The organism is Providencia sp. NPDC089933, from assembly GCF_049545585.1.
In the GTDB taxonomy this organism is placed as follows: Bacteria; Pseudomonadota; Gammaproteobacteria; order Enterobacterales; family Enterobacteriaceae; genus Providencia; species Providencia huashanensis.
Genome location: NZ_JBMWDT010000015.1, coordinates 57,497 through 106,685 on the forward strand (window position 1 = coordinate 57,497; position 49,189 = coordinate 106,685).

Here is a 49,189-nt window from a genome sequence, read left to right on the forward strand (position 1 = left end):
TCTCAATATTGAATTGTTTGTTTCATTCAGTCTATTAGTCAGGTCTTCTTTAGAAGCATTGATTCTGAATAATAGGCCATCACGATAACCACCTGATTTATCTTGTTTTAATTTACGTTCTAAACTCGTTAACTGTGACATTTTTTTATATTTAAAGGTTAATTGGAATTGATAAAAAATTTTGTTTATATATTAACATTAGAGTATTCATACTGAGAGAATACACCTTATAGCCATTTGGTAAAATACTTCCTTTATATAGTCTCATATTGTTAGATAGTTGTAGGTAAATATATTCATCATTACCTCCAACACTTATAATTTTCCCAGGTAAAAATTCATCAATAATATTTTTGTTAGGAATGTTTTGATAGTTTATTTTCATTCTTGTTTTTTGTGACTTATTGAAATCACTAATGATAATATTTAATTTTTCTAAATCTTTATCTGGAACTTTTCCGCTAACTAATAATTTATTATTTTCAATTGAAATATTCAGTCCCTCTAAAAGTGATTCTGAATCAAGAAAATGGAGTGTTTTTTTAAATTCTTCTGAGCGGTCATTAATGACAACCCAACTTTTTAATAAACTAATTTGATTTATTTGAGCTTGTGTTTGCTGCCAATGATTATCAAATTGAATATCACCATAAATTTTCACGCTATCTAAGCTATTACCTTGAGTAATATCAATATCATGATAACCATTCATTTCTAGTGTTTGACGAACTAGGTTATGTAGTGTGCTAACATCGATGCTTTTATTATAAAAGGAGAAACCAAATTGGGCGAATTGCTCTTGTAGTTGATAAATCGTATTTTTTGAAACTGATACGCCGCTGAGATGAATTATGCCATTATTATCAAAGCTTGCTTGCAAACCTAGGTGATCTGGTTGTTTCATTTGTTGCTCTAACCAAATAACTTTATCAAATGGCTCCTCATTTTCTGGAGATATGTCAGTTGAGATCCCTATAGCAAGGAGTACTAAGAATAAAAAAATGATGGCTATTGTTAGTGTAACAACGTGAGTTTTATTTTTATTTCTTCTTAGCGGAATTGCTAATGTTGGTAATGGTTGTTCTATATCTCCAAATATAAAGACTAATCCAGCGAGGTCTATCACTCTTTTTTGAGGCAATAGCTCATTAGTTTCCCAAGGCAACCCATCTACCCAAAGGGGAACAGGCTGAGACAAGCGAATGCCTTGTTCATTCACGATCAATAGTGTTTCCGCATTTAACTCTAGTGGTAAGGCGATATCAGGTGTTTCTCCCCCTAAGCGAATTTCACCGACTGGGAGTGCTAATTCTCGACCCGCTAATATTCCACTTAGCCATTTTAATTTATAAAGAGGTTTCATCATTGGTATAGGTTGGCTGGCTGTGCTTTAATAAGAAACAAGCGTATTGTGCTACGATTATTTTTTTGAGAAGAGTTAAATAAACCTCCAATAATAGGAATATCACTAAGCAATGGGATTCTGCGTTCACCCTCACTATGCTCATCTTGTACAAAACCACCTAATAATAAGCTTTGCCCAGCTTGCAAAAGAGTTTGGGTAGAAACTTCAGAACTTAGTGTTTGAGGTAGTGGTTCTAATTCACTAGTTGAATGGATTTGCCTACCATCTTGAATTGATAGGGTTAGCATGATTTCTTTTTTTCCCTGCTCTTCAATTAGCCGAGGTGTTACCCGTAATAATGAGCCTGTTGATATCGAGTCCAATTTTGCTGTATTGTCAGCTATGAGTTTTGTATGGAATGTGATACTCCTATCTAGAACAGCTTGGTTATTATCTAATGTTACAATTGAAGGGCGAGATAATATTTGTGCTTTAGCATTTTGCTGAAGTGCATTGAGTTTAATCATAAAATTACTAGTATTAGAAACGATAGAAGAGAAGCTGCTGGTATCAGGTATTCCGTTATTATTTAAGCTTATATTTCCACCGCCAATTTGGGCGGATGCTGACCAATCAATGCCCAATGTACTTAAGTCTTCGGCATTAACATCAACAATGAGCACTGATATTTCGATAATAACTGGTTTTTTATCTAATTGAGTTATGAGTGAGGCATAGCGTGGCATTGTTAGTTTTCTATCACGAATAATAATTGCATTTTGTCTTTGATCTACAGAAAACATAGGAAGATTGCTATCTGTTGGAGATGGTTGCCCTTGGTTTTGTAATAATGGTAATGTTCGGCCCTGAGCCATATCTTTTAGGACACTAATAATGCCGGGGACAATAATTTTTTGGCCTCGATATTCATAATTTCCATCCGCTGCATTAGCGTACTTGAGAGGAAATACACGGATCTCTTCTTGGTTTTGGTCTTGATTTAATTTTTGTGCATCAATACGGGTTGCCATTGCCTCAATGCGTTGAATACATATGGGAACACCTTGTATTTGTAGGGTATTAGATGCAGAAATAATACTAGCTTGGCAGTAAGGTTGACCTAATATATTACTGTTTTTTAATTGCTGAATAAAAGTATTTATATTTAAATAAGTTGGAGCTATAAGTTCGGAGCTTACTTCTTGAGCTTTGTAGAAATAAAGTGCTTGTCCATCATAGTACCAAGCGAGCTTATGCATACGAGAAATCTTATTTAATGCTAATTCAGGGAGCATTTTAGGGATGGTCCCGACAAAAATATCATCTATTTGATTACTCACAATTACAGGAATATTATAATTTGCTCCGAAATCATGTAGGACTTCTGAAAGCTTATTTCCTCTACTCGAAATAAAAAAAAGTGAGTCATTTTTCCATGGTATTGTCGATGCTAAAGCCCCATAGCAATGTAAGGCAGCTATTGTTATAAAAACAAATAATATTCTTATCATTATATTAGTTCTAATTATCGGTTAATATCGTGTTTGTATAGTGTTTAAATAGCCATTTAACTAGTTTAGTCTGTTGATATATTAGCTTTTTATACTGCTGATGATTTAGTTCTTTGCTGTAATGACGTAGTAAATATAAACGGTTAGATTCTAAAATAAGGCTATCATCAGTAAAACTGCACTTAGATGCCAGCCATAAACAAACATGCATTAGCCATTTTGTATTTATATTTTGTAAGCCAGTATCTATCGCTAAGCACATACCATAAGCATAGTTCCCCACCCACGCTGGGGTACCATTAATATCAAGGAGCACTCTATCGGTTAGTGAAGTTATCTGTTTTATGTTTTCTTGGGCTATGAATGGAGCTGGGAGTTTCATATAACCTCTACAATGATAAAAATAGAAGCGTATTTTGAAGCGTTTTAGAATTTAAGATATAAGGTAATACCCTGAATTATATTTATTTATATTTCAGCCAGTTTTATTTTTTAGTATAAAAATATAATATTAATTAACTTTCTGATTAGCAAAAAATATTTCACTATAAATTATTATCTTAAATATATAGGGTCTATAGATATTCCACTGGCTTTTCATGATAAGTTTTAGATTAAATATGTGATTGGAACGATATCATCAAAACATATCAATTTATTTGTACTGTCTTTTTATGGCAACTTAATAAAACCTATATGAAGGATAACGGGTAAATGCTTTTATCTTTACCGTGTGATTGATAAAAATAGGGAGACAGTAGATGTCTATTATTCACCAATCTGTAATCGTCATGCTGCCTATAAATTTCTCAAAGGATATTAAAAACGTATGCCTTGGGGCTGCAATCAAAAATCGTAAATACCGATAAGCACGCCGTTTTAATTAAAAGGACTAATTATGCCAATATCAGCGTTGCAGTACAGAGTTACAGCAGGAGCTTATCAGAATAAGCTGCACAATAGTTTTAGGATGAACCCTATAGAACAGACTCGGGGCATAAACTCTGACCATTCAGCCATTCCGGATGAAATACACCTTTTAGGACGAAGTATTAGCAGAGTTGTCAATTCTCATGAACAGTTGAGCAGATCATCGTACCAGACTACAAATCCGCGACAGGGTATAGCAGCCCCACTGCTAATGTTGCTAACCGAAGTTCAGTTAACCTATACCCCTGTTGTTGCAACTAGCCCAACAACGGTATCCGAGAGCGAAATGAAACCTTCAATGTCTGAAAATGTTGAGCAATCGGCTAACAGTAATCACTTCTGGGAGACCATCCAAAAGGCCAGTGTATTACCTGCAGCAGGATATCAAGATAAAGAAAAAAAGCTGCCTATAAAAAATCGGTCATCTAGATATGCGGTTTTTAAACAGAAAACAACGACCCCTCCACCTGAACCTGATGATGTTAAAACCGTAAAGTTGGATTCTTCGTGTTTTGAAAAAAGACAAAACTTATCCCGCCCAGATGTATTCAGACAGATTGGTGAAACTTTAAGGAACCCAGTAAGTGAACTTGCAAAGGAATCTCAGGTTATTCATTATTATAATAATAATTACGGATGCCCAACCCCAGAAGAAAGGGTAAATCTTTTATCGATAACCTCAAAGGTAGACAAAACGATATCGGCAATTACAGCATTGCTACCTGGTAGTCAGCCACTTGTGGTTACACAAAGATTGGGTGGGGCTCTATTCAGAATGATAGCGGATAGCATCGATAATAAACAACTGAATACGGATGATTTATTTGAAGTAAATGACCAACTTATTACTTTGGGTAAAAGCATCGTAGCTACCTCCCCAAAAGATTCAAAAGGACAAACAATTGAAGGTCAGTTAAGGGTGCCTGAGGGCTTATCTTTTAAAAATAACAAATTGTCAGTTAATATTAAAGGGACTGACAGAGAGTTTATTATTAAAAATGGTAGATATTTTACTAATATCGATGGTAAGCACCGAAGAATATCTTACTCTTTGAAAAATAAGCAATGGGTAAGAACTCCCAAGTACATTAAAACATCAGGTGAAAAAGTTTACTTCCCATTTAGGATAGGTAAACTATTAAATGGGAGCATAGACAAAAAAACACTGGTTTCAATAAGCCCAAATCAGCATGGTATCTATACCGTAACAAGTCAAACATCTGCAGGATCCTTTCATGCAATAAAAATTGGTTATGAGTTCTATCGTTACATCCCAGAAAATGGAAGGAGTGCGAGTTTAAGTGGTGTTATAAAAACTGACAGTGCTGACATAAAGGTGTCTCGGTTCGGTAAAAGATATTTCATTGTCAATGAAAAGAAGAAATTATCCGTAAACTACTCACCATGTCGACTGGGGCGATCACCGGGTTCTTCGTGCTTACATTTTTCTGACGGGCTGATAAGCAAGCTTAATGAGAACAGGAATAATGGGGTCCCCGAAAGACGAATCCGAGGGATTAAACCATCTGAAACCAATCCTGGATTATATGAGTCGGAAAAAGGGACACTTTATCTAAAATACGATAATGTTTATTTCAAGTTAATTAGCTCACAGGGTTGGATAGATGAGCCACAGTTTATGGTTACGGGTAAAAAAATATTTGGTAGTAAGAAAATAACCCCTGTTTGTTTTAGCAGGGAACGAGGATTTAATTATATAAATACGCCTCTAGAAAATATGATGGAAAGTGTTGGCATGCCAGAAAAAGTGGCGATGTCTCATATAAAAAACCAATCTAAGATACAACCAGTTGTCATTGGTACAGGAAGTTTAAGTGAGGTTTATGATATAGGGGATGGGTTTGTTAGCAAAATCTATAAGAGCAGAATTAATAAGACTCACAAAAGTAGGCTCTCTTCAGCAAAAAAAAATGCAGAAGGATTTAATCGGTATTATGGAAAAGGTTCAGGTACAGTAAGAGTTACTCCATACAAAGATGGTTCTGCAACGGTGTCAGTGAAATTGAAGAAAATAGATGGGTATGTATTAAGTAGTATTAAAGACTTATCTAACCCTGTGTTATTAGAAAAAATAGAGACGGCAATTAAAACGAGTAAACCATCTGAGAAACTATCTTCTTTATTGCAAAGTCATGGGATCTCACATAACGACATAAATAAGGGGAACATCATATATAATAATGGCGAGTTCTTTGTGATAGATTTTGACTCAGCCGATTTTTTACCAAAAGGTGAGATAGTTAGTAAGTCAAAAACTAATACTATGAGAAATAGTTTCGACCGTATCTTTAATGAAATCTTAAGAGAGATAGGAAACCGCAGAAAGGAGCACTAAAGGCAGAAACCTTGTGAGGGCCTGTGCCTGATAAATGGGCTATCCGTGCGGGTAATGAACCGGTATTGATATCCGATAAGGGGTTCGGATAGAAATCAATATTTCTATAGTGGTTATAAATATATTTATAATATTAAATCAAGCATACTAACTATTCGTTTATGATATGAAAGATAATTTAATGATTGCTGCTAATGGCTGAGGTCTATTTTTAAAAGTGAGTTAGATGTAAAGCCAGTTATGGTAATGTGTGTATCTAATCTAGCTATTCGGTTGATTTTAGGGAAGATGGATATTTTCTCCTAAATGTATGAATAATATTGATATTTAACATTTGTTACTTTTTATTTTTTGTTTAGAACTGTTAATCGTTTTATATTGTTTCACCTTAAATTTAGATGATGTTAGTCACATTTCTACACAGATACATACAAGGTTATAAATCAACGCAATGGTGATTTTATGTTAAAAAAAGCAAAGTTAATCAATATTCCAATTGAATATATAGAAAAATATCAATACTTTAAAAAAAACGGATATACTTCCTTATCTCTTAGTTCCTTTATTATTGAGGCGACTAGAAAAGCACTTGATGAAAACAAAGTAGAGGATCAAAATGAAATGTTAAAATCGCGCACTCGAATTACTCTAACTCGATAATACTATCTCAGTATTTTATAATGACACCGATAGCCCCGAAAGGGGCCATTTAATATAAAAAATATAAATTTAATATCTAAAAAACATATTTTAAACTAACTAAATATTATTGATAATAAGTTAATGTCTAGAAATCTCACTCTTATTTATAATTTAAATAGGGTGTAAATGGTTTTTTACTGTATGTTAGATTACACATTTTTAATAGTTCAACCGCTGTGAGTTTAAAGCTGGTTAAGCACCCAAGTAATGAACGAAAGTTTGAATATAAAAAAATATCTAAACTTATAGAACTGTCTTTAGGTTATATATAATAAAGGAATAATATAGATAATGGTTTTTTACATGACTTCCTAATATGAAAGGTTAAAAAAGAGTTTCATGGGAAAATCTCAAGGATAGTTATGAATATGGTTCTTTGTTAAGTAAGGGCTTTATTGGCTGTCTTAGACAGTGCTGATTGAGTATAGTGAGAATTAAAAACCCGAGTTCTATGGCGTAACCTAACCACCTTAAAGCGTTTAGAATTATTAGAGCTATCTAATTATAAATTTCAATTTCGAAAAATTTAAATTGGGGGTTAAGTGTACGGCGGTTCTGTCTTCCGAGATGATTACTTATTTTAATTCGATCATGACCTCGGCCGCGCTTGGGACTTTTCGGTGATGGCTTTAATCAAGCAATGAGCAGATTGTTTTGGTTGATGGTGAGCAATATCACGCTCACCAATTCGGATGACCGTATTTTTATGTGTTCAGATTAAGGTAAATTTTCAGCGCATGCTGCTGCTGAACTCCATGCCCACTGGAAATTATAGCCGCCTAACCAACCCGTCACATCCATGACTTCACCAATAAAATACAAGCCAGATACTTTAAGCGATTCCATCGTTTTAGATGAAATTTCATGTGTGTCCACTCCACCAAGTGTAACTTCAGCGGTACGATAGCCTTCAGTCCCATTAGGTTGTACCTGCCATTGATGTAAGGTGTTATGTAGTGCTTCAACCTGAGGGTGATTAAGTTGCTTTAGTGGACACTCAGGGATTTGCCCTAGCGCCTGTAATACCTCGATTAACCGTTTTGGTAATAATTTAGCCAGTGTATTTTTAAGTGATTGGTTAGGGTGTTTTTGTTTTTCCACCATAATAAAGTCAGTTAATGAAAGGTTAGGAAGTAAGTTAATACTTACATACTCGCCAGGAAGCCAGTAACTAGAAATTTGCAAAATTGCAGGCCCAGAGAGACCACGGTGGGTAAACAAGATATTTTCTTTAAATACGGTCCCATCCATTGCTGTAACCTCAGCAGGAACGGATATACCTGAAAGTACTTGTAATGCTTCTAACAGTGGCTTGTGTAAAGTAAAAGGCACTAATGCTGCACGTGTAGGAATAATGGTATGCCCAAACTGTTCTGCGAGACGATAACCAAAGGGTGTTGCACCGAGACCGGGCATAGATAACCCTCCGGTTGCAACAACGAGTGAGTGGGCACTCACATTTTCCCCGTTGATAGTAACTAAGAAACCATTATCTGTTTTTTCGACGGCGGTGACTTCACTGCGTAGCTTGATAGCCACATTTGGTAAATCACATTCAGTTTTTAGCATATCGACGATATCTTGTGCGCTATTATCACAAAAAAGCTGCCCTAATGTTTTTTCATGGTAAGCAATATTATATTTTGCGACCAAGGCAATAAAATCCCATTGTGTGTAGCGAGCAAGTGCTGACTTACAAAAGTGAGGGTTACTTGAAAGGTAATTGCTATGTTCTGTGTACATGTTTGTAAAATTGCACCTGCCACCCCCGGACATCAATATTTTTCTGCCGAGTTTTTTTCCGTTATCAAGCACCAGCGTATTTAAGCCTCGTTTGCCAGCGAGTGAGGCACAAAATAAACCTGCTGCACCTGCACCTAAAATAATAACGTCAATATTTTTCACAATAAGGTTCTCTATATATTTGATTTTAAGCATAATTACATTATGAACATAGATATTTTACGTCATCTTGTCATGATTGTAATGTAAAGCTTTGAGGTAGAACTGATGAAAAGTATGTAGGACGTATTATAATTAGAGAAATTCGGCAAAAAATAGCAAATGATGATTATTTTCTGGAAACATCGTTAAAAAGTTGCAAAAATTCAGAATAAATTTGTTTAAGCCAATCTATTGAAATATATGGGGTAATTACTATGAGGTACTTTTTTGATGGGTAGTTAAATCAAAAAAAGGTTAGATTTTGCTTCCACCGCCAGCGTTTGTCACTGATAATGCGCCGCGTTCATGTCCAACATATAATGGCTTAACGTCTATGCTACATCTTTTTACAGGTTTAGAATTTCATACAGGTCTATTATTAGTTCTAGCACTGTTATTTGTGCTGTTCTATGAGGCTATAAATGGCTTCCATGACACCGCTAACGCGGTAGCAACGGTTATTTATACCAGAGCAATGCGGGCTCAGTTCGCAGTTGTCATGGCAGGGGTTTTTAACTTTTTCGGTGTCTTGCTGGGAGGGTTGAGCGTTGCGTATGCAATTGTCCACCTCTTACCAACAGACCTCTTGCTTAATGTGAGCTCAGCTCACGGCCTTGCAATGGTTTTTTCATTGCTTCTGGCTGCAATCATTTGGAACCTTGGAACGTGGTACTTAGGTATCCCTGCTTCAAGTTCACATACGCTGATCGGGGCGATTATCGGGGTGGGTTTAACCAACGCGATTGTAACTGATTCATCTGTAGTTGATGCCTTGAACGTACCGAAAATGATCAGTATTTTCATGTCATTGATTTTATCTCCCGCAATTGGTTTTGTGATAGCTGGTTTGATGATTTTCTTTTTGCGCCGTTATTGGAGTGGCACAAAGAAACGTCGTCGAATTCACTTAACCCCAGCAGAACGTGAGAAAAAAGATGGGAAGCGTAAGCCACCATTTTGGACGCGTACTGCATTGATTTTATCTGCGGTTGGTGTCAGTTTCTCCCATGGTGCGAACGATGGCCAAAAAGGCATCGGTCTTATCATGCTGGTGCTAATTGGTGTTGCGCCAGCGGGCTTCGTGATGAATATGAATTCAAACGGCTATGATATCGCTAAAACGCATGATGCGGTTGTCCACCTGCAACAATACTATGAAACACATAAACCAGCGTTAAACCATGCGATAGAAAATGCCCCTGTGGTGGCTGAAAGCAGCGATGAGCCCGGTGGTGAATTCCACTGTGATAGTTCCCGTACTGGTGCGATTTTAAATCAAGCGCAAACCATGCTGGATGGCATTCAAAGCTATGAAGAGCTAACGCCTGATCAACGTAATCATGCACGTCGTTTATTGATGTGTATCTCTGATACCGCAAATGCTGTTGCTAAGTTACCAGAAACGAGTTCGAAAGATGCGAGTTTACTGAAAAAATTGAGTAATGACTTGCTGTATACCGTTGAGTATGCGCCACTTTGGATCATCATTGCTGTTGCCTTAGCGTTATCGTTAGGTACCATGTTTGGCTGGCAGCGCGTTGCTGTTACCATTGGTGAGAAAATTGGTAAGAAAGGCATGACTTATGCGCAAGGTGTTTCCGCGCAAGTCACGGCGGCGGTTTCCATCGGTGTTGCAAGTTACACTGGGATGCCTGTTTCAACGACGCAAGTTTTATCTTCAGCAGTCGCTGGTACCATGGTTGTCGACGGTGGTGGTGTGCAAACTAAAACCATCAAGAGCATTGCTTTAGCGTGGCTACTGACTCTGCCTGTCTCAATTGTGTTATCTGGCGGTTTGTACTGGCTATCATTGCTGTTTATCTAACAGCGCTTAACTTGGCTTCATATCGTTTGTATGGGGCCTTTAAACGTTACATGAACATAGTAATATAAATATACGAAAGAGTGATGGCCTTACGGCCATCACTCTTTTTTTATCGTTAGGTGGGTGAATATTATTAACCTGTCACTAATAAGTAGATTAGGCTTACAGCAACAAGAATGCTAAGTCTACTTATCATCATAAATTGCTTACGAATTCGCTCACAGCGTAAAATGACTTCTGGGTCGTAGTGGTCAATATATTGTTTATTATTGATGTACCTAACCAATCGCAGCTGTTTGTTCAGTTGACCATGGGTGGTAAAAAACCCATTACCATCAACGGATTGGTAGAGCAGAGGGTCTGAATCCCTTAAAATGGACAATAAAACACGAATTGAAGAAAAATACCGCATCATATTCAAGATACATAAAATACATAATGCCCAAAACAATGCAATCATACTGAACATAATCCCCTCCTTAGAACCTAGGGGCTATTGACCTTTTGATTGGTTCTCTCAGCAGCAAAGCTATCGCTTTACCGTAATGCTATTGATTTTCATGCCTTGTATTAATGAGAAGTGACCAGCAAAGTTCAACTGCGCCTAGCTCACTGCAATTGTCACAAAGGAAATACAGCAAAACGTTGCACTTAAACTAAGTTTTTTTATTGTAGGATATATTCTTGCTTAAAAAAAGTGCAGCGGGCACAAAATTATGATGACTATTTGTTTATATTGAGAAAATTGTCAGTAGTTTCTATGTATGTTCGTCTAAAATATAAAAGAGCATGGGAGAATGTTTTACGCAATTTTAGTGTATCCTTAGCTCAAATTGTTTAGGCAAATATATTAATATTGAATGAATGATGTTATTGTTTTATAAAATGTTATATGAACTGATGATTTAAAGGTTAATCTGCTTAGATGTGATCAAAGCAACACTTAATAATCACAATTTGCAGGTATAGTATTCATAAAGATGTGGTGAAGGCATAACCACTGGATAATCAGCATTTGGAAGGAGTTTACTTATGGCTTACAAACATATTCTTGTGGCGGTAGATTTATCACCTGAAAGTAAAGTATTACTGGATAAGGCTGTCTCTATGGCAAAACCTTACGGGGCCAAAGTATCCATGATCCATGTTGATGTGAACTATTCGGACCTCTACACTGGTCTTATTGATGTCAACCTTGGTGACATGCAACAGCGTATTACGGATGAAACTCGTAACGCTCTGAAGGACTTGTCTGCAGGTGCAGATTATGAAATCCAAGAAACTCTTAGCGGTAGTGGTGATTTAGGCCAAGTACTGGTTGATGCGATTAAAAAATATAATATGGATTTAGTCGTCTGTGGTCATCACCAAGATTTCTGGAGCAAGTTAATGTCATCTGCTCGTCAGCTAATCAATACAGTTCATGTGGATATGTTGATTGTGCCATTAAATGACGATGAAGAATAAGTCACATCGCTAAATTAGAAAAATTATTCACTAAAAACGCTTGCTTATGCAGGCGTTTTTTTTGTTACAAAATATGTACTTCGAGGTGGTTATTGGCAGGTCAAGCGATTTATTTTGCATTACAGTGAAAAAAAACCTTGAATTTAGAATACAAACTAATGATATATTCAATAGGCAAACACAAATCAACCTCACATTTCCTAAAAATAATGACAAGAAAGAGTGAGGCACATCACAACAACTACATGTTAAAAAGGAAGACATAGATGACACAATCACTATCTTCGTTCTTGGAGTCTGTCCAAAAAAGAGATCCTTCACAGCCTGAGTTTTTACAAGCTGTGCGGGAAGTATTCACTTCTCTTTGGCCTTTTTTAGAACAAAATGCAAAGTATCGTGACCAAGCATTACTTGAACGCTTCGTTGAACCTGAGCGCGTTATTCAGTTCCGCGTATGTTGGGTTGATGACCACGGCAAAGTGCAAGTGAACCGTGCTTGGCGTGTTCAATTCAGTTCAGCCATTGGGCCATTCAAAGGTGGAATGCGCTTTCACCCATCCGTTAACTTATCAATTCTGAAGTTCTTAGGCTTTGAGCAAACACTGAAGAATGCGTTAACAACATTACCGATGGGCGGAGGCAAAGGGGGGTCTGACTTCGATCCTAAAGGGAAAAGCCATGGTGAAGTGATGCGTTTTTGCCAAGCCTTGATGACTGAATTATATCGCCATATTGGCTCAAACACTGACGTACCTGCTGGGGACATTGGTGTGGGTGGACGTGAAGTCGGTTTCATGACCGGTATGATGAAAAAACTGTCTAACGACACCTCTTGTGTATTTACGGGTAAAGGTCTGTCTTTCGGTGGGAGTTTGATCCGCCCAGAAGCGACTGGCTATGGTTTAGTTTACTTTACTAATGCGATGTTAAAACGCCATGGCTTAGGTTTTGATGGTATGCGAGTTGCTGTTTCTGGTTCAGGTAACGTAGCACAGTATACGATTGATAAATGCATGGAACTGGGTGCTAAAGTTGTCACAGCTTCTGATTCAGGCGGTACTGTGGTGGATGAAGATGGTTTTACAACAGAAAAACTGGCTCGTTTAGAAGAAATCAAAAATAACTATGGTCGCATTGAAGAGTATGCCAAAGAGTTTGGTTTAACTTACTTAGCGGGTCAGCAACCGTGGAATGTGCCGGTGGATATTGCGTTACCTTGTGCAACACAAAATGAGCTAGATATTGATGCTGCAAAAGTGTTGATTAAAAATGGGGTCAAAGCAGTCGCAGAAGGGGCGAATATGCCAACAACCATTCCGGCAACGGAGTTGTTCCTAGAAGCGGGTGTTTTGTTTGCGCCAGGTAAAGCCGCGAATGCGGGTGGGGTGGCAACGTCAGGTTTAGAAATGGCGCAAAATGCGGCTCGTCTCAGTTGGAAAGCTGAAAAAGTAGATGCTCGCTTACATCACATCATGCTGGATATTCACCAACACTGTGTTGAATTTGGGGGTGAGGAGAAACAAACAAACTATGTTCAAGGCGCTAACATCGCAGGCTTCGTGAAAGTCGCAGATGCAATGCTTGGGCAGGGTGTGTTGTAATTCTCTTACCTGTAAACGTACGCGAAAGGGCGGCTGTATTATATTGATAATTTCACCTGTACATACGCCCTTCGCCGTTACGTTTTAATCACTATTTTTAATGCACGGATATATATCAAATCGATGGCTTTTTGTCGTAATTGCTGAAGGCGCTTTTTGTCCCGCTAGGGGCTCTGCGTAATCAGGGCGTTTAACAACCACTCTTCGTTTTGCTAAGGCGATAGCTGGTGCGAGTAAGGAATCCGCATCATCATCAGCCCCTACTAATGACTGAAACACTCGCATTTCTTTCTTAACTAAAGCGCTTTTTTGCCGATGTGGATACATTGGATCAAGGTAAATAACATCGGGTGCGTGAGTCACTTCTTTTAAAGCGGTAATGCTAGAAGCATGGATCAAAGACATACGCTCTTTTAACCACTCTCCAATTTCAGCGTCTTGATAGCCCCGCTGTAGGCCATCATCTAATAATGCAGCCACAACAGGGTGGCGTTCTAACATACGGACACGGCAGCCTAGAGAGGCTAAAACAAAGGCATCACGGCCAAGGCCAGCCGTCGCATCTATCACGTCAGGAAGATAATCTTTTTTAATTCCAACAGCTTTGGCGACAGCTTCACCACGACCACCACCAAACTTTCGTCGATGAGCCATGGCTCCTGACACAAAATCCACAAAAATCCCCCCGAGTTTGGGTTCATCCAGTTTACGTAGTTGTAAGTTTTCAGGGGTTAGTACCAGAGCCATCACCGCGTTAGGGGTATGAGAAAGCTGCCATTTTTCAGAAAGTTGGGAAAGGGCGCCGCGATCGGCACCCTCTTCACAGATCAATTGGATCGCAGTGCTATTAGCCATGAATACCATAGCTCTTTAACATCGCGTCTAGTTCTGGTTTACGGCCACGGAAGCGCTCAAATAGCGCCATTGGTTCTTCAGAGCCGCCGCGGCTTAAAATATTGTCAAGGAATGACTGACCAGTTTGGCGATTAAAAATACCTTCTTCACTGAAACGCGAATATGCATCTGCGGCTAAAACATCTGCCCATAAATAGCTGTAATAACCCGCAGCATAACCCCCTGCGAAGATATGGCTGAAGGCATGCGGGAAGCGTGCCCATTTAGGTGAAGGCACTACCGCGACTTTATCTTTAATGGCGTATAAGGTTGGCATAACTTGAGCCCCTTTAGCTGGGTCATATTCAGCATGCAAGGTGAAATCAAATAAACCAAACTCTAATTGGCGTAGCACAAACATTGCAGATTGGTAGTTTTTCGCAGCCAGCATGCTACTTAGCATTTCTGCAGGTAATGGTTCGCCTGTTTCATAATGCCCTGAAATAAACTCGAGTGCTTCAGGTTCCCAGCACCAGTTTTCCATAAACTGACTTGGTAGTTCTACCGCATCCCATGGTACCCCATTGATCCCTGCTACATCAGCAACATCAATCTTCGTTAACATATGATGTAAGCCATGACCAAACTCGTGGAATAGTGTGATCACCTCATCATGGGTAAAGAGTGCTGGCTTATCACCTAATGGTTTGTTGAAGTTACAGGTTAGATAAGCAACTGGGTTTTGTAATGAACCATCTTTATGCACCATACGGCCCATGCAGTCGTCCATCCAAGCTCCACCACGTTTGTGTTCACGTGCATAGAGGTCTAGGTAGAAGCTACCGCGTAAAGTATTGGTATCATCGTATAACTCAAAGAAACGCACATCTTTATGCCATGTTTCTACATCATTGCGTTCTTTTGCCGTTAACCCATAAATACGGTGAACGACTTCAAATAAGCCATTAAGGACACGTTGCTCCGGGAAATAAGGGCGTAGTTGCTCATCACTTAATGAGAATTTATGCTGTTTCTGCTTTTCGCTATAATACGCTAAGTCCCAAGACTCTAGGGTATCGACACCATAATGCTGTTTTGCAAAGGCGGTTAATTCAGCAAGTTCATCTTTACCTTGCTGGTGGGCGCGTTGTGCTAAGTCATTTAAGAAGCCTAATACTTGCTCTGGTGATTCTGCCATTTTTGTTGCCAGAGATTTATCAGCGTAGTTTTTAAAACCTAATAATTGTGCAAGTTCATGGCGTAATGCCATTAACTCATCAATGAGTTCGCTGTTATCCCATTTACCGGCATTTGGCCCTTGGTCTGAAGCACGAGTGCTATATGCATGGCTCATTTCACGGCGCAATTCTGCGTTGTCGGCGTAAGTCATGACAGGTAGGTAGCTTGGCATATCGAGGGTTAATAGATAACCTTCTTCACCTTTGGCTTCTGCCATGGCTTTAGCTGCCGCGATGGCGCTTTCTGGCATACCCGCTAATTCTTTTTCATCTTTAATGAGTTTCGTCCACCCCATGGTGGCATCAAGCACATTATTGCTAAATTTAGAGGCAATCTCTGACAAACGCGCAACAATTTCACCATAACGTTGCTGTTTTTCAGGGGGTAAGCCAATTCCAGATAGCTCGAAATCACGTAAAGTATTCTCGATAGATTTCCGCTGTGATTGGCTGAGTGAGTTAAATTCAGCGCCTTCTTTTAATGATTTATAGGCTTGATATAAAGGTTCGTGCTGACCCATCCACGTACTGAATTCAGACAGCAGCGGTAAACATTGTTCATAGGCTTCACGCAATTCAGGGCTATTTTTTACCGAATGCAGGTGGCTCACTGGCGACCAAACTCTGGAGAGTTTATCGCTGGCTTCTTCTAACGGTTGGCACAGGTTATCCCAAGTATATTGGTCTGTGGCATCAAGGAGGTTTTCAACTGTTTGACGGTACTCGGTGAGTACGTGCTCGACAGCAGGAAAAACATGTGCAGGCTCTATAGTAGAAAAGCGAGGTAGGGCAGAATCGGTTAATAATGCATTTGTCATAAAACATCCTGTGATTGCAGGCTTGTGCTCGTAGGCCAAGGCTTACTGTGTTGACAATAAAAGTTAAATGGTGAATTTATACCCAAATACGATTGGTGTATGGGGCATAAAATTAGCGCACCATTATGAATATAAGAAAGTATATGGGGGCAGAAATGTAAACCTCAATATCAAGATAACGTTTTTTCTTATCAGCGCTTATCAATAAGTGGGGTTTTTATTAGCTTTTATCAATAAAGGTGATAGTTGCGGTTTCAATGCTTTAGAAAATAATGGATTCAGTCTATAATCATGCTCCAATCTATAGGTTATAGAGGAAGATCGTCGTCTCCGGTGAGGCGGCTGGATTTCAAATCCAGTTGGGGCTGCCAGCAGTCCCGGGCAGGTTCGACTCCTGTGATCTTCCGCCAAACGCAGTTTCTAAATTTCTCCCAAAGTCTATATTTCCCTTTTAAATCAATAAGATTAATCATCTCGAAGTCTGTCTGATTCTCCCCTTGTTTACTGGTTTCTACCCCTGTTTGGGGGCAAAATTGGGGGCATAATTTTCCCCTATTTTTGGATGCCCCCACAATGAAGCTTTACGCCTGCCAGGTAGCGGCCTCAAGGCCAATGGTAGCCCCCTATAAAATGACCGATGGAGGAGGGGCACACTAGTTTCATTAGCTGATGCACGAAAAAATTGCTGGTTCAAAATAAAGTTCAAGTAAATAAAAACATTTAGCCTCTGAAAGTACCTTTGAAGCAGTTGCTCGTGAATGGCACACCTCTAAAGCAGATCGTTGGTCACTACGTTATCGTGATGAAATTATTGATACCTTTGAAAAGGATATCTTTCCTTATATTGGTAAGCATCCGATAGCAGAGATTAAACCCCTAGAGCTACTTGAAACCTTACGTAAGATGGAAAAACACGGAGCCTTAGAGAAGATGCGTAAAGTCCGCCAGCGCTGCGGTCTTTCGCTATGTCATTATTACTGGTCGAGCGCAATATAACCCAGCTCCTGATCTGGCTTCTGCTCTAACTCCACCTAAAAAGCAACACTTCCCATTCTTAACAAATCAAGAACTGCCATATTTCCTAAAAGATTTAGCTGGTTACACTGGCAGTATCATCACCAAAACAGCGACTGAAATTATTTTGCTAACGGCTGTTAGAACGCAAGAACTCCGCTTTGCTCGTTGGCAGGATATTGATTTAGAAAAAGGGGTTTGGGAGATACCAGCTGAAGTAATGAAAATAAAGCGACCGCATGTTGTGCCATTATCAAAACAGGTGATCGAGTTGTTTAATTTACTCAAGCCACTGTCAGGGCATTATGAACTTGTGTTTATAGGCCGTAACGACCATAGAAAGCCGATCAGTAAGGAAAGCGTGAATCAGGTTATTGAGTTGCGGATTTTGTTAATGACGCACAACTCAACTTTCGTTTGAGGATAGATACAGTTAATAGCATCAGGGAAGCTGGTTAGCCCATCAGTACCGATAAGGCTAGGCTTATGATTGCTAAAGTATTCCAACAGGGTACCGTGCTTTATTTATCGATAACTTCACCTATATGTTCTTCAATGAAGTGAACCTGTATAAGATGTTTTGCGATATCGGCGACAACGGGGGGATTTCATGTTGTGGGCCCTCTAGTCATTAGGGAGCTTTATTCATTTCGTACTGGGCACAATGATGTCAGAAGTGTGCGAAGATCTTCACCTCATCAGCCGAACCCTTCACCGCTCTCAAATAGTTGGGATGAGTTCATCTCATTTTTCAAGAACTAACCTAAAAACGAGTATTAAGATTATCAATAAGTCAAATGACACCAACTGTCTGGAGATTTAAGGGGGCGGTTTAGTTAGATGAAATTATTAACACGCGTAACAAGTGTAAGTAATTGCAAAAAAGTAATGGTTGATGTATGTGAAAGAAATGTTGTTAAGTATGAATTAATAACACATTACTTGTAACTCATTGATTTTTATCATGTAAAAATAATTGTAGTATGAATAAATATGACAAGAAATAACTGACTATTAAACTTGGTATATTCGATAGATTTCTCCTGCTTTACAGCATATGAGAGTAATTATAGCATTTGTGTGAGCCAGAGTTCAAAAGACAAAAAGATTTAATTACCGTATTCATAAATATATAGTGGTTTTATCTAGGTAAATTTAGCTATATTCCGTATCTAAAATTTAATTCTATTGTGATTAATATTTAATCACAGGGCTTCTTTTTAATTTTTTCTTTAAATTACGACTTAGTTGAGGATTTACCCAGTGAAATTAAATAAAACTCTTATGGCTATTGTAGTAGCGACAACGATGGTTATGGTATGTCTGGTCACTTCAGTTAAAACATATAGTGGCGCATGTCTTGGGCTCAAGGAGCCGTAAGAGCCAGCAAAAATTATTAAGGTGGCTTTCTAAGTTTGATATTCAGTTTTGGTGTACCGATAATTACCTAGCATACCAGTTATTACCAAGGGAAACTCACTCGATTGGTAAACGATTTACACAGGGAATAAAACATCAAAATTTGAACTTAAGAAACAAGATAAAAAGGCTGAACAGAAAAACATAGAGGTATTCAAGAACTGTTGAAATGATTGACAAAATCATTGGTACTTTCATTGAAAGAGAACATTACATTTAACCAAATTAATACATTGAATACTCGACCCAAAACTAGAAAAAGTGGTGGCTACATTTAAATAATCACTAAATAACTAGCCATATAGCGACTTATTTTTATTGGAGTTACAATTCCTTACAATATTTAGCGTAAGTAAAGCTTGAGGGTTTTATTAACAAAAATTTAACACGGTTATTTGTATATTGTTGTTTGATAATTGTTTTTTTATACCTTTTTATTTTTAACAACCTTAATTAGTAAAAAAATACCTATTAACTTTGTAGCTAATTTTTTTAAATAATTAATTTATTTTTTTGTTTTGGTTTAACTCAGATTTTTTGTATCCTATATTGAGTTAAACGATTGGTGTCTTATTTCATTTAATACGTCAACGTCAATGGTGCTTTAATGAGAAATGAAATTTTCAATTCACTTTCTATTCTAAGTGATAGAGATAACATAGTTAATGTCGTATCAAAAAACATTGGAAAAAAAATAAAAAAACTTAGATTGAAATATAACTTAAGTGGCTCTAATTTAGCTAAGGTTATTGGCATATCGCAACAACAATTATCTCGGTATGAGAACGGTCAAAGTGATATATCAACATCAAAAATAATGATTATTTCAATTTATTTTAATGTTGATGTTAGCTATTTTTTTGATGAATAAAAATCATACAACACCATGTGTTAAAGCTTAATGAATTGGAGCCTATTACAATGAAAATTAAAGGCTATTTACGAAAAGATATTGGTTCGTTTTTAAGGTATACCCGTAAAAAATCATTATTCTTCAATCAAGTTGGTTATCTAGTTCATTTAAGTTAGCAGCAGGTTTCTCTCTATGAACTTGGTATTACAATAATTAGTGTAGAGATGTTGAAATTTTTTAATTGCATTAGATAGAAATTGGTCGGAATTACTTTTCAAGGTAATGGCTGATCGTTCTGATTAAATAAGAAAAATTAAAAATAAGTTACCATTAGAAACAATTTTAATTAAAAAATTTAAATTAGAAGGTTAGCCTTCTATTTATTAGTCGCCTTTTCTTTAAGTCTAGGCAAGGGAAACCTTTCCCATTTTATGAGTGACTTTGTCATTTGATATTAGTAAGCGTTCAATATATTAAATCTATTTACATATTAAGGAAATAATAATGAAATTATCTCAATTAGCTGTTGCTACTGTATTTGCCGCATCTGTTATTCCATTTAGCTCAATGGCTGATAACACAGGAACAATTGATTTTGTTGGTTCAGTTGTGAATACACCATGTAACATCCAACAATCATCATTAAAACAAACTGTTGATTTCGGTCAATTATCTCGCAAAGCCTTACAAAGCGGTAAAGCGGCAGAAGCAAACTTTGATATTAAATTAACTGGTTGTGATTTCGCTAATTTCGGCGAAGTTGATAGCGAAAGCGGTAATGCTGCTGGTGTTAAAACCATGGACTTAGTATTTACTGGCCAAAACTATGTGAATGGCGGTGAAATGCTTTCTACATCAACAGGTAACGCAAATAACTTAGGTATCGTGATTGATGGCTTCAAATTTGGTGTTGCAAAAGATGTATTACCTACCGGTAACACTGATGGCGATGTGACTTTATCTTTCAAAGCATTAGCTAAAGCAATTGATAAAACTAAAGATGTTGCAGAAGGTAAATTTACCGCTGTTTCAAACTTCCGTATTACTTATCAGTAAGCACTTTGAATAGCCGCCAATTTTTGGCGGCTACTTAATGCATATAAAGGAAAACAAAGTGCTTACTTATCTATTTGATATTCGAAAATTTGTGCCTGTTCTACTCATCTATTTTTGTGGATGCTTCACCGTATTTGCAGAAAAGGACATAGGGGTACGACATGAAGGAACGACTCAGATGATTGGCAGCGTTATAGCGACACCTTGTTCGATTATGATGAAAGATCGTTTTCAAACGGTAAATTTTTCATCATTAGCATTGAATTTATTATCAACAAAGGTATCCCGAGAAGAACGCAACCAGCTTTTTGAGATTGAATTAAGTAATTGCGGTAGCCTGTTTTCCTCTCTTGATAGCAAAACATGGGTAATACGTTTTGATGGCCATCGTGCAAACCAGATGAATGCTTTTGTCTTACAAGGCCCCTCTGAAGGACTAGGCGTTTCTGTTCTTGACAGCACAATGCAAGCCTTAATCCCTGGGGAAAGCTATTCACTATTCGGCAGCGTATTAAGACAAGGTAAGGCAGGACAATCACTTGTGCTTCGCTATTTTTTACAACTTGAGCTAACGGGAAAGCCTCTCCAAGCAGGCCGTTATCAAGGGTTAATTCGTTTTTTCATCGATTATCAATAAAACAAAGATAAAAACAGTCAATCCTATTGCATTGGCTAGTATTTCTTGTTGTTCTCGGAGTGGTATAAGCATGAAGTTCACATATTGTAAAGTTGGGCTGGCCATCTTAGTGGCATTAAACTTTAGCACGTTGACTGCTTATGCCTCAGAGTTTAATACGGATGTATTAGATGCTGAAGATCTCCAAAACGTCGATATGAGCCAATTTGCTGTCGCGGGGTATGTCCCCCCAGATAATTATGTCCTAACTATTTTTGTTAATGGGCAGCGTTTAGGCGCACCTCGGGATATTACGGTTTTTGAACAAAGCACCCCCGAGCAAACCTTGCTACAAACAACGTGTCTACCTGCTGATTTGCTTGATCTCATTGGGCTAAAAGAGACAGCAAAAGAAAAAGTCCATCTTTCGAATAATGACCAGTGCTTGAATTTATCAGCCCTAACAGGAGTCCAACTAAAAATTGAACTCGCAACATTATCCTTAAAAATGACAATCCCTCAGTTTTGGATGGAATATCGTGATCCTGACTGGGTGCCACCTGCATTATGGGAAGAGGGTGTTAATGGTGCCTTAATCGACTACAGTGCAAACATTTCTGTCACAAAAGAAAATACAGGAAGCAAACGCACTTATGCTTCGACGAGTGGAACCGCTGGCATAAATTTAGGCGCTTGGCGTTTTCGCGGTGATTATAATGGCACTTACCAGAAGCAGCAAGGAAATCGCCAATCATCACAAGAAACAAAGCAATTTGATTTTAGTCGCTTGTATGCATTTACTTCTATTAAGTCTTTATCGGCTATTTTGACGTTAGGTGAAAACTATTTTTATTCTAACGTCTTTGAGTCTTGGCAATACACCGGACTTTCATTAGAAAGTGATGACCGTATGCTACCCCCGAAACTGGTGGGATACGCCCCAGAAATTATTGGGGTTGCAAATACCAATGCAACAGTTATTGTTCGCAGCAAAGAACGTGTTCTGTTAGAAACAACCGTACCACCTGGGCCATTCCGTATCCAAACACTGGATAGTGGAGTTCGTGGGGTTTTGGATATCACCGTCCGTGAAGAAAACGGTGAAGAAAAGAAATTCAGTTTAAATACGGCCTCACTACCTTATTTAACCCGTCCAGGGCGACTCATTTATAAATTTGTTGCAGGTAAAACGCGACTTAGCGGTCATCAGCTAACAGGAAACCCTGTTGCAGGTGGGGAATTATCATATGGTTTATCAAATGAATGGTCACTTTATGGTGGCTCCCAACTTAATACTGATTACCAAACCGCTGCTATTGGTATTGGGCGAGACCTATTCGCGTTTGGGGCACTGTCATTCGATGTGACACAGTCAGTTGCACGCTTTACTCAAGAAACCCTGCAAGGCCGCTCATATAGGTTAAATTACTCAAAATCTTTTGATGCATTACGCACAGATATTACCTTTGCGGGTTATCGCTTCGCAGATAAAAACTACCGAACACTCAGCCAATTTATGGATGAAGTCAGTTCAGGTTATGTCTCTCGTGCACCAAAAGAAAATTATCAAATCTATTTGAATAAATATTTCGATAATTTTAATTTTTCACTGAATTATCAATATAGCACGTATTGGCATGACAAATCACAAATGCAATATGGCTTATATGCAAGTACCAATATCAGTCTTCCTGCACTTTCCCAGCAAGATGCGACGATATCGTTATCTGCAATTCGCACTGAGCGAGACAGTGGCTATAAAGATGATGCAGTGAACCTTTATTTAAGTATTCCACTTTATAACGGTCACAGTGTGTCATTGTCTGAATCTTATACTAAGACGGGAGAGTATAACCAACATAACCATAGCGCTAGTTATAGCGGCTATAACGATCGTGATAGCTACAATGTCACTGTGGGTTATAACCATGGGCAATTATATGATAGCGAATCGAGCATCAGTGGTTATTACTCCCGAGATCTCTCCCAAGCTAATATTTCAGCAAATGCAAGCTATGTCCCTCAACAATATCGCAGTGTTGGTCTGTCTATTAATAGTGGGATAACCGCGACTTCACATGGTGCTGCACTGCACCGAGGTTCAAGTGGAGATACTCGATTAATGATTGAAACTCCCGGTGTTGGTGATGTGCCACTCGATAATGGCACGATAAAAACGAATCGATTCGGTTTAGCTGTTATCCCTAATGTTAGCAGTTACCGTAAAGCTAACGCATCAATTAATACCAGTAAATTGCCCGATAATTTAGAAACGTTGGGGGCATCAACGGACATCACTCTCACAAAAGGTGCGATTGGCTACCGGAGTTTATCCGTAATGAAAGGAGAAAAACTCTTCGCTATTTTATCATTGGGCAATGATAAAACGCCGCCATTTGGTGCCAGTGTTCGCAACCACAATAACCTTGAATTAGGCATTGTCGGGGAAGATGGTGTGACTTGGTTAGTGGGAATATCGCCTAAGGAAAATTTACTTGTTTATTGGGGAGGGCAAGCACAGTGCCAATTGTCACTTCCTGAAAGTTTAGATACATCAACCAATATGTTGTTACTGCCCTGTGTATCAATAAAGAAATAACTATTCGAATCTATTTAAAACCATTCGGATTAGCTGCACACATTTAATTTATTTATGAGGTTTATTATGTTGAGTTTGTTTTTACGTTCGTGGGTATTTTCCTTTTTTCTGCTTACGACAGTATTTTTATCCGTTAGCGCACACAGCGCTGTGACATTGGATAGGACACGAATTATTTTTCCTGCATCCGATAAATCAATTAATGTCACCATTACAAATGATAATCCAGAAGAAGCTTATCTTGCACAAAGCTGGATTGAAGATATTGAAGGGAATAAATTGACTAAAGGCGCAATTTTAGCGACACCGCCATTACAGCGCATTGAGCCGACGAGTAACAGTTTGGTCCGTTTAAGCACCACGCCTGAGCTGAGCAAATTACCGCAAGATAGAGAATCTGTTTTTTATTTTAACTTACGCGAAGTGCCACCTAAATCGAATGACGGAAATATATTGCAAATCGCATTGCAATCCCGAGTGAAATTATTTTATCGCCCAAAAAGCATTTTATCGGAATCAGAAACTAAGTGGGCACATAAAGTCACTTTAACAAAAATCGCTAATGGCTATCGTCTCAATAATACCACCCCATTCAACTTAACTGTGATTGGCTTTGGCAATAGCAAAAATCAAGCAGAAAAAAATGCGTTTAATGTTGTCATGGTGCCACCAAAATCTGACCACGACATTATATCACCATCATTATCAACGCCTTATCTAACTTATATTAATGATTATGGTGGTAAACCTACGCTCGTATTTCAATGCCAAGGTTCAATCTGTACTGTTTCTGGAGAGGAGTAACATTGAGTGAAAGCTAGCATATTAATAAGGAAAACAAACATGAGCAGCCCGCGAAAAACACCTCTAGGACTGTTTATTATCATGATAGTACTGTGTTTTCTTTCTAGCATAAAACATGTCGCTGCTAGCTTGCCAACTAACTCAATCAGTTACGGCCAGATTCAAGTATACGCGCAATTGATGAATACAGCTTGTAACCTAAGTATACGCGGTGCAAAAGAGGTCACGCTGACAAATTGTGGTGCTGGTAGTGCATTTGATGATCTTAATTTAATCAATTCAGCTGTACATACCCCTGTCACCTTACAATTTTACGATACCGAAAAATCGTTATTTTACCCAAGCTATCTCACTTATTTAACAAACGGTGATAATAAAATAGCCTTACCACAGCAAATTGATTACCACAATACCTTAAGATTTGAGGTGAGCTATGAATAGAAAAAGCCGATTGAATTGGGTATTTTATCTCTTGTTATTCACTTTCCCTGCATTAGCTTATAGCGAGGAAGGACTTGATATGGAGTTTCGCGGTGAGCTTGTCAATACAGCTTGTCAAGTTACAACCGAATCTTTAAATCAAAAAATAAAAATTTATAACCTACGCTTAAAGACAATTAATGAAGGAATACCGAGCGCAACAGAACCTTTTTCAATTTTTATTGAAAAATGCAGCGAAACAGATTTAAAAAAAATAATCAAGTTAACATGGAAAAGTAATAAATTAACCAATATTGATGGTGATTCTTTTTTAAATACGCAGGGTGATAGCGGTGTTTTATTGGGGATAACAGATAAAGATGATTCTTTAATTGTTTGGAATCAACAAATTAACTTTGGTATCGTGCCTGAAGTAGGAAATACACAAGAACTTAATTTTGGTGTTTTTGTTCGTAAGCCTAAATCCGGAGATGCAAAGACAGGTGATTTTTTAGCCTCAGTAACCTTTACTGTGGAGTATGAATAATGGATATCATTAAAAAATATTTTAAATTCTGGGTTGGTATACTTTATTTCTGCACCTTCTCTTCCCTTGCTGTTGATGTTCCAATAAAAATATCAGGTACTGTCAAAGTACCACCTTGTATTATTAATAAGAATGAAAAAATTATTTTTAACTTTAAAACCGTACAAATAGATAAAGTTAATAACCATGATAACTCAATCACTAAAGAAATATCTATTGATTGCCAATATTACCAAGGAAAGCCTTATATCAATGTTGTCGGTGATAAATTAGCGAATGCGCCTAATAATGTATTAAATACTAAAGGAAATACAGGGTTAGGGATTGCTTTATATCAAGGAAATTCAGTTAATAATACTTACCCGCTTATTATTGGAAACAATATAAACAGCCTAGGAAATGAAATTATTAATGGATTAAGTGGAAAAGGTCAAAAAAATGGGATCTTTTCTATAACTGCAGTTCCCTATGCATTAAATACTAGTAATTTAGCACCGGGTAAATTTGAATCTACTGCAAAAATAGTCATCACCTACAATTAATAATGACTTGGAATTGACATGATACTTAAACCTCATTTTTTTATCTTAATTTTATTAAACATATTATTTTTCCCTGTCACCAGTATTGCTGGGGATTATCGCCATTTTATTTGGACAATGACAAGTCCAGTAAAAACAAACGATATGTTGATTAATTATAATGATATGACTACCTCTGCATCATCAATAATGTCTGGTGGGCTGAATGGCCTTTATAATGCAAGAAGTGTCTATACAAGATGTAAAGGAACTAATGATAAATTAAGTGCAACCCAAGAAAAAACCGCTTGGCTTATTATGCAAAATAGAGTGTACGTAAATAATGTCCCTATTTCATTGAATATCGACCCTTATAACAGTTGGACCTATCCAGCACAGTCACAAATTTCAGGATATATTTCCAAGATAAACCAAATTACAGTTAAGACCGATGTCGGGGGCTGTTGGACTCTTGGCTCAATGATACCTGTAGACTTTCATTGGCGTAGTGCAAGAATAACAGCAACCTTATCGCAAGGTAACCTCGCTCCAGGGATCTATAGGGTTCCCGTGGCCTATTACTATGCGTTTGAAGAAAATAAATTTACAACTCCTGAAGAGAAAGGCCCCTCAGCAGATGTGCCCAATTTAATCGTAGGAGGCCTTGGCCGACGTGATTCATTTACATTAATTATTGATGTAAAATCTAAGTGTGATTTCAACAGTAACCAACTGCAATTAACTCATGATATTACATTAGGGGATGAGTCTAGCTATAAAAGTAACGTAACAAATTACAGTATCTCTTGCAGTGCATCAACGCCAGTAAAAATGGAATTAATTGGGACAAATAAACCCACAGGGAAAAGTGCTAACTTCACTAAATGTGGTGAAGGAGATTGTGAGTTACAATTTAGCGATGGAAAAACAATCAGTGAGGAGAAAGTCACAGGGAAAAAAGACTACCTTATTAATTCAACATTTCACCCTGACGATAAAACCAAAACAGGCTCATTTCAAGGAGCAGGGATTTTAAGAGTCACAATACAATAAAAAATAAGATTAAATACCAAAAAGTTCTATTTTGTTGAACTTCCTAGTGCTTACTTTCCTATTTATAAGTAGTTGTTAGGTACTATCATGGATTGGTATTGGCAATTTTTTTAGGATAATATTCCTATCGCGCCATGAAAATCTTGAGAAAAGTATAGAGAGTTATTATAACCAACTGGCCATGTATGTTTTCATAAGCAAGCGCCTCGTCTGAGCGAGGCGATAACCTTAATAGGCTTCGTTTAAAGAGCGAATGAAATAACCGAAATACTATTAAGAGAAAAATAGTGAGTATGCAGGTAGATTATATGATTTTTTGAAACGTATAATCTACTGTGTATTATGATGGGTTATGATTACTAGATGTGAGTTAGTTAAAAATATTGTTTTTGTATAATAACAATACCCACAACCCACTCATTAACCTCTTAATCAGATTATGAATTTAGGTATGATTTTTGTCTTGGGGGCATTAATGAGGGCAATGCTATTTATCCAACTAAGTAAACCCATTTAATATCAACGTCATTACCTATTAAATACGACTCCTGTAATAGCCATTCAAGTTCAATATACCTCCATTGAAGGCAATTAAATCCTTTAAATTCAATGCAGATTTAGATATATTTGATAAATAATATTAAATATAAACACACAAAATAGAGGGGCTTATAACTAACACCGCCCTAATTTAAGAACCCTGTTTTATTAACTTATCGATATACGTAAAGAAATTTATACTACGAAAACGATAGAATTATTAAATAGTGTTGTTCGTTACCCGATTAAAAAATCATCGGGTAATTTTTTTTTGGTATTTAACAGGCATGAATTTACCATAAAAGTGAACTATGCTGATATAAAATTATCTACAGGTTCGATTTTTATCTAAAAACACTTGTATTATATACTTCTGCATATTTTTAATTATTTAAAAATTAAAGTATGTTAAATAAGTTAATATTAAATATACTCAAAAATTAAGACCCCACCACCACTGATGTTGCCAAAAGATACATTGGATCTACTTTTTCCTAATGTAATTCCTATATCTAGTGTTTTATTAGTAATACTTTGAAGTGTCGTGATTAATTGCTTTTTACCATCAACTGCCAACTCACCGTACCAACCAGATGACACATTTCCTAAATCTAAACTTGTACGAGTTGGATTTGCACTATCAATAGGTTTTGAGGGCTGGTAAGTTACTTTAATATTTCCAGGATAAGTACAGCTAACGGTTACACTTTTAGTTAGATTTACTCCATCAGCTATTGATTGTGGTAAAGAACCAAAATTAAAATCTAGTTGAGTCTTATCTACACGACAAGTATTAATAACGGTTACATTAAAAGTAAGTACAGCTGAGTTTTTAGGTTGGATAAGCGCAACAGAACTTAACCATTTAGCTGGTATATTTGGGTTTCTGACACCAAATAAAGTCGTGTTTACTTTAATAATATGCGGTGTATTTCTAATTGGGAGATTAGTATTACTGATTAATGTAATAGGAGTTTCTCCACTAAATGATTGTGGCGTATAAGGGGTTCGCGAACAGGTTGCACGGCCAACATTACCTGAGCTTTGCCCTATCTGTGCATATTGTGTATTTGGATATCCATTGATTGTACCTAATGATTGGGGTAATAAAATTCTAAAAGTAAATTTTTCATTGGTAATAGGATCTACATAATCCACTGTATTTGGTGCAATCACATATTGCATATTAGTTGAATTAGGTGAATTCCCGTATGGAGGACATGCACGAGATCCCCATGCATACTCAGTCATTTTTCCTCCCATACTACTTAGCTTAGCTCTTAACGTTAAATTGACACCATTAAAGTTAGCGCCCGTCCAAGTTGTATCAGCTGTAAATTGAGTACCACTATACCCCATGACTGTCCAGTCATCTGGATCACCAGCATTGCTAATACTAGAAATAGCCAGTAGTGAAGCAGGTAACAAATAAAAAACGGTTTTCATCATAAAATATAATCCAAATTATAAATAACTCATTAGGATAGCAACAGTACTATCGAAGCTACCTTCCGTTAATAGTAATTTATTGGGGGTAATTAACGAAGCTCGAAGGATAAATGAGCCTTGTAGCTCATTACTACCAAAAGGAATCCATTTATTTAAATCAAGATTAGCATTACTCTTGGTTAAAGAGATTCCCAGTCCATTCTTTGATGTTCGTAATACGTTGTTACCAACTTGTGTATAGACACCATATTTAGTTGGATATAGATACAAGTTCATAACTTTATTAGCTGGAACTGAACTTCCTGTACAGTTATATTTTAACTGAATATCCTTATAGGCTGTTCCATTTTCAACTTCAGAGAAGTCAACATTATCAAAATTTATAAATAATGGTGATTCATTATTTTCACCTAAAATAGTACAAACAGGAGCAACTATAGTTGCTGTAATATTAATTTTTACATCAGCACGGCCATTATTAAAATCAGCAGCAGTTACTACTCTAGAAAAAAGTAATAATAATAAGAGCGACTTTCTTATTTTCATTATATAACTTCCTATTATTAGTTATAATTAACCATAATGCTTGCAGTTCCATGTACGGTTCCTGGTCTAGCAAAGTCACCTTTTTTTAGATATGTATTCAGTACTAACTCTGCTTTATTTTCTGAACTCACTCTAACCTCAAGTGGTTGATTAAACGAAATTAGTTCGCCATCAAGGCTCTCAAGACCAACGATTAGACCTGTTCCTCCTTGTGTTGTTAAATAATCAATTCCATTTTGTTTATATATATTTGTAGAAGATAATGAAATTTTTATTATTTTATCCATCATAGTAGGCGTACAGTTTTCAAATTCAATTTTTAATGGTTTTTTATCTGAAATATTGCCATTAACCTCAATATAACCTAGTGAATAAGGAATGAATTGAATGGTTATCTCTGACTGTTTAATTTCACATTTTTTATCAATTAGATTTCCATTGAAATTAATAAGCAAATCACTCGAAAAAGCAATAGGAGTCATAGTAATAATTAATATGGAAAATATGAATTTAATCATAATTTAACTCCATGATAGCTGAGCTGCCTTTAGTATTTTTATTTTGTATATAAAGTATGTTTTTACCAGAATAAAGTGGATGATAAATATCATATACTGTAGTTGTTATGTTGTTTTTTTCGATCAATTTAGCCTTGGCTTGTAAAGGTATTTTAATATTTTGATTATTTACTAAACATTGTTCTAGTTCAATAAAAAAAATATCGTTATTATATTCATCATCCAAAATAACACACGGAGAGTACATTAATCCTACTTTAAAATGCAGTTTTCCACTTAAACTATCCATTTTAATAGCCGATGTTACATCATGTGATGGAAAAGAACGATTTTCATCATATTGACTAGCTACACTGCTTAATGAAATAAAAAGTGAGAAAAATACTACAGAAAAATATTTCATTGTACCCTCATTTTATAACTGGCTATTGTTGACTATCAGCTTTGCATACTGATGATTTGCAGTTAAAGGAAACAGTTGGTCTACCACCGTAATCATTTATGTAGGTTAAGTACGGTTTCTGGAAATGTGTACTTTTAACTTGATGACTTCCAAAAGGGTCAATCATAAATGAATCAAATGCGCCATTTTCAGATTTGTTTTTGTCACCCGCTAACCCAATGACCGTTAAATAAAATGGAGAGGTATTTTTAATAATATACCCATCATTTACTGTATTCAGCTCTAGATCTAAGGCCCAATCAGTTTTTGCTTTATCTAAAATAGGCTCTGGGCGATAAAATAATTTAATTCTTGATTGTAATGCAACTTGCATTACGTTTGGCTTATCGCTTTTCGGTGGTATCTCTCTTAAATTAAAATAATAAATAGACTCTCTATCTTTAGGTAATTTAGATACATCCGTAGTTGAAATTCTAATCATGCTTTTTATATTCGGTTCTAAGCGCTGAACTAACGGTGTCGCAATTAATGGTCCTGTTGTAATTTTATTTCCATCTTTATCGTCAATCCAAGCTTGAGCTAAATACGGCAAGGTGTCACTCTGGTTTTCGATATTAATAATTACAGGGGTAGAATCACCTTCTACTATTGCTCTGGTTCTATCAAGAGATACTGCCGCTATGCTATTTTGTGCTACCAATAATAGCGGAAGTAATAAAAATTTATTTTTCATAAAATTCTCTACTTTTTGCAAATTAAAATAATTTGGTTTGCATTATCTAAATTGGGTAATGTTGTATTACACTGATTTTTATTAGACCAATTGATATTTAGCCTTTCTTCAGATTGAACAGCTGTTAACCATACTAATCCGTTATCGCTAATTATCCCGACTTCTCTACCTTTTTCATTTAGTACTTGAGCACCAAATGGAGGAGAACCTGAATTATCTGCCATTTTAATAGTTGCAAATAATTTGAATCCCTTATCTGCACTTATTTTTCTGTATCCAATTGCACCTTCTGTTAATGCAATATCATATATCGTATTTGATGACTCAATATTATCTGGTAATTTACTCATATCAACATTATAGCTATTTTTGTAATAGCTAGTCATATTCGGAATAACTCCGATCCCTATTCCATTTGTTACTGTTGAACCATTATTTAAAGGAACATCAGCGATATTATTTGTATCTATCATTAACCTAGCTGCAGATGAATATGATGAGCTATGTAAAGCAATACCATGCTGTGTTAATGTTACACCACCATTTAACCCCATACCTAAGCTAGAATCACCTTTATCTGAGATTGAAATATTACTATTTAAAGACGCATAACGAGTTGATAAATCATACATACCAGCTAGCGTACTTTGTTTTTTAGCATCCTTACCATAACTTGTTGATGCGCTTAAGTTATAGTAATCATTATCCTCAGTTAAGGTAGATACAGAAACACGCGAATTATAGGTGTCATTATATTTCATTGTGTCAAAAGTGTAGAACTGCTTGCCAAATGGAACTGAAAGCATCAAGCTAATTTGGTCATCATATTTATTTTGGTAATAACTTCTATTTGCTGATAGCGTTATACTTCCTCCTTGTAAATTTAAATAAGGAATATTAACGCTTTTACCTATATTTAGGCCGTATTGATGAGTTTGACCTCGATCCCAATACTGTTGTAATTGATAATTTAAATTTATATTAAATTCACCTAGACGCTTTGAAAGACTTATTTGATAGCGTTCTTTTTCATTATCAATAAATTTATTATTTCTTAAATCTAAATATTGAGACATAGTATAAAATTTTCTATCAGTAAAACGATACCCCGCAAAAGTTAGATCCATATCGTAATCATCAAAAGTTTTAGAGTAATTAATACTATATGAGTTACCTGATGGACTATCATGATCTAACTGCGAAAAAGAGCGAGCTATATTTACAGATAAAGCACCAAACTGATTCATAAATCGGCCAAAGCCTAATGAAACTTGTTGATAACCTTGGCTTATATCTGAGGCTGCATTTAATGACCAATTATTATTTAAACCATGTGAGACTTCTCCTCTGAAGAAAAAAACGCCTCTATATACTGAATGGTCTCGTTTAATTGGTTGCCCTGCAGTTACATTATATCGAGTAGTTCCAGGACGAGTTAAATAAGGCACATTGGAACTATTAACAATAAACTGTTGTTCAGATCCATCTTGCTCAATAATTTTTACGTGTAATTCACCACGAGTACCACTATTCAATGATTGAATTTTAAATGGACCAGCAGGTACATTGCCATCATATATTACCCTTCCTAATTGAGTAATAACAACGCGAGAATTAGTTTTAGCTATTCCTGTAATTTCAGGAGCATATCCTCTTAGTCTAGGAGGTAACATTGAATCGTTTGTAAATAAAGATAATCCTGTAAATCTAAAAGGTTCTAGTATCTGTGATGGTGTTGTACTTTCACCCACGACTAATTTAGCATCTAATGCTTTAATATTTCTATATAAATAAATTGCATTAAATAAAAAATTACGAATTGTTGATGTTTGGCTATTTGACTCTTGTCTTTGATAATTACCATAATATTCACTTCGTAAACGCCAAGCACCCATATTAGCACCAAGATATCCACTGATCGATGCAATTTGATTTTTTAAACTGTCATTATCGCTATATTGATAGTTGGCATTGTAATCTAATAATAACCCGCTGATCCCTTCATCCCAAAGGGTTTTGGGTAACCAGTTTACATCCATATACTCTAAATATAATTGAGGTATATTTATGATTACCGTTCCCTCAGGTAAATTAGGAGTAACACTAACACCCTTCAAAGCCAAGAAATTAATACATTCCCCGTTATTCCAATAGGTCAGTTCTTTCACATATTTTTCTTTAAGGCCTAAACTATTAATATAGTCTTTATCAATACATATATCACTCACAGAATCATCATTATCATTAGCTATAATTTTAATAGGAGAGGCCGATTGAGTTAATTGAGTACTATTAATAATTATATTAAAAAAATAAGTTCCAGGAAGAATAAAATTTGGATTTTGAAACCTTGATACGTCAATATTCGCTTTATCTGTGCTATCAAGTATATCTGTATTGAACTCTACAGAATAGGATACTTTGTTAAAAAAAAGCATCGACACCATTAAAATGGTCATTTTTTCTTTTATTGATAACATCGTAAATACTCATTAAATTAATAGTAATCAATATCAAATGTAATGATACTTGAAAATTCTCCTACTTGTGGCCTAAGCCCATCATCAACAACAATTTCAGATAAAAAGTTTAATTGTTGTTCATTGACTGATTTCGTTTTGCCTGCAACTCTTTTTAAATCATAAATGGGATAATATTCATTAGGCTTGACAATGTTATTTCCGTTTAATATATAAATAGCCAAACCATCGGCATCATTAAATTTAAATCCATTAAAGTTGCTTGTTACTGAACCTGAAAATTTTATTCTTATAGGTGATTTCTCATCCTCAAAATAAGAATTTGATAGCTGACAGTTTTTTAATATTATTTTAAATGGTTTGATTATCTTTTTATCTTTAATTCTACTTAAAGGGTAATCACCAAATTGAATAATTTGATCTTTACTTGTTAGTTGCATTGAACAACCCGAGGCTAATATTTCACCTTTAACTGTTGCTTGTCCCCAATTCATTGCTGCAAATGCTGGAATGCTAAAAAAATGAGCAAAAAAAGTGGCAATAATTAACAAGTTTTTCATAATAATATTCTTTTTCAGGTAATATACTCCTCCACATAATAGTGAAGGAGTGTATATAACTTACTGGTATGCGATTTCGAAAGTAGAAATAGTTGTGAAATCGCCCGCTGTTACAGCAGCAGCACCTGCTTTTTTAACAAAAGCAGAGTAAGTTAATGTATTGTCACCATCGCGCAAATTTAAGTTAGCAGGAGTACCAAAAGTAATATCTTTAATACCTACAGCAACGTTTGCAGCACTGCCTGTAGTTGCTAAAAGATTTTGACCTGCAATTTTACTTACACCATCAAAAGTAATAGTTGCTGTTTTAGTTACTGTAGTTGGATTTTGTGGATCGCTGTTATCAATTGATGTTAATTTACAGCCTTTCAGATTTAAATCGAAGTTTTTATACTTTGAATCTCCATCATTTAATTGACTTAATGATAGTTGGCCAAAATCAACAATTGTAGCAGTACCACCTTGTCCTGCATCTAAGTTACAAGGCGTATCGCGAACTTCACCTTTGAAAGTAACAGTACCAGTATTAGTATCTGCAATTGAAGCAAATGACGTTGTTAACATTGCTGCTACTAATACAGACATATATTTGTTATGTTTCATACTATTTCCTAATATCATTGTTAAGATGTTAATATTTATGTTTTTGAGAATGGAATTATATTAATTTCATTGACTAACACAGATAAGTATATCTGTATAAGAAAGAGTTTTTGCTATATAAATTTCTTTATTATACAGGAATATGAATAATGTATTATTATTTGATAATGTAGTGTTTACTCATTACTAAAATTTTATTTCTCTCATTTCAAATAGGATGAGTATGAAACAAAATCTGAAAATGATGCATTCATAATTGATAAAATAAATATCAAATCTGGTAATGATAGGCCATTTGAACCTCGTTCATATCGTGATATTTGCTGTTGACTTACTCCTACTAATTTACCTAATTGTGCACCAGTTAATCCATTTTTAAGTCTGGTTTTTCTTATAAAATCACCAATTTCTAGGTTTATATTTTTTACAATGAAATTTTTTTGGGTGCTAATCATAATAAATTCCTCAATAATTTATTTAATTAAACTAGTGAAGTTATAATTTCTTACTGATTTAATTTTCATTTAATCTAGCTTTTATTTTTATTTATTTAAAGATGTTTATATCGATCGATTAGTTAATTTTGATAGGCTAACCCTATCAAAATGCTGCTATTGATCGGTTATTCGGATCAAAATGTGACTTTAACTACTATTTAAAGAACATAACAATATGATTTTATGGTTTTTTTTTGATTCGATATTATGTTGTTAATTTCGAGCAGAACTATAATTTATTTATTTACATTACAACTTACGTATTAAATAAAAAACATTTTGTTACATATAAGTACGTATTTATTATATTTTGTTTCATAATAATATTGTTACATTTTAAATTAATTACAGTAAAAACTATAACGTTAGGGTTATTTTGATTTTATATTAGGGTGAGATTATTCTTAGTATCGTTTGTCTTTTTAACTAACATAATAGTATATACATTCTACATTTTAGAGTATTAAATAGAATGAAAGAGTTATAGATGTTTTTAGAATTAATGTAGTCCTCTATAACATAAAGCTTAGATTTCATATGAGTTTTATTCGGGTTTAATAGTTTCTCTATTTAAATCCTCTTCTTTTCATTTTTCGTAGAGTATGATAATTGCCGTTACTACTAGCTATGATGAATTTTGCTATAGCGGTTAACTATTAGAGTTTACATTGTTTACTCGATTATCAATGAAGTTACATGACATGTATATTCGCCCAATGATAATACTTAAGCTTATTTAGGGTGATTTTAACGACTGAGTCATTGACTTCAATTGATATCTTTAGCATGAAAATGGAGTTTATCTACTGCTGTATTACGTTCAGAGTTAGAGCGCTTAGGCAGTAAATCATAAATTGGCAAAGTATGTTAAAGAGGGGCTTCTCTCACTAGAAGTCAGTCTTAGAAAAACCAGTCATACCATCCAGCCCCATTTCACGACCTAATGCCGTCATGGGATGGACAATGACCAGCCCTCGCACGGTTTTTTTCAGCTTACCAAGATCAGCTTGTTCTTTCTTCGTAATAGGGCGTTTGAATGGCATATCAACCAATTTTTGCGCTTCTTTACTTAATTTTTTGTTACGTACCTCTTTTAGACGAGCGATTTCAATTTCCAGCGTCGCTTTTTCTTTCTCTAGCTCGGCGTATTTTTCTGCTTCATTCGTCAATTGCATACTGGTCATTTGGTGACGAATAAGGTCTAAACGGTCGCTAAGAAGCTTAATTTGTGTTTTTTCGATTTCTTTCATTATTTATTAACCGTGGATAAATTTTATTGTGGGCAAGTATACACTATTGCGGGAAAGAGAGGGAAAAGAGATGCTGGCTAATGCCCCTTTGAAGTTACCTTTATCGTTCATCATCCATGTGATGAAAACAACATAACTACCTTATAAATCAACTTATCACTCAACTATCCATCGTATTTTATTCTTTTATGTCTTAGTGACATCATGATTAAGTGCTTGCATTGCGGTATCATCACTGCCCTTTCTGACATATTATATTTAATTTTCTAAAAAATTATTATTTTTAGTTAATTTATCGTTGGTATATAGCGAAATATAACGAGGTATAGATGAGATCATAATGACTAAACGTAAATTTATTACACGTACAGAAGTTAATTCTTTATTGGAGGCTACAAAGCAAGGTCGCTATCCTAATCGCGACTATTGTTTGTTATTAATGAGCTTTTTGCATGGGCTAAGAGTGAGTGAGCTCACTCATATCACAATGTCTGATATTGATTTGGTGCAGAAAGTGATATTTATTAGGAGACTAAAAGGAGGGTTGTCTACCGTACAGCCTATAATTCCCGAAGAGTTTACTGTGATTGAAAAATGGCTAGTTGAACGAAACTCTTGGAAAACAGCAGGATCAGATTGTTTATTCATTTCACAGAAAGGAAGCCAAATTTCTCGTTATCAAATTTATCGTTTATTTGAACAGTATGGAAAAATAGCAGGGCTTCCTGTAAAGCTTCATCCTCATATGCTAAGGCACGCATGTGGTTATGCATTAGCTGATTTAGGTAGGGATACACGATTAATCCAAGACTATTTAGGGCATCGAAATATCGCTCATACTGTCATTTATACTGCTAGTAATGAAAAAAGATTTAGCGGTATTTGGTCGAATAAATAAGCAATTTAATGACTTGTGTCAACATAAAGCTAACATTAAACATAATAATATGAACTAAACACCAAGAATACCTCAGTTATTTAGGCAATTGATATGATAAAGCTGAGGTATTCTTATGCATATTAAGGGCAAAAATTATTTTTAAAGCCATAAATAACATGTTCAAATGACTTATTTTCCAACCTCTAAAAATAAAATTAGTTAATAATTTCATCTATTCTTTTTTTTTGAATTATCATAATTTAATTACTCCAATTAAGGGTATCAGTAACCCGCTTGCGTTGTTAACTAATTGTTATCATATTTTAATCATTTCTTTTACAGTGATAGTCTATTTTGGATTGTCTAATAAAGTTTCTCTGTTAAATGGCGTGTTATAAGCGAGGTTTTTTAGATGATAAATTTATATTCTTTGTTTTTGTAAGATTAAAAATCTATAGTTTATGGTTTTTGATGCATTGACGCAGTATGTAATAAAAAAATCAATCAATTATCGATGATAATCAACTGAATGAATAAAATGCCTATAAAAATCAAGCTACAACGCAACATAATAAATCAAAATGTTTAAATTACCTAATAAGTATAATTATCAGGCTAACCAAAATCAAATAGCATAAAATTCTGTTACTGTAATGCATTTTAGAGGTAATTATTAATTAATGTAAAAAATTGTCATTAACAACAAAAAGTTATCATTCATGATTTTTATATGCAATAAAACCAACCAGTCAAATAATCTAACTCTACCAGTTTAGTAGATATATTAAAGATTTTAATTCTGACGATTCTTATATAAAAAACAATTTGTCTAAAACTTATTTAACGCAACATTTTGATTTATTTTGTTGCGTTTTTTTCATGTAAAAAATGAATTGTTTGTTTTATGAGCAGCTCTGATTGTTTTGCCACATTACACAAGGCTTTATTGGTGAGATATGAAAAGTAATAAATTAAAGACCAGTATAGATAGCTTTCAGAAAATACTAACCGAACAAATTGGCATGGAATTATCCTATCTTAGAAAGGAGAAAGGGCTTAGTGGTAGTGAGTTAGCTAAAAAATTAAAGATATCACAACAACAAATATCTCGTTATGAAAGAGGAATATGTAGCATTAACTGTGGAATGCTATTTTCAATTTTATTCTATCTAGAAATCAGCCCGAGTGCATTTTTTGAAAGTGTATCATTGAAAATAAATGAAAAACATCCTAGTGCTAATTCATTTATTCATAATAGTGAGTGTTTGTCCGATGGAAAGGATAACTACCATTATATTTTTAATCGACAAACAGAAGTTATTTTAAATTCTTTATACAGCAAATAGTTATTTTAAAAATAATAAATTCTAACTATGCCCTACATCATGTCGGGTAATCATCACGTTGTTATATATAAATGAGGTTCAAATGAAAAAAGTATTTTTAGCCGCACTAGTTTCTGCCGCTATTGCATCTCCAGCACTGGCTGACCAAGGACATGGTAAAGTCACCTTTAAAGGTGAAATTATCGATGCACCTTGCTCAATTAGTTCAGATTCTATTGACCAAACAGTATGGTTAGGCCAAATCGCTAACTCTATTTTAGCGAATGGTGGTACTTCTAGCGCTAAACAATTCAATATTGAATTGGAAGACTGTGTATTCCCGAAAGATGCAGATGACAAAGTGTACAACGATAAAGTGAGTATCACATTCTCTGGTTCTAGCGCTGCTTTCAACTCTAAATTATTGGGTGTAACAGGTTTAGATGCAACAGACCCAACTATTGCTGGCAACGTAGGTATTCAATTAACGGATACTAATGGTGCAGCATTAGATATGGGAGTTGCAACAGCTCAAGAACACCAATTACAAGCGGGTGATAATACATTGCGTTATAGCGCTTATGTACAAGGTGCGAATGTTGCGGTTGATAAAATTCCATTAGGTAAATTTGAAGGCGTAACTAACTTTACCTTAACTTATAACTAATTGATTAGTTTAAGAGGAATACCTTTGTGTTCCTCTATTAATCACCAAACTAAGTCAGAGGTTAAAGTGAAAGGATTTATCTATTTGCGAAGAAAAGCATCTTCTCTATTTCTTCTAACATTATTTCTTTCGCCACAAATGGCAGCATCATCTCATGGATGGGGAAAAGTCACGATGAATGGCGAAATAGTCGATACTGCCTGCGCAATAGATATTGGGTCTAGGGATCAGACCATTAATATGGGGGTGCTTCCAACAAGCTATATTCGTGAAGTTGGGAAAGGCCCCATAAAAGAATTCAATATTAAGCTCATTGATTGTCGTTGGGAAAAATATTCGAAAGATAATAACGAATGGAATTCACTCGAAGTCACTTTTGATGGCCCATCTGAAGGTGATTTTTTCACACTCTCGGGTGAAGCAAAAGGAGTGCAATTGGCATTGCATGATATATCTGGATATTCCATTACACCAGGAAAGCCATTACCTGTATTAGGAATTACGCCAGGGACAATGATCCTGAAATATCAAATGCAATTAGTCACCAATTATCATCCTGTTAAAGCGGGTAATTACCAAACCTTATTAAGGTTCAAGGTCGATTATTATTAATTCTAAGAAATTATATTGGTGTTTTAGGGATGTTTTTTATGTTTTTTAAACAACACAAAATAAATATAATAACGACAACGATAATGATTACATTTGGAACATTATCCGCTCAGTTATATGCTGCTGATACTATACAATTTAATACGGCGTTATTTGATTTAGAAGACAAAAAAAACATTGATATTAAGCAATTTTCACGTGCAGGCTATATTATGCCTGGCACCTATCCCCTCAAAGTACAAGTCAATAAAGAAACTTTACCTGAGCAACGGTTTTCATTCTATGCGCCAGAGAATGACCCTGAAGATAGCCTCGTTTGTATCACACCAGAACAAGTCCAACAGCTAGGGTTAACAGCCAGTTCGTTGAAGCAAATTACGTGGTGGCATAATAATGAGTGTCTTGATTTATCCAGCTTACCCGGCTTTCAAGCTCGAGGGGATTTATCTGACTCAACATTGTATCTGAGTATACCTCAAGCCTACCTTGAATATAGAACAGCTAATTGGGACCCGCCCTCTCTGTGGGATGAAGGGGTTTCAGGGGCTATTTTAGACTACAATATAAACGCAAGAGCGAATAAGCCTCATGATAACAATAGCAACTATAATGTGACAGCAAATGGTGTCGCAGGTGTGAACCTTGGTGCATGGCGTTTCAGGGGAGATTGGCAGGGACGTGCTCAACGAGAAAATGGCTCGAACAGTAAAAATGAGCATGATTTTCAATGGAGCCGACTATACGCCTATAAAGCGTTAACCAGTATTAAAGCGAAATTGACCTTAGGTGAGGACTATTTTAACACGGATTTATTCGACAGTTTTCGATTTACAGGTATTGGCTTACGCTCTGATATCTTAATGTTGCCGCCTAATTTACGTGGCTATGCACCTGAAATAACGGGTGTTGCGACGACAAATGCGACGGTGATTGTTAGCCAACAAGGGCGGATTATTTATCAAGAACAAGTCGCTGCGGGTCCTTTCCGTATCCAAAATTTAAGTGATGCGACGACGGGAAAACTGGATGTTCGAATCGAAGAGCAGGATGGTTCGGTTCAAGAATATCAGGTTGAAACAGCCAATATCCCTTATTTAACTCGACCAGGTAGTATTCGATATAAATTAGCGATGGGTCGTCCAACGGATATGGATCATCATGTCAATGGAGATACATTTGCGAGTGGTGAAATGTCGTGGGGCGTCACTAATGGTTGGTCATTGCTTGCAGGCTCATTAAATAGCCAAGACTATAATGCATTCAACGTGGGTGTAGGCCGAGACTTACTGGCATTTGGTGCCTTATCTTTCGATATTACGCATTCAATTGCAAATATTCCTAATGATAAAAAACTCACGGGTAATTCTTATCGAATAAACTATTCAAAACGTTTTGATGACTATGATAGCCAAGTTCAATTCGCGGGTTACCGATTCTCAGAACGCAGCTTTATGACTGTAACCGATTTTTTAACGGCTAAAGATTCAGGTGAGCGTCAAGGTAGTAATAAAGAAATGTATGTGATTTCTTTAAATAAAAACTTTAGGGAATCGAGAATTACAGCTTATTTAAACTACTCGCACCAGACTTATTGGGATAAGCCAGAAAGTAATCGCTACAATTTAATGGTGACAAAAACCTTAGATTGGGGAAGCCTGAAGAACATTAATATTTCGTTATCGGCTTATCGCAATAAATATAATGAAACAAATGATGATGGCCTGTATATCTCAGCGTCAATGCCTTGGGGAAATGGTGCAAATATTGGTTATTCATTGCAAGCAACACGTGATGATACCGTTAATCGAGCAACCTATTATGACAAATTGTCCGATAGAACCAATTATCAAGTCAGTGCAGGTTCGACCAACAAAGGTGGAACCGCAAGCACCTATATTACCCATTATGGTGATAATACTAAGTTAACTGCAAATGCCAGCTATATTCACAATAATTACACGTCATTTGGGGTAGGGGCACAAGGCGGGTTTACCATGACTTTAAATGGTGCGGATGCTCACCGAGTCTCAAATATTGGCGGAACTCGTTTACTGATTGACACCGATGGTGTGGCTAAGATCCCTGTATCAGACCGAGGTATCCCTATTGCATCAAATGCATTTGGTAAAGTGGTTGTTCCTGACTTAAATAGTTACTACCGCAGTAAAGTTAAAGTTGATTTAAACGCATTACCGAATAATGCCGAAGTAACGGATTCTATTGTTCAAGCGACATTAACAGAAGGTGCGATTGGCTATCGCAAATTTAATGTACTGTCTGGTGAAAAGATGATGCTTTCAATGCGTATGTCTGACGGTTCTGCACCACCATTTGGTGCTCAGATTACGAATTTGAAAGGAAAAGAAACGGGAATAGTCACCGATAATGGATATGCCTATGTTAGTGGTATCAACCCAAATGAAGTCATGATTATTCATTGGGGTGGCGAAGCACAATGTGAAATTAATTTTCCAGAAAATTTAGAAACAATTCATCAAGGATTATTTATTCCTTGTAAACCATTATCAAATAAACGTAATGAAGCAGATAATAATCTGTAGATGAGTGATTGCTATGAAAAAATTAACTAATTTATATATCAGTACTATTTTACTAAGTTGTTTAGTTAGCGGAAGCGCATTCTCGGCAATTGCTTTAGATAGAACCCGAGTTATTTTTAATGGCGATCAAAAAAGCGTTTCAATTACTATTACTAATAAAAATAATCAACTGCCTTATTTGGCTCAAGGGTGGGTTGAAAATATTCAAGGGGTAAAAATTACTTCACCGTTTGCAGTATTACCTCCGGTGCAAAGAGTTGAACCCGAAAAATCAAGCCAAGTCCGTATTGAAGCGCTCCCTGAAATTAGTCAGTTACCTCAGGACAGAGAAAGTGTTTATTACTTTAATTTAAGGGAGATCCCACCAAAAAGTGATAAGCCGAATGTTTTGCAATTGGCGTTACAAAGCAAAATTAAATTATTTTATCGCCCTAAAAGTATCATGCTAAGTGAAACAGAAATGCTGAATAACCCTTGGCAAGAAAAAACACAGCTTATTAAGCAAGGTGACCAATATATCATTAAAAATCCAACTCCCTTTTATATCACGATTATTGGTGCAGCTGAACGTAAAGATTCACCAGTAAATCAGAATTTTAAGGCAGTTATGGTTGCACCATTTAGTGAAGAAAAATTAGGGGTTCCAAGTTCTACTGTGGGATCAAACCCAGTATTGACCTATATAAATGATTATGGTGGCCGACCAAAACTTCAATTTAAATGCCAAGCAAATACATGTCAGGTTGTTCCTGAAAATAAATAGAGAGGAAAATGATGATTAATCAAAAAAGCTTTTCCCTACTCTTTGGATTATCTCTCATATTTCATTCATCTGTTATATATGCGGCATCAAATAATGCCTTTTATAACACGACAGGAAATTGGGATGTTGAAGGTGCAAATGGCAAAATTTTCGTTTATGGCTCGTTAACGGAAAGCGCCTGCCATTTATCGATGGATTCTGCATTTCAATCTGTTGATTTAGGTAACATTGAAACGGCATCATTAAAAACAATTGGGGCTCAAGGCCACAAGACACCGATAAACATCGAATTATTGGATTGTATCGAAACCCCAACTGTTTTGCGAAACAATAAATCAGGTAATGTTACATGGAGTATTTCTCAGCCTGGCATGAAAATTAGGTTTATCACGCCAGTTGTTCCTTTTAGGCCGAACATAGCGAAAGTTGAAGGTGTGAATGGACTTGGATTACAGATAACTAATCCTAAAGGGAAAGAAATTGCTTTTGGTGAGTATAGTGAACCTGAGCTTATTTCTACGGGGCAAAATATTTTAACTTATTATGTAGCACCCGTAAGAATTGCAGAGAAATTACAAGCAGGGGCTTATCGAAGTGTTATTTCTTTTCAAATAACGTATGAATAATCTTAATAGATTGTCTGATATAGCATTGAAGGTATTTATATGAATAACTTAAATTTCAATTTTTATAAATTTAAAAAAATAATACTCTCCATGCTATTTAGTTTGTTATTTTTTTCGTTACCGAGCCATGCCAAAAATGGCCAAATAGGTGAAATTAAAATACGAGGGCAGCTTGTCGCTGAAGCTTGTACAGTAAGGCCTGGTGATGAAAATATCATTGTGGACTTTGGTACTATCGTTAATAAGTACCTCTATATTAACCAAAAAACGCCACTTGAAAATTTTAATATTCATTTAGATGATTGTGATAATAGTATTTTTAAAACGGTGACCGTTAAATTTACAGGAAGCGAAAATACTCATTTACCTGGCCTTCTTGCATTAGACTCTGGCAGCATGGCTTCGGGGATCGGAATTGAAATCTTAGAATATAGTGGTAAAAAAATTCCCATTAATAGTACGACATCTGCATACAATCTAGAGAATGGTACGAATATTTTAAGTTTTAATGCAAATGTACAAGGGGAACCTGACGCAATAAAAAATAAAAGTATTGCGTTTGGCCATTTTACTGCAACCGCTGTTTTTAGTTTAATTTATGATTAAGGTATTAGTAACAATGAAGATATTAATATTACTTCTCGCAACCTTATTATTTTCTCCGGCCATTTTTGCATTCCAGTGTAAAACTAATGGGGGACAAGAAGTTGGTGGGGGAACGCAAAGCATTTATGATGTTCCTCTCGATAATGATATTTTTGCTGTACCTAATCGTATAAATGAATTCGCGGATGTGAGTGATTTTATGACCTGCCGTAATGAAGCCCCCAATGCTTATGTCGATTATTTAAATGTGACTGGTGCTGACCTTGGCCCTGTATTTAAGAATAACCCTGAATTAAAAGCGGGTGTCGTCGTGCGCGGTGCTTATTATTTAGCACCATTTAGCGGTAAAGAAATTCAAGTATTTCGTTTAACTACAGCAAGTGAACCTTTACAAATTAAATTATATTTACAGGTAAATGTTAAACCAACGCCATCAGTATTGGTTAGAAAAGGCGATTTGCTGATGACATTAGATCTCCATAAATATGCGACATTTGTAAATAGTAATCAGCATATTGACCACGCTTATTTTAAATGGAATTTTTATGCAGGTAACGACGTGGTTGTTGGAACAGGTACATGTGATATTAATGATAACCAAATCATCATTGTTGATTTTGAAACAGTAAATGCATCGGGTATTTCAACGGTGGGGAGTGCAAGCCGTTTTCAACGTAACGCAGAAATCACTTATAGTTGCGAAGATAATAATCTGACAGCGCCAATAAAGATGATTATTAGCGGAGAAACGTCGACTTTTTCATCTGATGCTTTACTTGTTAGAACTGGAGATATTGGTAGCCAAGGTCCTATTATGCCTGGATTGGGTGTTGAGATTTATCATCAAGGGCAAAGAGTTTCCCCTATGAATGGGCACTTCGATTCAAAAATAGAAAATGGGCATGGTAGAGATACATTAATGTTTACGCTAGTTAAAAAACCTAATTTATCTCCAAATGAATTAATAGAAGGCCAGTTTAGTTCAGCAGCGACCATTATTATGTCCACTCCGTAGCAATTAAAGTAGAGAGGTTTTTATGTTGATGAAAGCCTCTAACTTTTCTCGTGAACTCCCTATGGTTACTGAGTAAATTGTGTGTATAAGAAAATAATTTTTTATAGACACATTTTGGATTAGACAAAATAAGTTAAATACACCAAATTTTGAATTGTCATCGTTATTATATTTTCTTAAATATCATCACATAATTTCTCCATCAATGAAGCTCAAAACCTATCAGGTCTCAGCAGCTACAGGTATAATCACATAATTATCTGATAGATTTAGAGGCAAAGATGGCAAAACTTACCTTACAAGAGCAAATGTTAAAAGCGGGATTGGTGACAAGCAAGAAAATGGCCAAAGTCCAAAGAACAACAAAAAAGTCACGGGTCCAAGCTCGCGAAGCCAGAGAGGCTGTTGAGGAAAATAAAAAGGCACAACTAGAGCGTGATAAACAGCTAAATGAGCAACAGAAACAAGCGTTGTTAGCAAAAGAATATAAGGCGCAAGTGAAACAATTGATTGAAATGAATAGGATTAATATTGCAAAGGGCGATATTAACTTTAATTTCACAGATAATAATGTAATAAAACAAATCGTTGTAGATAAAACCACTCAGACTCAGCTGATTAATGGTCGTCTCGCAATTGCACGCTTACTAATTGATAACACGGATGTATGTGAATATGCCATTATTCCTGCGAGTGTAGCCGATAAAATCATACAAAGAGAGGCAGATTGCATTGTATTAAACAATGCATTAAGCCAAGAGCAGCAAGATGAAGACGACCCATATGCTGACTTTAAGGTGCCCGATGATTTGATGTGGTAATACTTTTCCATGTTTTAAGTTGCCACATTAGTATGATTTAACTGCTTTTTAAAAGGGGCTCGTGCTGTATGCTTTGACCCGTTCCTTGCTAATTGGGTGGATAAAATGCAGTTCACTCGCATGCAACATTAAGCGCAGAGCATGTTCTGTATTGGCAAGTAGGCAGCCACCATATAAGTCACACCCTAAAATAGGGTGGCCTAATAGTTGGCAGTGAATACGGAGTTGATGGGTTCGGCCCGTTTCGGGGGTTAATAGTACTCGAGTTAATGGCAATGTTGCTCCATTGTCGAGTGTGTGAGTCAAGCGTTCGATAACTTGATAAGCCGACCGCGCGGGCTTGCCTTGGTGTTCACAAATGGACATTCGAGGGAAAAGCTCAGGCTTTTTGGCGATTGCGGCGTCTATTACTCCATGGTTATTATTTAAGTGCCCACAAAGGAGTGCATGGTATTTTTTCGTCACGGATCTTTGGCTAAATTGCTGATTAAGTGCCGCGTTTATCTGTTTATTTCGCGCTACAACCATTAACCCCGAGGTGCCAAAATCGAGGCGGTGCACTAAGGTGCAATTTGGAAATATTTGCGCTAAGCGGTAGTGCACAGAATCTAAGTTTTGTGGGTTTTTTCCTGAAAGGCTTAGCAAACCACTTGGTTTATTAATAAGAACAAGGTACTCATCCTGATAGACAATTTCTATCTTATCGTGACAGGGCGGCGCAATAAAGGTGTCGATGATTTCAGTCATTAGCCTTTCCAACAAAAAATAGCGGTTGATAATAACCAATTTTTAGTCGGCAGGCGAATGCTTGCCACTTGCATCACGTAAATTTATCACTCAGACTAAAAGCAAAGCCGTAGTTTACACATGTATTGTGCTCTATACTGCGCATTGTAAAAACTGAGTCAATAAATGATTAACTAGGTGGTAATGGCAATGAATGGAACAATCACAACATGGTTTGAAGATAAAGGTTTTGGATTTATCAAAGATGAAAATGGCGATAACCGTTATTTTCATGTGGTTAAAGTTGCCAATCCTGACTTAATTAAGAAAGATGCTTTAGTGACTTTTGAACCTACCACGAATACAAAAGGGTTATCTGCTTATTCGGTAAAAGTTATACCTGAGAGCAAATATGTATATATTGCGGGTGAGCGCATTAAAATAACCTCCATCAAGTCTTATCGAGTTTATAGCGAGGAAGTCCCTGCGGATACCCGTATTGATAAAGAAAATACTGTGTTATCTGTCGGTGCATTGATGAATAGTATCAAGCCAAAATCTGCTACTCAGCCGGGTGAAATGCGTTCACTAAAAAAATTGGATATTCATACGTTACATGGTACGACGTTAACTTTCTCTGAAGATGAAATTGACATTGATGACGCAGTAAAACTCCTCAAGTTTTAATTGTTCGGTTAACTCTATATTTAAAAATTGATTTTATCATCAAAGAGCCGTGAATTACGGCTCTTTTGTTTAAGCATTATCAACTGACCTTCCACCTTCTATATAGTATGTCATATCTCACCTCTCCCTTCTTTTAGTTAAATAGCTAAAATTGTCTTTATTTAGTACGTCGGAGGGTATTGGCCGAAAGTTCGAAGAGCGCTAAAAAATTTATCAACCTGAGAAGCCAGTTAAGCAGGTGGGTTATTAAGGAGTAGGCTTGTTTGGATCACCGATAAAATAGGTGGCAAAGCTATCAGAGTGCTTATCTAGTATGAATATCTTTAGATTGAATGACAGAATAAAGAATTTATACGTTGAATCTTAAATGCATCAGAGTATTCTTAAGTTATTAAATGATGCTTGATTTAATAACAAGCGGATGGATGAGTATTAAAAATGATCAAGATTAATTTAAGTGTTAATAGAAAATCAATAAAAGGTATTTTTATCACACCTCGTAGTTATTCGTAACATTTAGCCTGCATACGCATCTCATGTGTTATTTTTAGCGACAAATTATGTACAAATATTAATTTTAGCATTTGTGTCTGAATAAACTCAATAATGAACGCACTCTTGGCATATAACACTGAAATGCCACTCGAAATATTAGTTAAGCTACATATAAAAAACATAACCTATTGATATAAATTGAAAATAACAATTTGAAAACTATTTAAAAACCATAAAAATGGATTTCCCACCGGTTTGACAACCTATATGAGTAGAATTAATATTATCCACGAACTCTGGTAGACAAGAGTTAATTAAATAGACATGAAGATATTTTAAAGTTAAGTTTTTAC

Annotated in this window: 44 protein-coding genes, 1 tRNA gene and 3 pseudogenes; 29 read left to right on the forward strand and 19 right to left on the reverse strand. The window is 35.9% G+C overall.

Features of this window, described 5'->3' with window-relative positions; translation table 11 throughout:
* Positions 1 to 151: 151 nt before the first annotated feature.
* The 3 genes from sctD to ACPEH5_RS18620 are packed head-to-tail and all read right to left on the reverse strand — an operon-like array spanning position 152 to position 3,238.
* Positions 152 to 1,366 (reverse strand): type III secretion system inner membrane ring subunit SctD, encoded by a 1,215-nt coding sequence (sctD, locus tag ACPEH5_RS18610; RefSeq protein ID WP_166686995.1) that lies wholly within the window; start codon positions 1,364 to 1,366, stop codon positions 152 to 154.
* Positions 1,363 to 2,856: an EscC/YscC/HrcC family type III secretion system outer membrane ring protein gene (locus ACPEH5_RS18615; RefSeq protein ID WP_166686996.1), complete on the reverse strand. Its 1,494-nt coding sequence runs from the start codon at positions 2,854 to 2,856 to the stop codon at positions 1,363 to 1,365. The genes sctD and ACPEH5_RS18615 overlap by 4 nt, the downstream gene beginning before the upstream one ends.
* A 10-nt stretch (positions 2,857 to 2,866) precedes the next feature.
* Positions 2,867 to 3,238 carry a hypothetical protein gene (locus ACPEH5_RS18620; protein WP_042848594.1) on the reverse strand — a complete coding sequence of 124 codons (372 nt, stop codon included), beginning with the start codon at positions 3,236 to 3,238 and terminating at the stop codon, positions 2,867 to 2,869.
* Between the two features lie 321 nt (positions 3,239 to 3,559).
* On the opposite strand from ACPEH5_RS18620, the gene ACPEH5_RS18625 reads away from it, so the two are divergent.
* From ACPEH5_RS18625 to ACPEH5_RS18635, 3 genes are all read left to right on the forward strand, one after another.
* Positions 3,560 to 3,679, forward strand: coding sequence for a DDE-type integrase/transposase/recombinase (locus ACPEH5_RS18625; RefSeq protein WP_225833207.1), 120 nt, complete (start codon positions 3,560 to 3,562; stop codon positions 3,677 to 3,679).
* A gap of 75 nt (positions 3,680 to 3,754) precedes the next feature.
* Positions 3,755 to 6,142, forward strand: coding sequence for a hypothetical protein (locus tag ACPEH5_RS18630; RefSeq protein WP_166686997.1), 2,388 nt, complete (start codon positions 3,755 to 3,757; stop codon positions 6,140 to 6,142).
* A 462-nt stretch (positions 6,143 to 6,604) separates the two neighbouring features.
* A complete protein-coding gene (locus tag ACPEH5_RS18635; protein WP_042848593.1) occupies positions 6,605 to 6,802 on the forward strand; it encodes a hypothetical protein in 198 nt (65 codons plus the stop codon).
* A 759-nt stretch (positions 6,803 to 7,561) separates the two neighbouring features.
* Here ACPEH5_RS18635 and ACPEH5_RS18640 read toward each other — a convergent pair.
* A complete protein-coding gene (locus ACPEH5_RS18640) occupies positions 7,562 to 8,749 on the reverse strand; it encodes an NAD(P)/FAD-dependent oxidoreductase (RefSeq protein ID WP_042848658.1) in 1,188 nt (395 codons plus the stop codon).
* Positions 8,750 to 9,122: 373 nt separating this feature from the next.
* On the opposite strand from ACPEH5_RS18640, the gene pitA reads away from it, so the two are divergent.
* Positions 9,123 to 10,613, forward strand: a complete 1,491-nt coding sequence (gene pitA / locus ACPEH5_RS18645) for an inorganic phosphate transporter PitA (RefSeq protein WP_042848657.1) — start codon at positions 9,123 to 9,125, stop codon at positions 10,611 to 10,613.
* Between the two features lie 133 nt (positions 10,614 to 10,746).
* Here pitA and uspB read toward each other — a convergent pair whose 3' ends face one another.
* Positions 10,747 to 11,082 (reverse strand): universal stress protein UspB, encoded by a 336-nt coding sequence (gene uspB / locus ACPEH5_RS18650; protein WP_042848591.1) that lies wholly within the window; start codon positions 11,080 to 11,082, stop codon positions 10,747 to 10,749.
* Between the two features lie 563 nt (positions 11,083 to 11,645).
* Between uspB and uspA the strand changes: the two genes are divergently transcribed.
* Together uspA and gdhA are read left to right on the forward strand one after the other, a co-directional pair.
* A complete protein-coding gene (gene uspA / locus ACPEH5_RS18655) occupies positions 11,646 to 12,080 on the forward strand; it encodes a universal stress protein UspA (RefSeq protein ID WP_042848590.1) in 435 nt (144 codons plus the stop codon).
* A 266-nt stretch (positions 12,081 to 12,346) separates the two neighbouring features.
* Positions 12,347 to 13,681, forward strand: a complete 1,335-nt coding sequence (gdhA, locus tag ACPEH5_RS18660) for an NADP-specific glutamate dehydrogenase (protein WP_042848589.1) — start codon at positions 12,347 to 12,349, stop codon at positions 13,679 to 13,681.
* An 84-nt stretch (positions 13,682 to 13,765) separates the two neighbouring features.
* On the opposite strand, the gene rsmJ is transcribed toward gdhA, so the two are convergent.
* Together rsmJ and prlC are read right to left on the reverse strand one after the other, a co-directional pair.
* Positions 13,766 to 14,536, reverse strand: coding sequence for a 16S rRNA (guanine(1516)-N(2))-methyltransferase RsmJ (gene rsmJ / locus ACPEH5_RS18665; RefSeq protein WP_048605560.1), 771 nt, complete (start codon positions 14,534 to 14,536; stop codon positions 13,766 to 13,768).
* Complete coding sequence (prlC, locus tag ACPEH5_RS18670) at positions 14,529 to 16,571, reverse strand: oligopeptidase A (protein ID WP_042848587.1); 2,043 nt, start codon at positions 16,569 to 16,571, stop codon at positions 14,529 to 14,531. Before prlC ends, rsmJ begins: the two co-directional genes overlap by 8 nt.
* A 315-nt stretch (positions 16,572 to 16,886) precedes the next feature.
* Between prlC and ACPEH5_RS18675 the strand changes: the two genes are divergently transcribed.
* Both ACPEH5_RS18675 and ACPEH5_RS18680 read left to right on the forward strand, forming a co-directional pair.
* Positions 16,887 to 16,981: transfer RNA gene (locus ACPEH5_RS18675), tRNA-Sec, on the forward strand.
* Between the two features lie 322 nt (positions 16,982 to 17,303).
* Positions 17,304 to 17,967, forward strand: a pseudogene (locus ACPEH5_RS18680) (tyrosine-type recombinase/integrase); the annotation flags it as partial.
* 80 nt (positions 17,968 to 18,047) lie between these two features.
* Here ACPEH5_RS18680 and ACPEH5_RS18685 read toward each other — a convergent pair.
* Positions 18,048 to 18,172 (reverse strand): annotated as a pseudogene (locus tag ACPEH5_RS18685) (IS110 family transposase); the annotation flags it as partial.
* A 713-nt stretch (positions 18,173 to 18,885) separates the two neighbouring features.
* On the opposite strand from ACPEH5_RS18685, the pseudogene ACPEH5_RS18690 reads away from it, so the two are divergent.
* From ACPEH5_RS18690 to ACPEH5_RS18735, 10 genes and pseudogenes are all read left to right on the forward strand, one after another.
* Positions 18,886 to 19,224, forward strand: a pseudogene (locus tag ACPEH5_RS18690) (IS1 family transposase); the annotation flags it as partial.
* 387 nt (positions 19,225 to 19,611) lie between these two features.
* A complete protein-coding gene (locus ACPEH5_RS18695; protein ID WP_042848586.1) occupies positions 19,612 to 19,875 on the forward strand; it encodes a helix-turn-helix domain-containing protein in 264 nt (87 codons plus the stop codon).
* 486 nt (positions 19,876 to 20,361) lie between these two features.
* The gene (locus ACPEH5_RS18700; protein WP_042848585.1) at positions 20,362 to 20,913 is read left to right on the forward strand and encodes a fimbrial protein; all 552 of its coding nucleotides are present in this window, start codon (positions 20,362 to 20,364) and stop codon (positions 20,911 to 20,913) included.
* A gap of 58 nt (positions 20,914 to 20,971) precedes the next feature.
* Complete coding sequence (locus ACPEH5_RS18705) at positions 20,972 to 21,550, forward strand: fimbrial protein (RefSeq protein WP_220129034.1); 579 nt, start codon at positions 20,972 to 20,974, stop codon at positions 21,548 to 21,550.
* A 70-nt stretch (positions 21,551 to 21,620) separates the two neighbouring features.
* Positions 21,621 to 24,128, forward strand: a complete 2,508-nt coding sequence (locus ACPEH5_RS18710) for a fimbria/pilus outer membrane usher protein (protein WP_048605557.1) — start codon at positions 21,621 to 21,623, stop codon at positions 24,126 to 24,128.
* A 66-nt stretch (positions 24,129 to 24,194) separates the two neighbouring features.
* Positions 24,195 to 24,932, forward strand: coding sequence for a fimbrial biogenesis chaperone (locus ACPEH5_RS18715; RefSeq protein ID WP_166686998.1), 738 nt, complete (start codon positions 24,195 to 24,197; stop codon positions 24,930 to 24,932).
* A gap of 39 nt (positions 24,933 to 24,971) precedes the next feature.
* On the forward strand, positions 24,972 to 25,373 hold the full coding sequence (locus ACPEH5_RS18720) for a hypothetical protein (protein WP_048605554.1): 402 nt from the start codon (positions 24,972 to 24,974) through the stop codon (positions 25,371 to 25,373).
* Positions 25,366 to 25,899, forward strand: a complete 534-nt coding sequence (locus ACPEH5_RS18725) for a fimbrial protein (RefSeq protein ID WP_042848582.1) — start codon at positions 25,366 to 25,368, stop codon at positions 25,897 to 25,899. The genes ACPEH5_RS18720 and ACPEH5_RS18725 overlap by 8 nt, the downstream gene beginning before the upstream one ends.
* On the forward strand, positions 25,899 to 26,441 hold the full coding sequence (locus tag ACPEH5_RS18730; RefSeq protein WP_042848581.1) for a fimbrial protein: 543 nt from the start codon (positions 25,899 to 25,901) through the stop codon (positions 26,439 to 26,441). Before ACPEH5_RS18725 ends, ACPEH5_RS18730 begins: the two co-directional genes overlap by 1 nt.
* Before the next feature lie 18 nt (positions 26,442 to 26,459).
* Positions 26,460 to 27,473 carry a hypothetical protein gene (locus ACPEH5_RS18735; RefSeq protein WP_166686999.1) on the forward strand — a complete coding sequence of 338 codons (1,014 nt, stop codon included), beginning with the start codon at positions 26,460 to 26,462 and terminating at the stop codon, positions 27,471 to 27,473.
* A gap of 963 nt (positions 27,474 to 28,436) precedes the next feature.
* Here ACPEH5_RS18735 and ACPEH5_RS18740 read toward each other — a convergent pair.
* The 10 genes from ACPEH5_RS18740 to ACPEH5_RS18785 all read right to left on the reverse strand — a co-directional run bounded on the left by ACPEH5_RS18740 (position 28,437) and on the right by ACPEH5_RS18785 (position 37,052).
* Positions 28,437 to 29,462 (reverse strand): hypothetical protein, encoded by a 1,026-nt coding sequence (locus ACPEH5_RS18740; protein WP_048605551.1) that lies wholly within the window; start codon positions 29,460 to 29,462, stop codon positions 28,437 to 28,439.
* A 15-nt stretch (positions 29,463 to 29,477) separates the two neighbouring features.
* Positions 29,478 to 30,008 (reverse strand): fimbrial protein, encoded by a 531-nt coding sequence (locus ACPEH5_RS18745; protein WP_208292499.1) that lies wholly within the window; start codon positions 30,006 to 30,008, stop codon positions 29,478 to 29,480.
* Between the two features lie 17 nt (positions 30,009 to 30,025).
* On the reverse strand, positions 30,026 to 30,526 hold the full coding sequence (locus tag ACPEH5_RS18750) for a fimbrial protein (RefSeq protein WP_042848575.1): 501 nt from the start codon (positions 30,524 to 30,526) through the stop codon (positions 30,026 to 30,028).
* Positions 30,519 to 30,929 carry a hypothetical protein gene (locus tag ACPEH5_RS18755; protein WP_042848574.1) on the reverse strand — a complete coding sequence of 137 codons (411 nt, stop codon included), beginning with the start codon at positions 30,927 to 30,929 and terminating at the stop codon, positions 30,519 to 30,521. The genes ACPEH5_RS18750 and ACPEH5_RS18755 overlap by 8 nt, the downstream gene beginning before the upstream one ends.
* A 22-nt stretch (positions 30,930 to 30,951) precedes the next feature.
* A complete protein-coding gene (locus ACPEH5_RS18760; RefSeq protein WP_042848572.1) occupies positions 30,952 to 31,662 on the reverse strand; it encodes a fimbrial biogenesis chaperone in 711 nt (236 codons plus the stop codon).
* Positions 31,663 to 31,670: 8 nt separating this feature from the next.
* On the reverse strand, positions 31,671 to 34,142 hold the full coding sequence (locus ACPEH5_RS18765) for a fimbria/pilus outer membrane usher protein (RefSeq protein WP_042848571.1): 2,472 nt from the start codon (positions 34,140 to 34,142) through the stop codon (positions 31,671 to 31,673).
* A gap of 17 nt (positions 34,143 to 34,159) precedes the next feature.
* Positions 34,160 to 34,702 (reverse strand): fimbrial protein, encoded by a 543-nt coding sequence (locus ACPEH5_RS18770; protein ID WP_048605548.1) that lies wholly within the window; start codon positions 34,700 to 34,702, stop codon positions 34,160 to 34,162.
* A gap of 60 nt (positions 34,703 to 34,762) precedes the next feature.
* A complete protein-coding gene (locus ACPEH5_RS18775; RefSeq protein WP_042848569.1) occupies positions 34,763 to 35,305 on the reverse strand; it encodes a fimbrial protein in 543 nt (180 codons plus the stop codon).
* A 203-nt stretch (positions 35,306 to 35,508) separates the two neighbouring features.
* A complete protein-coding gene (locus tag ACPEH5_RS18780; RefSeq protein WP_042848568.1) occupies positions 35,509 to 35,760 on the reverse strand; it encodes a helix-turn-helix domain-containing protein in 252 nt (83 codons plus the stop codon).
* Between the two features lie 929 nt (positions 35,761 to 36,689).
* Complete coding sequence (locus ACPEH5_RS18785) at positions 36,690 to 37,052, reverse strand: YibL family ribosome-associated protein (protein ID WP_042848564.1); 363 nt, start codon at positions 37,050 to 37,052, stop codon at positions 36,690 to 36,692.
* A gap of 340 nt (positions 37,053 to 37,392) precedes the next feature.
* On the opposite strand from ACPEH5_RS18785, the gene ACPEH5_RS18790 reads away from it, so the two are divergent.
* The 10 genes from ACPEH5_RS18790 to ACPEH5_RS18835 all read left to right on the forward strand — a co-directional run bounded on the left by ACPEH5_RS18790 (position 37,393) and on the right by ACPEH5_RS18835 (position 46,928).
* Entirely contained in the window at positions 37,393 to 37,950 is a 558-nt protein-coding gene (locus tag ACPEH5_RS18790; protein WP_042848563.1) for a tyrosine-type DNA invertase, read from the forward strand.
* Between the two features lie 938 nt (positions 37,951 to 38,888).
* Entirely contained in the window at positions 38,889 to 39,278 is a 390-nt protein-coding gene (locus ACPEH5_RS18795; RefSeq protein ID WP_042848562.1) for a helix-turn-helix domain-containing protein, read from the forward strand.
* 82 nt (positions 39,279 to 39,360) lie between these two features.
* Positions 39,361 to 39,924, forward strand: coding sequence for a fimbrial protein (locus ACPEH5_RS18800; protein WP_042848561.1), 564 nt, complete (start codon positions 39,361 to 39,363; stop codon positions 39,922 to 39,924).
* Between the two features lie 66 nt (positions 39,925 to 39,990).
* On the forward strand, positions 39,991 to 40,536 hold the full coding sequence (locus ACPEH5_RS18805) for a fimbrial protein (protein WP_225833133.1): 546 nt from the start codon (positions 39,991 to 39,993) through the stop codon (positions 40,534 to 40,536).
* A 29-nt stretch (positions 40,537 to 40,565) separates the two neighbouring features.
* Positions 40,566 to 43,097, forward strand: a complete 2,532-nt coding sequence (locus ACPEH5_RS18810; protein WP_042848560.1) for an outer membrane usher protein — start codon at positions 40,566 to 40,568, stop codon at positions 43,095 to 43,097.
* 13 nt (positions 43,098 to 43,110) lie between these two features.
* The gene (locus tag ACPEH5_RS18815) at positions 43,111 to 43,860 is read left to right on the forward strand and encodes a fimbria/pilus periplasmic chaperone (RefSeq protein ID WP_048605543.1); all 750 of its coding nucleotides are present in this window, start codon (positions 43,111 to 43,113) and stop codon (positions 43,858 to 43,860) included.
* An 8-nt stretch (positions 43,861 to 43,868) separates the two neighbouring features.
* Positions 43,869 to 44,486 (forward strand): fimbrial protein, encoded by a 618-nt coding sequence (locus tag ACPEH5_RS18820; protein ID WP_048605542.1) that lies wholly within the window; start codon positions 43,869 to 43,871, stop codon positions 44,484 to 44,486.
* Between the two features lie 39 nt (positions 44,487 to 44,525).
* Complete coding sequence (locus ACPEH5_RS18825) at positions 44,526 to 45,092, forward strand: fimbrial protein (protein ID WP_129467243.1); 567 nt, start codon at positions 44,526 to 44,528, stop codon at positions 45,090 to 45,092.
* A 13-nt stretch (positions 45,093 to 45,105) separates the two neighbouring features.
* Complete coding sequence (locus ACPEH5_RS18830) at positions 45,106 to 46,107, forward strand: fimbrial protein (protein WP_225833140.1); 1,002 nt, start codon at positions 45,106 to 45,108, stop codon at positions 46,105 to 46,107.
* A 281-nt stretch (positions 46,108 to 46,388) separates the two neighbouring features.
* Positions 46,389 to 46,928, forward strand: a complete 540-nt coding sequence (locus ACPEH5_RS18835; protein WP_042848556.1) for a DUF2058 domain-containing protein — start codon at positions 46,389 to 46,391, stop codon at positions 46,926 to 46,928.
* A 48-nt stretch (positions 46,929 to 46,976) separates the two neighbouring features.
* Here ACPEH5_RS18835 and ACPEH5_RS18840 read toward each other — a convergent pair whose 3' ends face one another.
* Entirely contained in the window at positions 46,977 to 47,675 is a 699-nt protein-coding gene (locus ACPEH5_RS18840) for an RluA family pseudouridine synthase (RefSeq protein WP_042848555.1), read from the reverse strand.
* Positions 47,676 to 47,858: 183 nt separating this feature from the next.
* Between ACPEH5_RS18840 and ACPEH5_RS18845 the strand changes: the two genes are divergently transcribed.
* The gene (locus tag ACPEH5_RS18845) at positions 47,859 to 48,341 is read left to right on the forward strand and encodes a cold-shock protein (protein WP_042848554.1); all 483 of its coding nucleotides are present in this window, start codon (positions 47,859 to 47,861) and stop codon (positions 48,339 to 48,341) included.
* Positions 48,342 to 49,189 lie beyond the last annotated feature (848 nt).

What these genes read in the sequence shown, in the direction of transcription:
- ACPEH5_RS18795 (WP_042848562.1), top strand. Translation starts at nt 38,889, where the DNA reads ATGAAAAGTAATAAATTAAAGACCAGTATAGATAGCTTTCAGAAAATA.
- gdhA (WP_042848589.1), top strand. Translation starts at nt 12,347, where the DNA reads ATGACACAATCACTATCTTCGTTCTTGGAGTCTGTCCAAAAAAGAGAT.
- uspA (WP_042848590.1), top strand. Translation starts at nt 11,646, where the DNA reads ATGGCTTACAAACATATTCTTGTGGCGGTAGATTTATCACCTGAAAGT.
- ACPEH5_RS18780 (WP_042848568.1), bottom strand. Translation starts at nt 35,760, where the DNA reads ATGATTAGCACCCAAAAAAATTTCATTGTAAAAAATATAAACCTAGAA.
- ACPEH5_RS18715 (WP_166686998.1), top strand. Translation starts at nt 24,195, where the DNA reads ATGTTGAGTTTGTTTTTACGTTCGTGGGTATTTTCCTTTTTTCTGCTT.
- ACPEH5_RS18800 (WP_042848561.1), top strand. Translation starts at nt 39,361, where the DNA reads ATGAAAAAAGTATTTTTAGCCGCACTAGTTTCTGCCGCTATTGCATCT.
- ACPEH5_RS18840 (WP_042848555.1), bottom strand. Translation starts at nt 47,675, where the DNA reads ATGACTGAAATCATCGACACCTTTATTGCGCCGCCCTGTCACGATAAG.
- ACPEH5_RS18845 (WP_042848554.1), top strand. Translation starts at nt 47,859, where the DNA reads ATGGCAATGAATGGAACAATCACAACATGGTTTGAAGATAAAGGTTTT.
- ACPEH5_RS18830 (WP_225833140.1), top strand. Translation starts at nt 45,106, where the DNA reads ATGAAGATATTAATATTACTTCTCGCAACCTTATTATTTTCTCCGGCC.
- pitA (WP_042848657.1), top strand. Translation starts at nt 9,123, where the DNA reads ATGCTACATCTTTTTACAGGTTTAGAATTTCATACAGGTCTATTATTA.
- uspB (WP_042848591.1), bottom strand. Translation starts at nt 11,082, where the DNA reads ATGTTCAGTATGATTGCATTGTTTTGGGCATTATGTATTTTATGTATC.
- ACPEH5_RS18810 (WP_042848560.1), top strand. Translation starts at nt 40,566, where the DNA reads ATGTTTTTTATGTTTTTTAAACAACACAAAATAAATATAATAACGACA.
- ACPEH5_RS18730 (WP_042848581.1), top strand. Translation starts at nt 25,899, where the DNA reads ATGGATATCATTAAAAAATATTTTAAATTCTGGGTTGGTATACTTTAT.
- ACPEH5_RS18740 (WP_048605551.1), bottom strand. Translation starts at nt 29,462, where the DNA reads ATGATGAAAACCGTTTTTTATTTGTTACCTGCTTCACTACTGGCTATT.
- ACPEH5_RS18700 (WP_042848585.1), top strand. Translation starts at nt 20,362, where the DNA reads ATGAAATTATCTCAATTAGCTGTTGCTACTGTATTTGCCGCATCTGTT.
- ACPEH5_RS18745 (WP_208292499.1), bottom strand. Translation starts at nt 30,008, where the DNA reads ATGAAAATAAGAAAGTCGCTCTTATTATTATTACTTTTTTCTAGAGTA.
- ACPEH5_RS18820 (WP_048605542.1), top strand. Translation starts at nt 43,869, where the DNA reads ATGATGATTAATCAAAAAAGCTTTTCCCTACTCTTTGGATTATCTCTC.
- sctD (WP_166686995.1), bottom strand. Translation starts at nt 1,366, where the DNA reads ATGATGAAACCTCTTTATAAATTAAAATGGCTAAGTGGAATATTAGCG.
- ACPEH5_RS18755 (WP_042848574.1), bottom strand. Translation starts at nt 30,929, where the DNA reads ATGAAATATTTTTCTGTAGTATTTTTCTCACTTTTTATTTCATTAAGC.
- ACPEH5_RS18775 (WP_042848569.1), bottom strand. Translation starts at nt 35,305, where the DNA reads ATGAAACATAACAAATATATGTCTGTATTAGTAGCAGCAATGTTAACA.
- ACPEH5_RS18790 (WP_042848563.1), top strand. Translation starts at nt 37,393, where the DNA reads ATGACTAAACGTAAATTTATTACACGTACAGAAGTTAATTCTTTATTG.
- ACPEH5_RS18735 (WP_166686999.1), top strand. Translation starts at nt 26,460, where the DNA reads ATGATACTTAAACCTCATTTTTTTATCTTAATTTTATTAAACATATTA.
- ACPEH5_RS18770 (WP_048605548.1), bottom strand. Translation starts at nt 34,702, where the DNA reads ATGAAAAACTTGTTAATTATTGCCACTTTTTTTGCTCATTTTTTTAGC.
- ACPEH5_RS18835 (WP_042848556.1), top strand. Translation starts at nt 46,389, where the DNA reads ATGGCAAAACTTACCTTACAAGAGCAAATGTTAAAAGCGGGATTGGTG.
- rsmJ (WP_048605560.1), bottom strand. Translation starts at nt 14,536, where the DNA reads ATGGCTAATAGCACTGCGATCCAATTGATCTGTGAAGAGGGTGCCGAT.
- ACPEH5_RS18720 (WP_048605554.1), top strand. Translation starts at nt 24,972, where the DNA reads ATGAGCAGCCCGCGAAAAACACCTCTAGGACTGTTTATTATCATGATA.
- ACPEH5_RS18630 (WP_166686997.1), top strand. Translation starts at nt 3,755, where the DNA reads ATGCCAATATCAGCGTTGCAGTACAGAGTTACAGCAGGAGCTTATCAG.
- ACPEH5_RS18825 (WP_129467243.1), top strand. Translation starts at nt 44,526, where the DNA reads ATGAATAACTTAAATTTCAATTTTTATAAATTTAAAAAAATAATACTC.
- ACPEH5_RS18695 (WP_042848586.1), top strand. Translation starts at nt 19,612, where the DNA reads ATGAGAAATGAAATTTTCAATTCACTTTCTATTCTAAGTGATAGAGAT.
- ACPEH5_RS18710 (WP_048605557.1), top strand. Translation starts at nt 21,621, where the DNA reads ATGAAGTTCACATATTGTAAAGTTGGGCTGGCCATCTTAGTGGCATTA.
- ACPEH5_RS18815 (WP_048605543.1), top strand. Translation starts at nt 43,111, where the DNA reads ATGAAAAAATTAACTAATTTATATATCAGTACTATTTTACTAAGTTGT.
- ACPEH5_RS18785 (WP_042848564.1), bottom strand. Translation starts at nt 37,052, where the DNA reads ATGAAAGAAATCGAAAAAACACAAATTAAGCTTCTTAGCGACCGTTTA.
- ACPEH5_RS18750 (WP_042848575.1), bottom strand. Translation starts at nt 30,526, where the DNA reads ATGATTAAATTCATATTTTCCATATTAATTATTACTATGACTCCTATT.
- ACPEH5_RS18725 (WP_042848582.1), top strand. Translation starts at nt 25,366, where the DNA reads ATGAATAGAAAAAGCCGATTGAATTGGGTATTTTATCTCTTGTTATTC.
- ACPEH5_RS18765 (WP_042848571.1), bottom strand. Translation starts at nt 34,142, where the DNA reads ATGTTATCAATAAAAGAAAAAATGACCATTTTAATGGTGTCGATGCTT.
- ACPEH5_RS18620 (WP_042848594.1), bottom strand. Translation starts at nt 3,238, where the DNA reads ATGAAACTCCCAGCTCCATTCATAGCCCAAGAAAACATAAAACAGATA.
- ACPEH5_RS18635 (WP_042848593.1), top strand. Translation starts at nt 6,605, where the DNA reads ATGTTAAAAAAAGCAAAGTTAATCAATATTCCAATTGAATATATAGAA.
- prlC (WP_042848587.1), bottom strand. Translation starts at nt 16,571, where the DNA reads ATGACAAATGCATTATTAACCGATTCTGCCCTACCTCGCTTTTCTACT.
- ACPEH5_RS18615 (WP_166686996.1), bottom strand. Translation starts at nt 2,856, where the DNA reads ATGATAAGAATATTATTTGTTTTTATAACAATAGCTGCCTTACATTGC.
- ACPEH5_RS18760 (WP_042848572.1), bottom strand. Translation starts at nt 31,662, where the DNA reads ATGAAAAATAAATTTTTATTACTTCCGCTATTATTGGTAGCACAAAAT.